This window comes from Achromobacter sp. UBA4530 (assembly GCF_002388205.1).
Classification (GTDB): domain Bacteria; phylum Pseudomonadota; class Gammaproteobacteria; order Burkholderiales; family Burkholderiaceae_B; genus Achromobacter; species Achromobacter animicus.
In genome coordinates, this window is the sequence record NZ_DGMA01000009.1 from 227,921 (window position 1) to 283,258 (window position 55,338).

Here is a 55,338-nt window from a genome sequence, read left to right on the forward strand (position 1 = left end):
GCACCAGCGTCGGCGGCGCATCCGCCTCGGGCACGTCAAAAGTGATCCGCGGCGCGTCCGCGCCTTCGAACTCCACTTCAACGTGAAAATAGCGCTGATCGCCGCGCGCATCCGGCCCGCAGGACACGGCCTTGGGCGCGGCATGCAGCAGCGCCTCGCACACTTCCTGCCGCACGCCGGGCGGGCAGGCGGTCATGTCGATGTGACGCGGCTGCGCCAGTCCGGGCAGGTAGGCAAGACCGCCCTCGCGCGTCAAGCGCACCAGTTGGGCGAGATCCAGCGAGGGCAGTTCGATCATGGCAGCACTCCCACGGCCTTCCAGGCGTCGTCGATGGCGCGGCGCACGGCCGCATCGTGCTTCTCGCCGGCGATCTGGATCGTCAGGCCCGCAAAGTCCTTGAAGCCGGCGTCGTGGCGCAGGCGCTTGTCGCACAGCGTGTCGTACCAGACCTGGCCCGCGCCTTGCCACGCATTGCCATTCAACGCGCTGGCGGCCAGATAGAACGCGCGGTTCGGAATGCCCGAATTGATGTGCACGCCGCCGTTGTCGCGCGGCGTATCGACGTAGTCGCGCATGTGCGCGGGCTGCGGGTCCTTGCCCAGCACCGGATCGTCGTACGCGGTGCCCGGCTCGGCCATGGAGCGCAGCGCGCGCGCCCGCACCTTTTCCGTGAAGAGGCCCTGGCCCACCAGCCAATCCGCCTGGCGGGCGGTTTGCCCCAGCGAATACTGTTTGACCAGCGCGCCGAACACGTCGCACAGCGATTCGTTCAGTGCACCCGACTGGCCCTGATAGAGCAGGGCGGCCTCGGTGTCGATGACGCCGTGCGTGAGTTCGTGGCCGATGATGTCGACGGCGATGGTGAAGCGGTTGAAGATTTCGCCGTCGCCATCGCCGAACACCATCTGCGCGCCGTTCCAGAAGGCGTTTTCGTAGTCTTCGCCGTAATGCACCGTGCCGATCAGCGGCAGGCCGTGCGCGTCGATGGAGTGGCGCTTGTACACGTTCCAGAACAGCTTGTAGGTCGAACCCAGATGCGCGTAGGCCTCGTCGACCGCGGCGTCGCCGCTGGGCCGCGCGCCTTCGGCCCGCACCAGTTTGCCGGGCAGCGTGGTGCTGTTGCCCGCGTCATGCACGGCGCGGTCGGGCGTGCCGGCCGGCGCCACCTGGCGTGCCGGCGCCAGCGTTGCGCGCGGCGGCTGCTCGGCCATCTCGCGCAGGCTGCGTTGCTGCTGATCGATGATCATCGTCTTGACGGCGGGCATGCTGACGCGCGCATCGGTATGCTGCGCAAGCCGGTCCAGCATGTACGGCGGGACCACTCCGATCAATGGAGCGGACTCGGAAGGGCGGGGCATGGTCGGTCTCCGGCAAAGGCGCCGGAGGACACCCCGGCGCATGCCTGGTTAACGTAGCAGATGGGTGAACAGCGCGCCGTAACAGGATGCGGCGCGATGCGCAGCGACAACGCACGCGCCTCGACAGCGCTGCGCCGATCCGGTAGCGTCTTGCGCTTTCCCGTTTTTCCGGACCCTTGCATGACCACGCCTGACTACCGCATCGTTTCCTTGTCGCTCACCGATACGCACGTGCTGTTGACGCTTGCCGACGGCCGCGAGGTCAAGGAGCCGATCCGCCGGCACATCCGCCTGCACGAGGCGACACCCGAGGCGCGCACGCATTGGCAACTGGTGGACGATGGGCATGGCGTCGTGTGGCCCGCGCTGGCCGCACCTGTGCCGGAAGGGATGCTGAACGTGCACGATCTGCTGTGGGATCTGCGCTACGAGCAAGCCATGGCGACGCTGCAAGCCGCGCAATGGAAGCTCGACCGGCTGTCGGTAACCGACCAGGAACTGGTGGCCTTGTGGCGCATGGAGGCCGACATCAACAATGGCGGCTTCATGCAGTTTCTGTGCAATTGGGGCGACCAGACCTGCCAACTGGCGTTGCAGGCGCTGCGCAAGATCGGCGCGGTGCACATGCTGGATGTGCTGTCGCGCATGCGCGGACTGATCGACCGTTTCGAGGCCTCGCCCGAGGTGGTGCAGCTCAACGACATCTACGGCGCGATGACCGAGCAGGAGCAGGAAGAAATGGAGTCGCTGGATCACGCATTCTGGGACTACCCGGACTCGATTGCGCGGCTGGGGTTGCGCTGGTACGGAGCCTGAAACCGTCAGAATCACTGCAGCAGAAACGTTCAGAAACGTATCGCCACATTACGTCGATACACGCCTGCGGCGGGTCGGCCGCTGCGGGATAGAATCCCGTCCTTCTTTCCCGGGGGGGACGCTCGATGCGGTATTTCCTTATCTTGGTGGGGGCGGCGGTAGTCGCCTATCTGCTCGCGCGCGGCATCGCGGCGGTGCTCTCGGACCGTAAACGCAAAAGAACAGACAGGGATTGGAAGTGAAGATGAAGCCGACAGATATCCAGATGGTCAAGACGATCGGCGCGGTCAAGCCGCGCAACGTGAAATTCGCCATTGGAACCGCACTCATCTTCCTGCTGATCCTGTTTATCGCCTTCGGATCGTGGTTCCAGGTCGATCAGGGCGAACGCGGCGTGGTGCTGCGCAACGGCAAGCTTGTGCGCGTGGCCGAACCCGGACTGGATTTCAAGACGCCGTTCATCGACAACGTGATGACGGTGTCCGTGCGCGACCACACCTTCGTGTTCGAAAAGCTCGAGGCCTACAGCTACGACCAGCAGCCCGCAACGCTGCGCGTGTCGGTCACGTACCGCGTGCCGTCCGAGCACGTGGCCGAGCTCTACTCCGAGTACGGCACCATCGCCAACCTGCAGATGCGCGTGCTGGAACGCAAGACGCCGGACGCGGTGAAGAACGTGTTTGGCCAGTACACCGCCGTACGCGCCATCCAGGAACGCCAGAAGCTCGGCCTGGACGTGAACAACGCCGTGCTCAAGACGATGGAAGGCGCGCCGGTCCAGGTGGTGGGCGTGCAGATCGAAGAGGTGGGTTTTTCGCAGGCCTACGAGCATTCGATCGAACAGCGCATGCTGGCGCAGGTGCAGATCGAGACGACCCGCCAGCAGAAGGAAACGGCGATGATCACCGCCGAGATCCAGGTGGTGAAGGCCAAGGCCGAAGCCGATGCGCGCCGTCAGCAGTTCACCGCGGAAGCCGACGGCATCCGCATGCGCGGCGAGGCCGAAGCGGCGTCGATCCGCGCCAAGGCCGAGGCGCTGGCCGCCAACACCAATCTGGTGAGCCTGAACGCCGTTGAAAAGTGGGATGGCGTGCTGCCGTCCACGCAGGTGCCTGGCGCCGCGCTGCCCTTCATCGGCATCAAGTAGCGGCCGCGCTGGCAGGATGCGCCGGCAGGGCGGAGAGCTCCCGCCGCCGGCGCGCGAAGTCCACGATGTGTTCGCCGGACACCGCCTTGCTGTAGTACCAGCCCTGCACGACGATCTCCGCGCTGGATGCCAGCGCGGACAACTGCCCCTCCGTTTCCACGCCCTCGACGATGATCTGCAGGTTCAGCGCCTCGCAGAATCGCAGCAGGCCGCTCATCACCAGCGCGCCCCGGTCGTGGCTCTGCGCCATCACGAAGCTGCGGTCGATCTTGACTGCGTCGATCTGAAACTGGTGCAGGTAGCTCAGCGCCGAATACCCCGTGCCGAAGTCGTCGATATAGACGCGTGCGCCGATGCCATGCAGGCGGTCAAAAGCCGTGTGCAGCGCGTCGGCGTCTTCGACCAGCGCGTCTTCCGTGAGCTCGACCGAGACCTGGCCCTGCGCCTGCGCCAGCACTTTGATCAACCGGTCCAGAAAGGCCGGCGCCGTCAACGTGCCGCTTGTGACGTTGATGGTCATGGGCATCGTGAAGCCCTGCGCCCGCCACGCCAGGCATTGCAGCACCGCCTGCCGCGCCACCCAGAGATCGACTTCGCGCATCAGGTCCGCGCGCGCCAGCCAGCGCAGGAATTCCAGCGGCGCCTGTTGCGTGCCTTCGGGGCCGGTGGCGCGCAGCAGGGCCTCGCAGCCGGTGCATAGGCCCGTGCGCATCGATACCTGCGGCTGGAACTCCAGATAGAAGTCGTATTCGCTGATGGCGCGGATGCGCGCGACCTCGGCCTGGCGGCGCGCGCGCGTGGCGTAGGTGGACGCGACCGGGTCATGGGCATACAGCAGGGATTCTTCCTGCAACTGCGGAAAGGTGGTGTCCAGCGACTTGAAGTACACCGTGGCATCGGCCTGACGCTGCCGCTCCAGCGCGAGCAGAAAGGGCACGTAGATGCAGGCGCCCAGCGCGACCAGCGCGCATTGCAGCACGATTCCCGCCAGGCTTTCGCCCGCGCCCAGGTAGGCGTTGAACAGCACGGGCGATGTCAGCGGCAGCGCCACGGTGGCGGGGGCCAGCCAGCCCAGTTGCACGACCGCCACGGCAACCAGCACGTTGACTACGGGCGTCAACACGAAGGGCAGCAGCAGACGGGGATTCAGGATGAGCGGCAGGCCGAACAGCAGGATCTCGTTGATGTTCAGCAGCGACACCGGAATGCTGGCCACGGCCAGCACCCGCAGCGAATCGCTGCGCGAAAACAGGAGGATCGCCACCACCAGCGACAAGGTTGCGCCGGAGCCGCCAATGAAGACGAACGCGCCCAGCAGCGTGCCGTTCAGCGCATAGACGCCTTCGTACCCCGCGGCCACGCTGGTGGCGTTGAGCCGGGTCGCCTGGTCCAGCACGTCCATGATGGGCGCCATGGCCTGCGCGCCGTGGATGCCGAAGAACCAGAACAGGGAATTGAGCGCCCCGACCAGCGCGCCGGACGTGTAGGGGCTGTCCAGGGACGCAAGGCTCAGCGGAATGTCGACCTGTGCCACGGCGGGGATGCTCAACGCCGCCGACAGCGCCGCCATCACCAGGCCCGCCGTCAGCAATCCCGGCACGATCATGTTCAATGAGTCGCGGACGTTTTCGCCGATCAGTCCGTCCGGCGCCAGTTGGGTCCAGCGGCGCCGGTGCAGCCAGGCCATCGCCGGCACGGCCGCGATCGGCGTGACGATCGCGATGAACAAGGTGAGCGTGGCGGCTGCGCGAGGGTAGGGCGCCAGCAGGTTTTCGGCGATGGCGACAAAGCACAGGCACAGCAGCGCGGTGGGCAGGTGCGGAAGCCGGTGGCGGATCGACAGCATGTAGCCGATGGCCGTGCCGGCCAGCAGCGGGATGACGCCCGACAGCGCGCGGTGCAGACCCGCCAGCAGATCGGCAATGCTGTCGGGCAGGCCGAACAGGCGTGCGCAAACGGACAGCACCAGGAACAAGGCGGAGACCAGCAGGCAGGGCATGGCCCACAACAGGCCTTCGCGGATGGCGCGCAGGGAGTTGGCGCTTGCCAGGGCGGCCAGCCGATCTCTTGGGTACTGCGGAAAGATCGATTTCGGCATGGCCGTCTTGTGGCGCGAGGGGCCCGGGCGATGCATGTCCGCCGGGGGTAAAAATCCGTTGCCGCATGCTAGCGCCTGTGTTCGGGCTTTAGCAATGCAAAAACGTGCGGGCCGCCTAGGGATTCCCCTCTGTCAATAATTGGAAATTCAGTCTTTTTGATAGGGGACAAGCCGGTCCGGACGCTATACGATCGGTGGAATCCGCCTTGCAAGGACCGCGCGTCCTTGCACATAAGCTTCACCCGGAGGAGACCTGGATGCCTCAATTGGATTGGACGCCCGGCGACACCATGCCGGATCGTCAGGGTTATTACGAGACGCGGCTCGATACCGGCGGCACCGCGATTTCGCTGTACAGCGTGTTGGGCTGGATGCCCTTGAAGACGCCGGGCAACCTGGTGAGCTGGCGCGCGCTGCCGCCCGCCGTCGAACGCCAGGAAGCCGAACGCCATATACAAGAGATACGCGCTGCACAGAGCCACGTGCCGATGGACTACTAGCGGCGACACGCCACCATACGGCGGGCGCGTGGGGCGGCGCCTTGCAAAGACGAAAACCGCATCTATAATTGCGAATCATTTTCATCTCGTCTTGCTCTCAGGCGGCGACGCCGGGCCGCACCGCCATGCCATCCTCCTCATTTGCCTCTAGTGCAGAGGTGCAGTCCGTTTATCAGGCCCATCACCAATGGCTGCGGGGCGTGTTGCAACGCAAGCTGGGCAATGCGTCGGACGCGGCCGACCTCGCGCACGATACGTTCGAGCGCCTGATCCGCGCCAATCTCCGCGAACCGCTCAATGAACCGCGCGCCTACCTGCGCACCATCGCCACCCGTTTGCTGATCGGCCGGGCGCGCCGCGCCGCGCTGGAAGCGGCCTACGCCGAGACGCTGGCGCTGCAGCCCGTGGCCGTCGAACCCTCGGTCGAGGCCCGCGCGCTGATCCTGGAGGCGCTGGCGGAAGTCTGCGAACTGCTCGACGCCTTGCCGATGACCAGCCGCCGGATTTTCCTGATGGCGCAGATCGACGGCCTGTCGTATGCCGAGATCGGCCAGCAGCTGGGACTGACGCCCAACGCCGTGCAGAAGTCGCTGGCGCGCGCGTTGGTGCACTGCTACACGGCCGTATACGGCTGACCCCAGAATTCATGGACAACGCCAAGCTGCTGCGGCCCCACGCGCCCGAGGCCGGCGCCATCGATCCCAAAGTGATCCGGCAGGCGGCGGACTGGTGGGCGCGTCTGCGTGAAGACGCCAGCCCCGCCGAACGCGATCGCTTCGAGCGCTGGCGGCGGGCGGAACCTTCCCACGAGCTGGCCTGGCAGCGGTTGGGCGCCTTGACGCGCGACGTCGCGGCGGGCGTGGCGCAGGCGGGGCCGTCGGTGGCATCGCGCACCTTGCTGCAGGCGCCGCTGATCCAGTCCCGCCGTACCGCATTGCGCCTGATGTTCGCGGCCGTTGGCGTCGGACTGGGCGCTTGGGCCGTGGGTGAGCGTGACGCGATCCGCCGGTTGTCGGCGGACCTGCGCACCGGCACCGGCGAACGCCGGTCAGTGACGCTGCCCGACGGCACGCAGGTGGAACTGAACGCCGGCACCGCGGTGGATCTGCGCTATACCGCAAGCCACCGCGAACTGGTGCTGCTGCAAGGCGAAATCCTGATCGCGACCGCGCCCGATGCGAACGGCCGGCCGTTCAGCGTGCGCACGCGCGGCGGCGTGGTGACGCCGGTGGGCACGCGCTTTCTGGTGCGCGATCTGGAGGCTGGCCGCATGCGGGTGGCGGTGCTGGAAGGCGCGGTTGACGTGCGCGGCCTGTCGACGGACGCAGGCCCGCGGCGCGTGCGGGCCGGCGAACAGGCCGAGTTCACGGCGGGCGGCAGCTTTGCGCCGGGGACGCTGGAACCCGGCGTGTCGGCCTGGCTTGACGGCATGCTGATCGCGGACGAAATGCCCTTGTCGGCGTTCCTGAACGAACTGGGCCGCTACCGTCCGGGCCTGCTGCATTGCACGGACGCGGCCGGCGGGCTGCGCGTGGTGGGGGCGTTCCCGCTGGCCGACACCGACAAGGTCCTGGCCATGCTTGAAGAAATCCTCCCGGTGCAGGTGCGCCGCTATACGCGTTACTGGGTGACGGTGAGCCACGTGTGAATCGCGTGGCCTTGTGATTCTCATCCTTCGGTGAGCCGCGTTTCCCTCATTGCCGGCTTTTTTGTAACAGCAACGGCGGATATCCCGATCTCGCGCTTCATGTCAGGAAAGCAGCCCGTGTCTCGTGGCTGCGCCGACCTTTCATGAGCCTGGGAACCCTTACATGTCACCTCGTCCTGTCCGCGCCGTAAGCGCCGCGGCGCTTGTCCGACTTCCCCTGCGCCGCACGGCGCTGAGCGCCGCGCTGCGGCGTTTCACGCCCCTTGCGGCGGCTGCCGTCCTGGCGCCGGTGGCGGTGCATGCCCAGGCTCAGGCGCCGCGCGCCATCGCGTTCAGCATTCCGGCCGGGCCGCTGAGCGCGGCGCTGGGCACGTTTGGCGTGCAGGCGGGCGTGATGGTGGCGTCCGATCCCGGCCTGACGGCCGGGGCCTCGACGCGGGGATTGACGGGCACGTACACCGTGGACGCCGCGCTCGAGCGCCTGCTGGCCGGCACGGGCCTGCAAGCGGTTGCGCGCGCCGAGGGCGGCTATCGTCTGCGGCAGGCGCCGGCCGAGGCGGCCACGACGCTGGCGCCCGTGACGGTGACGGGCACCTACAACACCACGACGGACGGCACGGGTTCGTACACGTCGCCGGCGGTCACCATCGGCAGGACGCCGCAGGCGCTCAAAGACATTCCGCAGTCCATCACCGTGCTGACGCGGCAGCGGATGGACGACCAGGACATGACCAGCCTGCCGGACGCCGTCAACAACACCGCCGGCATGGTGGGCGTGCAGGGCGTGGGCGCCGGCGTCGCGATCAATTCGCGCGGCTTTCCCGTGGACCTGCTGCAATACGACGGCGTGTCCCTGCTGCGCAACAGCTACAGCCTGGGCAACTGGGAGCAGGATTCGCTGGTGTTCTATGACCGCGTAGAGATCCTGCGCGGCGCGGCGGGCCTCTTGCAAGGCGCGGGCAGTCCCGGCGGTGCGATCAACCTGGTGCGCAAGCGGGGCGGCGCAGAGCCCTCGGTGGTGGTGACGGGCAAGGTGGGATCGTGGGATCACTACGGCCTGACGCTGGATGCGGGCGGTCCGCTCAATGAATCAGGCACGCTGCGCGGGCGCGTGGTGCTGGACGAAGACCGCAGCCATTCGTACATCGACTACGTGTGGGACAGGACGCGCAACCTGTACGCCGCGCTGGACTACGACATCACCGAGAACACGACAGTGGGACTGGGCGTCAGCAATCGGTACAGCAAGTCGCGGCCCATGTTCGTCGGCTATCCCCGTTATGACGATGGCGGCAGCATCGATCTGCCGCGCTCGACGTTCACCGGCTCGACCTGGAACCGCGCCACCAACGACCAGACCATCTTCAATGCGGACATCACACATCGCTTCAACTCGTCGTGGCGCTTCCGGCTGGCCGGCGTGGCGATGGACGAAGACAACACGACCGTGCACCAGCGCGTCACCGGACCCGTGCAGCGTGACGGCAGCGGCCTGGACTATGGCAATTTCGGCGTGGACTTCACGAGCCGCCAGCGCGGCATGGACATGTCGGTGGCCGGTGACTTCAACGCCTGGGGCATGGCACAAGAGGTGGTGATCGGCGCCAACTACTCCAAGCTCACGACGAATGACCGGTTCACCCGCTCGTGGGAAAGCGGCGGCAATATCTTCGATCTGGACCATCACCGTCCGTGGCAGGACATGGATTCCATCGTCGCCGCCAGCGGCTACGATTCGCGCAGCGCCTACGACATCCGGCAGAAGGGCATCTACGGCACGTGGCGCGTCAAGCCCACGCAATCGTTGGCGCTGATCGGCGGCGGCCGCGTCGGCTGGTTCGACTACCGCTACAGCGGCGGGGGCGACACCACGACGTCATCGACCTCGGGCGAGTTCATTCCGTACGCCGGCGTCGTGTATTCGCTATCCGACAACTGGTCGGTCTACGGCAGCTACACCACGGTGTTCGAACCGCAGACCGAGCGCACGGTGTCGGGCAGCCTGCTCAAGCCGATCGAGGGCAACAACTATGAAGTCGGCTTGAAGGGCGAACTGGCGGATGGCCGGGTCAATACCCTGCTTGCCTTGTACCGCTACGACCACAAGAATCGTGCGGTCAATGATTACGACGCCGGGTTTGGCTGCAACGGCTGGTACTGCTCGCGCGCCGCCGGCAAGGTCCGCAGCCAGGGCGTTGAAGCCGAGATTTCCGGCGAGGTGGTCAGGGGCCTGGAGCTGTATGCCGGCTATGCCTACAACACCACCAAGTTCCTGGAGGACCCGGACAACCAGGGCAAGGTCTTCAGCACCTGGACGCCCAAGCACATGCTGCGTCTGTGGGCCAACTACAAGCTGCCGGGCACGTGGAACCGCCTGAGCGTAGGCGCCGGCGTGAACACGCAGACGTCGACGATCAGTTCGGACCGCGAATTCAAGCTGGCGGGATTCACGATCTGGAACGCGCGCGTGGGTTACCAGGCCACGCCGGAGCTGAGTTTCGGGCTGAACGTGAACAACGTGTTCGACAAGAAATACTACGTGCCGTCGTACAACACGCTGTCCAGCAACAACTACTACGGCGAGCCTCGCAATGTGATGCTGACCGTGCGCTACGCGCCCAAGCTGTAAGGACGCGCGCGGCGGCTCGTGTATAACGTCCGGGACGGCGCCACCCATGCGCGCCGTGCAAGGAGCCGATTTTGCGCGAGTTCGTGGCGACGTTCCTGGATGCCGGCCTGCTGGTGCTGGCGGTGCTGGCCTTTGTGCTGCCGGCGCTGTCGGCGCTGGCTTTGCTGCTGCGCGCCCGCCCGCATCGATTTCCGCGCTTGAACACCCCCGGCTGGCGCCGCGCCGGCGTGGCGGTGCTGTGGCTGCCGTTCATCGTCATGGCGGTGTATGGCGGGGTTGCGTGGTGGGCGGCCAGTGTTTACGACCGCTACTATTTCTTCGGCCTGCTGATCTGTTTTGTGTACCTGCTGTTCGCCATGCTGCTGTCGGGGGCGGGGCTGTTCTGGATCCGCACGACGCGGCGCCTGCCGTCCGCTTGAGCACCCGCCCGGCCGCGTTTTTCAGCGCATCAGCGCATGCACCTGGCTTGCCAGATCTTCAAGGGTGAATGGCTTCAGCAACACGGGCGCACCCGTCGCCGGTGCGTTGTTCCCCTCGGCGGTTTCGCCGTAGCCCGTGATGAACAGCACTTTCATTTCCGGCCGCAATGTCTTGCCGGTCTCCGCCACCCGCCGCCCGTTCACGCCGCCCGGCAAGGCCAGGTCGCAGACCAATAGGTCGATCCGGGCCTGCGTGGTCAGGTGCTTGAGCGCGCTGGCGCCGTCCGTCGCTTCGATCACATCGAAGCCGATTTCCTTCAGCACTTCGGCGGTGATTTCGCGCACGGCCGGATCGTCCTCGGCCAGCAAAATCGTCCTGCCCTGCAAGACCCGCGACGGCGAGACCGATGCCGTGTCCGCGGCGACCTGGATGCGGGCCCCGCCATGGCGCGGAAAGTAGAGGTCGATATCCGTGCCCAGGTCCGGTTGCGAGCGCACCTGGATGTGACCGCCGGACTGACGGACAAAGTCGTGAACCAGCGCAAGTCCCAGGCCGGTGCCGCGCTCGGCCGGCTTGGTGGTGTAGAAGGGTTCGAACATGCGTCGCATCGTCTCGGGCGTCATGCCGCACCCCGTGTCGGACACGCGCAACCGCACGTGGTCGCCCGGTTCCAGATTGCGCTCGCGCGCGTCCTCGGCGCCCAGGGTCACGTTGGATGTCTCGATGCGCAGCGTGCCGCTCGCGTACAGGGCGTCGCGCGCATTCAGGCACAGATTCAGCAGCGCATTTTCAAGCTGGTGCGCGTCCACCCAGACCGGCCACAACCCGGCGGCGCAGTCCACGTCCAGCGTGATCGCCGCTCCGGCGCTGCGCGTGATCAGCGCCTCCATGTCGGCGATGACGTGGTTGATGTCCACCGCCGTGCGCTCAAGCGGGTGGCGGCGCGAAAAATTAAGCAGGCGGCGCGTCAGGATGGCCGCCTTGTCGGCGCCGCCTTTTGCCACCGCGATGTGACGGGCGAGGTCATCGGTCCGCCCCTGCGCAAGGCGCTGGGACAGAAAATCCAGACTGCCGGAGATTCCCGTCAGCAGATTGTTGAAGTCATGCGCGACGCCACCCGTCAACTGGCCGATGGCTTCCATCTTCTGGCTTTGGCGCAGGGCCTCTTCGGTCAGGCGCAGCGCGTCGGCCTGGGCCTTTTCGGCGCCGACCCGCGCGGTGGTTTCAATGACGGTGTCGATCATGCCGGCGACATTGCCGTTTTCATCGCGCACGGGGCTGTAGCAGAACGTGAAGTTGGCCATCTCGGCGCGGCCGTATCGGTGGACGACGAGTGGGTAATCCTCGATGAAGGTGGCCTCGCCGGCGTAGGCGCGTTCGGCGATCGGGCCGATCAGCGACCAGGCTTCGCGCCAGATCTCATCGAACGGGCAGCCCAGCGCGTCGGGCTTGGCGCCCAGGATGGGGACGAACGCGTCGTTGTAGATCGAGATGAGCTCGGGGCCCCAGACCAGGCAGGACGGAAACCGGGACGACAGCACCATGCTCGCGGCAATGCGCAACGAGGCGGGCCAGGAAGCGATGGGACCGAGCGGCGTGGCAGACCAGTCGTGGCGGCTGACTCGTGCGCCCATTTCCCCGCCGCTGGCAAGGAATAGAGGCTTGGACGGGTCGTTCTGCATGGCACTCGATAGGGTGGCGGGGTAGGTGACCGATTCTATCCCAGCACTCGGGCGCGCGTGCGCGGACAGGAGGCTCGTATAGAATAAGAACAATTCCTATTTGCACATATGCCGAGGTGCGCCTTGCCTGCGCCGCTATCCCCATCCGCCGACAACGTCTCCCAGCTTTATCGCGAACACCACGGCTGGCTGTCGATGTGGCTGCGCAAGAAGTTGGGCAGTTCCTTCGACGCCGCAGACCTGGCGCACGATACGTTCGTGCGGCTGATGGCCGGGCGGCGCCGGGAGGAGACCGGCGCCGAGCCGCGCGCACTGCTTGCCCACATCGCCAAAGGCCTGGTGGCCGACCATTGGCGCCGCCGCGCGGTGGAAGACGCTTACCTTGCCGCCGTGGCGCACGTGCCCGAGGCCGAGGCCCCGTCGCCCGAGGCGCGCGCCCTCATCCTGGAAACGCTGCACGCCATCGATGCCGCCCTGCGCTCGCTGCCTGCCCGCACGCGCGAGGTCTTTCTGCTGTCGCAGTTCGACGGCATGGCTTATGACGAGATCGCGCGCAAGCAGCGCGTGTCGCTGTCGACGGTCAAGCGCCATATGCAGGCCGCCTTTGCCGCGTGCCTGATCGCGTATCAGGCGGACGCGGCGTGAACGCGGTCATCGACCCCGCCATCCTCAACGAAGCGGCCGGCTGGCTGGTGCGTTTGCAGTCCGAGACACTCTCAGCGGCGGATCGCGCGGCGCTGGCGCGCTGGCGGGCGCGCAGCGCCGACCATGAAGCCGCCTGGCAACGCGCCGAGGCGATGCTGCGCGGGTTTGGCCAGGTGCCGCCGCGGATCGGCGGGCAAGCGCTGCGGCAGGCGGACTGCGCCGGACGCCGCCAGGCCGTGCGCGCGCTGGCGGGGCTGCTGGTGCTGGGTCCGGCGGCGTGGTTGGGCGTGCGCGAGCTGCCCTGGCGCGAATGGCGCGCGGACCTGCGCACGGCGACGGGCGAGCAGCGCCGCGTCGAACTGGCCGATGGCACGCAACTGGTGCTCAACACGGCCAGCGCCGTGGACATCGACTACACCCCGACGCAACGCGTGCTGTGGCTGCGCGCGGGCGAAATCCTGCTGACGACGGGGCACGACCCCGCGCCCGTGTCGCGCCCGTTCCTGGTGCAGACGACGCAGGGCGTGCTGCGGGCGCTGGGCACGCGCTTCATGGTCCGCGACGAAGGCGCCAGCGTGCGGGTGGCCGTTTACGAGGGCGCGGTCGAGGTCCGGCCGGCCGGGGCGGACGTCCACGGCGTCGTGCTGGCGGCGGGCCAGCAGACCGTCTTTTCGGCCGGTGGCGCTGAGGCGCCGGTCCCCGCCGACGCGTTGGCGGCGTCGTGGGCGGACGGCATGCTGGCCGCGCGCAACTGGCGGCTGGCCGATCTGGTGGACGAGCTGGGCCGCTACCGCCACGGTGTGCTGCGATGCGATCCGGCCGTGGCCGAGCTACGCGTGTCGGGGGCGTTCCCGTTGAACGACATCGAAGCCAGCCTGCGCCTCCTGCAAAAGACGCTGCCGGTTCGGGTGAGCCGCGTGACCCCGTGGTGGACGACGATTGCGCCCCGCGCCGCCGTTACAAATTAATCGCCAATCGGCTGACACTTTTTTCCGCTTCGTCCGGTGTACCGGGTGAACCGCCGCGACATGCGCGTCACCCCAACCCCACGAAGGATCGTTTCATGGTTTCCCGACTCTCCCGATCGCCCCGCCTGCCGCGCGGCCTTGCCGTCCTGTCGCCCGCGGCGTCGCTGGTCCGGGCCGCCGGCCTGGGGCTGGCGCTGCTTGCGGCCTCGGGAATGCCGGCGGCCACGTTCGCGGCCGAGACAGCCAGCGCCGCGCCGCGCAAGTCCTATGCCATCGCGCCTGGACCGCTTGGCGACGTGCTGGCGCAGTTCGCCGCCAGTGCGGGCGTGCCGCTGTCGTTCGATCCCGCGTTGGTCGCGGGCCAGCGCAGCGACGGTCTGCAGGGCGCCTACACGGTGCGAGAGGGGTTCGCCCGCCTGCTGTCCGGATCGGGCTACGCGCTGGCCGAACAGGGCGGCGGCGCCTATTCGCTGCGCAGGCTGCCGGTGGCCGCCGGCGAGACCACGGTGCTGCCCGCGGTCACCGTCGATGGAGCGGGCATCAGCCCCTCCGCGCTGCCGGCGGAATTTGCCGGCGGCCAGGTGGCGCGCGGCGCGCGGATGGGCCTGTTGGGCAACCGCGACGTGATGGACACGCCGTTCAATGTCACCAGCTACACGTCGGAATTGCTGGCGAACCGTCAGGCCGTGACGCTGGCCGACGCGCTGACGGTGGAGCCGTCCGTGCGCTTTACCGGCCAGATCGGCGGCGTGACCGATTCGTTCTACATCCGCGGCTTTCCCATCGGCGAAGGCAACCTCGGCGAAATCGCCTTTGACGGCGTCTATGGCGTGGCGCCCAACTACCACGTCTTCACCGACTACATCGAGCGCGTGGAAGTGCTGAAGGGGCCGGCGGCGCTGCTGTACGGCATGTCGCCCAACAGCGGCGTGGGCGGCGTCATCAACATGGTGCCCAAGCGCTCGCTGCCCGAGGACCTGACCCGCGTGTCGGCCGACTACGTCGGCGACTCGCAATTCGGCGCGCGAGTCGACCTGAGCCGCCGATTTGGCGACGCGGGGGAATGGGGTGTGCGGGTCAACGGCATGCAGCGGCAGGGCGACACGCCCCTGGACAACATGAGTTCGCGCACGACCATCGGCGCGCTGTCGCTGGATTACCAGGGCGAACGGCTGCGCGCCTCGCTGGACCTGCTGACGCAGCATGAGAAGATCGACGCGCCGACGCGACCGTTTCTGGTGGCGCCGGGCATTGCCGTGCCGCGTGCCCCGGACGGCCGCCGCAACGCCACGCAACCGTGGGGCTGGTGGAAGTCCGACGGCCAGTCGGCGCTGCTGCGCGTGGAATACGACATCAGCGACCGCCTGACGGTGTTCGCGGACGCGGGCGGCTCGGACACCAGCGTGTCGCGCCTGTCGGACCAGACGCCCACCATCGTGAACGAAGCCGGCGACACCGTGGTGACGCCCAACAACTTCCGTTTCCAGGTCAACCGCAGCACCTACAACGCCGGGCTGCGCGCCAAGCTGGACACGGGGCCCGTGCGCCACGCAATCAGCTTCATGGGCAGCCTGTACAGCGACCGCAATCTGCAGGCCAGCGTGAACGGCACCCCGCTCACGTCCAACATCTACCACCCGATCACGCGTCCGGAGCAGCACATTCCCGCGCCGGCCAACGTGCCCAAGGTGTCGTCGTCGGATCTGTCCGGCCTGGCGCTGGCCGATACGCTCAGCATCCTGGACGAGCGCGCGCAGTTGACGCTGGGCCTGCGCCACCAGCGCATCGAATCGCGCAACTTCAACGGCGCCACGGGTGTGCGGACGGTCAGCTACGACGAAAGCGCGACTACGCCGCTGGCCGGGCTGGTCATCAAGCCCTGGCACAACGTTTCGTTCTACGCCAACTACATCGAGGGGCTGAGCAAGGGCGACGTGGCGCCCGCCACGGCCACCAACGCGGGAGAGGTCTTCAAGCCGTACAAGGCCAAGCAGAAGGAAGTGGGCGTCAAGGTCGAGCTGGACAACGCGATGGTGACGCTGAGCGCCTTCGAGATCACCAAGCCCAGCGGGCAGCTCACGAACGGCGTGTATGCGGCCGATAGCGAGCAACGCAACCGCGGGCAGGAATTGAATGTGTCCGGCGAACCGATGCGCGGCGTGCGCCTGTTGGGCGGCGTGACCTTCCTGGATGGGGAGCTGACGCGCACCAACAGCGCGGCCACGCAGGGCAACCGGCCCGTGGGCGTGCCCACCGTCGCGGTCAACCTGGGCGCCGAGTGGGACACGCCGTGGGTGACGGGACTGACCTTGACGGGCGGCATGGTCTACACCGGACGCGAATACATCAACCAGGCCAACACGCAGTCGGTGCCGTCGTGGACAACGTTCGACCTGGGCGCGCGCTATGCGCTCAAGGTCCAAGGCCGGGACGTCACGCTGCGCGCCAACGTCGTCAACGTGTTCAACCGCGCCTATTGGTCCGGCGTGGCCTCGTACGGCACGATCTCACAAGGCGTGCCGCGCACCCTCATGCTGTCGGCGTCGATGGACTTCTAAGCGCCGGCAAACACCATGCACACCGGGCTGCCGACGGACAGCGCGTAGCCGTCGTGCGCCAGCATGCCGCTGGCCGGATCGACACGAAACCGCTGCAGCGTGTCGCTGTCTTCGTTCAGCGCGAAGACAAACCGGCCGTCGGGCGACAGCGTGAAAAAGCGCGGTGTCTTGCCGTGCGTGCGGGCATGCTGCACGGTGGTCAGTCGACCGGTGGATGCGTCCACGCGAAACACCGCAATGCTGTCGTCACCCCGATTCGACGCATACAGGTGCCGGCCATCGGCGTCCAGCGCAATGCCGGCGGCGCGGCTGTTGCCGGTATAGGTGTCGGGCAGGGTGGACAGCACCTGGAAGGGACGCAGCGCGCCTGCTTCCACGGCATAGGCCGTGACCGTGTTGTCCAACTCGTTGACGACGTACAGCCATTTCCCTGATGGATGAAAGACCGCATGGCGTGGGCCCGCGCCCTCGCGCGACGTCGCAACGCTGGCAGGCTGCGCGCCGATCCCATGCGCGTCGGCGGGATACAGGAACACCCGGTCCAGCCCCTTGTCCGGCACCGCTACATACTTGCCCGACGGGTCGAGCACGTTGAAATGCGGCTTGGAAAATGGCTGCTCCTTGCGGTGCGGCCCCGGTTCGCCGGCCAGCGGCACCGTCTGCGACACGGCTTGCAGCGCGCCGTCCGCCGCTACGGGCAGCACCGCCAGCGTGCCGGTCAGATGGTTGGACACCATCAGATAGCGGGCCGACGGCCCCAGCGCCAGATGGACGGGATTGCGGCCCTGGCAGTCCTGCGTATGCCAGGGCGTCAGCGTGCCGTCATGCGCATCGCGGCGCAGCGCGCTGACCTCGCTGCTGTCGCCGTGCACGGTGTACAGGATCGGCAGCGACGGATGCGGCAGCAGATACGACGGATTGTGCAGACCCCCCACGACCTGCTTGAGCGTCAGCGTTCCCGTCTCGGGCGCGTAGTCGAACACGCTGATGCCCTCGCCGCGGGCATTGCGTTCCCGGGTGGTCCGGGAACCGATATAGACATGCATGGCGCGAGCCTCATTTTGCCAGTTGAAAACGGCCGCGCCACGCGCGGCCCTACGAAGTCAGGATGCCGCTGATGCGGGCCAGGTTGTCGAGCGTGCTGCGCAGGTGGGCCGAAAGCGCCTCGGCCGCCTCGTCGTTGCGTTCGCGTTCCAGCAGGTCCAGGATGGCCAGGTGCTGGTCGCAATGCTGCTGGTAGCGGCTGCGGTCCTGCATCGAGCGGTAGGACAGCAGGCGGCGTACGCGATTGACGCGTTTGATCGTGTCGATGAAGAACGGATTGCCGGAGGCTTCCACCAGCGATTCATGAAAGCGCACGCCGCGATCGTGGAGCTGGTCTGCGGTGTCGGTGGCGATGCCGCCGTTCAGCAGGTGCATTTCCGCGGCGCGGCAGCGCGCCAGCACGGATTTTTCGATGCGAAAGCCGGGCTCGCGCAGCGCCGCCGGCTCCAGCGCCAGCCGCAGCCGGTAGGACTGCAGCAGGCTGTCGGGCGTCGTCATCATGGACGAGAATTCCCAGCCGTATCCGGGCCGGCGCTGCGCCCAGCCCTCTTGCGAAATGCGGCCCAGCAGCGCCTGCGTTTGCGCATTGGTCAGCGCGTAGCGCGTGCGCAGCTGCGCTTCGCTGCACTGCATCGGCAGTTCGCCGCGCAGCAGTTCGTCGGCAAGCGCAAAGTACGTCTGCGTGACGATGTCGTCCGCCGATGGGGGCGTGATGTCGGCGGGGGCTTCGCCCGCGACGTCGAAGTCGCGCAGCAGGAAGTACCCGCGGTTGGGCTTGCGCGCCACCACACCGTGCTGCTCCAAAATACCCAGCGCATCGTTGACCGGCGAGCGCGACAGCCGCAGGCGGTCGGCGATCTTCTGCGCGCGCAGGTGCGCGCCCTCCTGCAGACGGTCTTCCTTGATGAGGTCCAGGATCTTCGTGACGGTATTGGTTTGCGCGCTCATGGGTGGCGGACGGCCGATGAAATGGTGTCCGACAGGATAGCGGGAATGACGCCGCCCATCTGCAACAGCCGGATCTCAAGCCGGGTCTCGACGGCCGCGGTGGCGGTCAGCGGCTCGGAGCGGCCATCGGCGCGCAGGACGCGCACGGGAATGGCGGCGCGGGGCGCCAGCGCGGCGGCCTCGACGTCGATCTCGATCCGGTCGCCCGGCTGCAGCCGCAGCGTCGCGGGCGTCACCCCGTCGGGAAGGCGCAGCGGCAGGATGCCCATGCCGATCAGGTTGGACCGGTGGATGCGTTCGAAGCTGACCGCCAGCACCGCGCGGATGCCCAAGAGCCGCTGGCCCTTGGCCGCCCAGTCGCGCGACGAGCCTGTGCCGAAGCGCGCGCCCGCCACCAGCACGACGGGCTGCGACGCCTTCGCGTAATGCGCGGCGGCGTCCCAGATGGGTTCCAGCCGGCCGCTGGGTGCGTGCAGGGTGTGGCCGACGGGGGCGGAGGGACAGAGCAGGTTGGTCAGGCTCTTGCTGTAGAACGCGGCGCGCATCATGACTTCCCAGTTGCCGCGGCGCGATGCGAATACGTTCAGGTCGTTGCGGTCGTCGCCGCGTTCGACCAGGAAGTCCGCGATCAGGCTGTCGGGCGGGATGGCGCTGGCGGGCGACAGGTGGTCGGTCGTGACGTCGTCGCCCACGACGAGCAGTGGATGCGCGGTGTAGCGGCCCAGTTGACTGCCGGCCTCGGTGCTGGCAAAGGGCGGGCGGCGCAGCGCGGTGGACGCAGCGTCCCACGGAAACCGCGCCGACGCGGGCGATTGCAGGGCCTGCCAGGCCGGGTTCGCGCTGGCGATCTTGAACGCGGCGCGATAGTCGTCGGGACGCTGCCCTGCGGCCAGCGCGGCGTCGATCTCGGCTTCCGTCGGCCATAGCTCGGACAGGTGAACCGCGCGCCCGTCGGGCGTCACCTGGACCGGCTCGCGGCTCAGGTCTCTTTCCGCGTCGCCGGCCAGCGCAAAGGCGATGACCAGCGGCGGCGACATCAGAAAGCCCAGGTCCAGATCCGGATGGATCCGGCCCGTGAAATTGCGGTTGCCGGACAGCACCGCCACCGGGTGGATGGCGCCGTCGGCCAGCGCCTCCCGCACGACGGGCGGCAGCGGACCGGAGTTGCCGATGCAGGTGGTGCACCCGTAGCCGACGATGTCAAAGCCCACGGCGGCCAGGTCTTCCAGCAGACCGGCGCGCGCCAGGTACTCTGCGGCGGCGGGGGAGCCGGGGCCGAGTGACGTCTTGACCCAGTGCGGCGGCCGTAGCCCGGCCCCGCGGGCCTTGCGGGCCAGCAGCCCGGCGGCCGTCAACAGGCGCGGATCGGACGTGTTGGTGCAACTGGTGATCGCGGCAATGGCGATGGCGTGGCGGGGCAGGGCGGACGGCGCGCGCGGCGTGAAATCCAGCGCCGCAAGAATTTCGCGCGTCTGCCCGTAGGGATGCAGATCCTGCGGACGCTTGGGACCGGCCACGTGCATCTGCACGGCATCCAGCGCGATGTCGACCACACGGGTGTAGCGGGGCTCGGCATCGGGGTCCAGCGCGATGCCGGTGCAACGCGCGTAAGCCTCCACACGCGCGATCTGATCTTCGGCGCGGCCGGTCTGGCGCAGGTAGGCCAGCGTTTCACCGTCGATGGGGAAGTAGCCGGTGGTCGCGCCGTATTCGGGCGCCATGTTGGCCACGACGCACCGGCTGCCGGCCGGCAGCGTGGCCACGCCCGGTCCGAAGAATTCGACGAACTCGCCGGAGACGTGGATGGCGCGCAGGCGCTGGGTGACGGTCAAGGCCAGGTCCGTGGCCGTGACGCCGGGTTGGAGCGCGCCGGTCAGCCGCACGCCGATCACGTCGGGAATGCGCAGCATCGTCGGCATGCCGAACATGACCGTCTGCGCTTCCAGGCCGCCCACGCCCCAACCTAGCACGCCGATGCCGTTGATCATCGGCGTGTGGCTGTCGGTGCCGATCATCATGTCGGGATAGAGGGCGGTGCCGTCGGGGCCTGGCTGCTGGCAGACCACCGTGGCCAGTTGCTCCAGGTTGATGGTGTGCATGATGCCGGTGCCCGGCGGGTGGATGCGCACGTTCGACAGCGCCTTGGAGGCCCAGCGCAAAAAACGGTAGCGCTCGGCGTTGCGCCGCAGTTCCTGGTCCAGGTTGGCTTGCGCCGCATCGCTGCGCGCATAGGCTTCGACGGCCAGCGAGTGGTCCACCGACACGTCCACCGGCAGCACGGGATTCAGCACCGACGGATCGACCCCGGCCTCGGCCAGCGCGTCGCGCATGGCGGCAATGTCGACCAGGGCGGGCGTGCTGGTGGTGTCGTGCATCAGCACGCGGCCCGGCTGGAAGGCGATTTCGGATTCGCTGGTGCCGTGCGCCAGCCAGCCGAACAGCGCGGCGACGGCGGCGTCGCGCTCGGCGCCCTGCATGTTGCGCAGTGCGTTCTCCAGCAACAGGCGCAGCACGACCGGCAGCCGGAAGTAATCCGCGCCGTATGCGGCGGGCAGGTCCAGGCAGGTGTACGAGGCGCCATCCAGCGTGAAGCGTGCGCGGCGGAGCGGGGCATTGGTGTTTTCCATAGCTGCCAGTTTTGCATATTGCCTGCATAAAATGCAATTAAGGACAAACCCGGCCGCGCAATGACGCTTGGCCCCCTAGGAGACAGACATGCCCCCCATCCGTACCCTGGCCGCCGCCGCGGCCTTGGCGCTTGCCGCCTCGACCCCTCTGCACGCCGCCGACCTGCCGGCCAACCACCCGATCACCCTGATCGTGCCCTTTGCCGCGGGCGGGGGCGTGGACGGCATGGGCCGGCTGCTGGCCGAGCGCCTGCGCAGCGAACTGCCGCAGGGCGTGGTCGTGGAGAACAAGCCGGGCGCCAGCGGCATGCTGGGCGCGACGGCGGTGGTGCGTTCCGCGCCTGACGGCGCCACGCTGCTACTGGGATCGGCCGGCGAGACCGCCATCAACCCGCTCGTCTTCAAGAGCAAGATGCAGTACCAGCCGGAGAAGGACCTGGCGCCTGTCGCGCTGATCGCCCGTGTGCCGAACGTGCTGGTCGCCAATCCCAAGCTGCCGGTGGCCAACGTCGAGCAACTGGTGGCCTATGGCCGCGCCCATCCCGACAAGCTGACGTACGCGACCAGCGGCGTGGGCAACCCGCAGCACCTGAACGGCGAGCTGTTGCAGTCGCTGGCGGGCATCAAGATGGTGCATGTGCCGTACAAGGGCGCCGCGGCGCAACTGGTGGACGTGGCGGCGGGCAGCGTGGACCTCACGTTCGTCAGCCTGGCGGGCGCCTTGCCGTTCATCAAGAGCGGCAAGGTCAAGCCGCTGGCGGTCACGTCCGCCAAGCGCGCGTCGTTCGCGCCGGACATCCCCGCGTTGGCCGAATACGCGCCGCTCAAGGACTATGCGTTGGAAAACTGGTTTGGTGTCTTCGTGCCGGCCAGCACGCCGCCGGAGGTGCAGCAGAAGCTGGCGGCCGCCATCGACCGCAGCCTGAAGGACGAGAAATTCGTGGCCAGCATCCGTGAACTGGGCGGCGAAGTGCAGCCGATGAGCCAGGACGAGTTCCGCGCGTTCATCAAGGCGCAGACGGCGGTGTTTGCCAAGGTCGTGGCCGACGGCAACATCACGGCGGAAAACTGAAAGCGGGTTGTGCGGGCTGGTGGGGCGCCACGTGGGTCAGCTCCTGGGTCAGCTCTTGGGAGGCCGTTCGCGAAGACGTGCACAGCGCTACTGCCCGTTACGGCGCGTCGTGCAGCATCAGGTCAAGGCCCACGCGTTCGCCGCTGCGCACCCGGCTGACGGCCTGGCGCTCCGTGACGCGGTAGACGCCCTGCGAGCCCGATACGGGCCGGTGCGACGTCGCGATCACCACCCCATCGCCCAGGCCCAACGGCAGCACCATCGGGCGCGACTGCATGCGCGGACGCTGCTCGGTCATGACAAGTTCGCCGCCCGTGAAATCCACGCCGGGCTCGGACAGCAGCACGATCAGCCGCAGCGGAAACACGCAGGCGCCGTCGGCATGCTGCAGCAGCGGCTGGTAGCCGGGTGCGTCCAGGCGCTGGATCGCGGAAAGGCTGCGCGATTGTCCTGAAAGGCGGTTCTGCTGGAGGTAGGCGGGCAGATCGTCCGGGTAGGAGACATCCACGTCCAGTGCGCTTGCCCAGGCGCGCGCCACCGGCAGCAGGCGCGCGTAGAGATCGGTGCGCAGGCTGGCCAGCGGCGCCGGCAGGGGATCGGGCAGGCCTTGCAGCGCTGCCAGCGCGCGTGCGTCAGCCGGCGCATAGAGCGCGGGCAGCAGCGCCCAGCCCTGCGCGTCCAGGTCCTGCGCGATGCGTATCCAGTCGTATTCGCCGAGCGGGCGGGAGGCGGGCGTGGTCATGGTCCGGGGCGCGTCATGGAAGGGATCGGGGTCTTGGGCGTGGTCATGTTCATGTGCATCGTCTTGCGCGGGGCAATCGTCCTGGCGGCCAGGCGTTACCCGCCGCCGGTACGACGCCACAGCTTAGCCAGTCCGGCGCGCCCCGGCACTCCGCCGCTTGCTGTCCGCGGGGCCGCACCAGCCGGCGGTCAGTTGCCGTGCAGTATGCTTACCGGCTTCATCGACACTCCCCCCGCTGCCCGCAATGACTGATTTTCCCTTTGACGCCGTGCTGTTCGACTGCGACGGTGTCCTGGTCGATTCCGAACCCATCACCAGCCGCGTGCTGACCGAGATGCTCAATGAATTGGGCTGGGGCATCACGCACGCCGAGACAATGCAGATCTTTACCGGGAAGGCGGTCAAGGACGAACTGCCGCTGATCGAGGCGCGCACCGGCGCCACGATCGATCAGGCATGGTTCGACCAGTTCCGCCAGCGCCGCAACGACGCGCTGGACCGCGATCTCGTCGAGATCCCCGGGGCGCCCGACGCCGTGCGCGCCTTGCACGAAGCGCTGGATGGGCGCATCGCCGTGGCATCGGGCGCGGACCGACGCAAGGTCGAGCTGCAACTGGCCAAGGTGGGCATCGCCGACTGCTTCGACGGGCGCGTCTTCAGCGGCCACGAGATGCCGCGCAGCAAGCCGTTTCCGGACGTGTACCTGGCGGCCGCGCAGGCGCTGGGCGTGGACCCGAAGCGTTGCGCAATCGTCGAGGACACGGTCACCGGCGCAACAGCAGGCGTGGCCGCCGGCGCCACCGTATTCGGCTACAGCCCCGGCGAACTCGGCCACAGCGGCGCGCAGGCGCTGCGCAACGTGGGCGTGTCGCACGTGTTCACCGATATGCGCGAGTTGCCGGCGCTGCTGGCGGGCTGGCGGGCGCAAGCTGCCTGACGCGCTGGCGCGCGATTGCCGATCGATGTGCCGGCAGGCGGCGGGCGCCTGACGCGCATCCGCCGCGCCGGGCATCAACGCCCGTGCGTGGCGTACTGTTCGCCGCCATCCAGGTCGATCACGGTTCCGCTCAGATAACCCGCGCGCGGCGAGGCGCCGAAGACGATCATGTCGGCCACCTCGCCCGGCTCCATCAGCCGCCCGAACGGTAGATCCGACAGTGTTTCCTGCCAGCGCGATTCATCGCCCCAGCGCGCCTGCGCGCGTTGCCGAGCCAGCGTCAGCACGCGATCGGTGCGCGTGCGCGACGGATTGACGCCGAACACCCGCACCCCGTGGCGCGGCGATTCGCCGCCCAGCGCCCGCGTGAATGCAATGAGCGAGGCGTTGGCCGCCGCGCCGCAGATGTAATCGGCGCGCGGCGCCGAGCCCGCCATGCCGATGATGTTGGCAATGACGCCCGACCCCGCGTCGCGCATCGCCGGATAGTAGTGGCGCGCCAGGCTGATGTAGCCGTGCACCTTCAACTCCCAGCCCGCGCGCCAGCGTTCGTCCTGAACCTGATCCAGCGCGCCGCCCGGCACGGCGCCGGCGTTGTTCACCAGGATGTCGACGGGCCCCGTTTCCTTGCACAGGCGCTCGGCCGCGCCGGGTTGCGCCAGATCCAGCGTCACCGCGCCGGCCTGCCGCCCCGTCTGCTCGCGGATTGCCGCCGTGGCGTCATGCAGCGCCGCATCGTCACGCGCAACCAATATTGGCTCGGCGCCTTCCCGCGCAAACGCGATGGCGCACGCCAGACCGATGCCCTTGGAGGCGCCCGTGATGAGGACGCGTTTACCCGCCAGCTGCAAATCCATGTAGCGCTCCTGTCGATGCGCGCCGGTCGGCGCGGCCTTGCAGACGTTGTAAACCGGATGCGCGGCGCTGTGGGATCCAGGGCAGAATTTTTGAAGACGCGAAGGTGCGCCGCGTCCGCGCGCCGCCTGCTATGCTCGGTTTCTCCTCGGATCCAAGGACTCGTCGATGTCGCAAATCTGGCTGGAAATCTGGACTGCAGTGCGTACTGAATTTGCCGATATTCCCGATGTGGCGGAGGCAACACGCATTGTGCTGCGCTTAAGCATGGCCGTCCTGCTGGGCGGCCTGTTGGGTTACGAACGGGAACGCAGAGGCAAGGATGCCGGGCTGCGCACGCACATGCTGGTGGCGCTGGGCGCGGCCATCTTCGTGCTGGTGCCGTTGCAGGGCGGCATGGAAGTCGGAGACCTGAGCCGCGTGCTGCAAGGCGTGATCGCGGGCATCGGCTTTCTGGGGGCGGGCGCCATCATCAAGCTGGGCGCCGAGCGCGAAATCCATGGCCTCACCACATCGGCCAGCATCTGGATGACCGCCGCCATTGGCGTGGCCGCCGGCATGGGCCGCGAGGCCACCGCCGTGGTCAGCACCCTGATGGCGCTGTTTGTGCTGGCCGTGCTGCGGCGCGTCGAGGCGCGCATTTCCGCAAGCCAGGAAAAGCGCGTGATCTCGACGGATGACAAGGGATCGCCGTAGACACCGGAAGCGGATCCGCCCGGCGCAGTCTTGCCGGGCCGCCCGCTAATTGCCGCCCGCTAATTGCCGCCCGATACCTCGATGAACGAGCCGCTGGTATAGCCGGCCTCGTCCGAAAACAGCCACATCACCGCCCCGGCCACTTCTTCCACGGTGCCGCCGCGGCGCAGCGGGATGACGCTTTTCAGCCGGTCGACGCGGCCCGGCTCGCCGCCGCTGGCGTGCATCTCGGTGTAGATCGTGCCGGGGCGCACGCCGTTCACGCGGATGCCTTCGGGAGCGACTTCCTTGGACAGCCCGATGGTCAGCGTGTCCATCGCGCCCTTGGACGCGGCGTAGTCCACGTATTCGTTGGGCGATCCCAGCCGCGCCGCGGCCGATGACACATTGACGATGGCGCCGCCCTGGCCGCCGTGGCGCGGCGACATCCGCCGCACGGCTTCGCGTGCGCACAGGAATGCGCCGACCACGTTGGTGGACAACACCCGGTGCAGCCGGGCGGCATCCATGTCCTCGACGCGCATCTGCTTTTCCAGGATGCCGGCGTTGTTGACCAGCGCGTGGATGCGACCCAGGCGCTCGTCCAGCGTGCGGAACATGCGCAGCACCTGGTCCTCCTGGGCGACATCCGCCTGAATCGCGACGGCCTTGCCGCCGTCTCGGGTGATCTCGTCCACGACCGCCTCTGCGGCATCGGCATTGGCGTGGTAATTGACGCCGACCGCGTACCCGCGGCGGGCGGCCAGCTTGGCGATGGCAGCCCCGATGCCGCGGCTGCCGCCGGTGACAAGCATGACTTTGGACATGGTTTCCTCCTGTGGTGGCATCACTGTTGGGCCACACGTTAGCAAACGCGGCCGATCAGATCCATACGTCGTTGGGCGCACGGCGCGGCCCGCCTTCGTCGCCGGTGTTCGCGACGCCGCGCGGCTCGATCAGCATGAGCTGCACTTCCTGCGGCGCACAGGGCTTGTGCTCCACGCCCTTGGGGATCACGGTCATTTCACCGGGACCCAGCGCGATCTCGCCGTCACGCAGCGCGATCCGCAGATGGCCCGCGATGACGATGAACGTCTCGTCCGTGTCGGCGTGCGAATGCCAGACAAAATCGCCTTTCAGCTTGACGAGCTTGAACTGGTAGTCGTTCATCTCGGCAATGACCTTGGGCATCCAGTGGTCGTGGATCAGGGCCAGCTTGGCGGCCAGATTGATGGAAGCAGGGAGGGACATGGCGGGCTCATGGGGATGGAAAGCCTCACGATACGGCGGCGCCGGGTGCGCCGTCTTGTACGATCGAGCAGCTTTTGCCGATGCCCGCCGGGGCCGCGCGTCAGCCGTTCAGCATCCGCCGCCAGCGGTCGGGCGCCATGCCGTAGGCCTGCACATGGCGGCGCGTAAGGTGACTTTGATCGGTGAAGCCCGCGTCGGCGGCGGCCTGCGCCAGCGGCGTGCCCACCGCGATCAGCCGGCGCGCCAGGTCCAGACGCCGCAGCATCACGTAGCGGTAAGGGCTGGTGCCGAACAGCGCGCGGAAATCGCGCGACAGGCTCCAGCGATCCGTGCCCGCCGCGCGCGCCAGGTCGTCCAGCAGAATCGGCTGGTCCAACGATGCGTGGATGAACTGCCGGGCGCGTTCGGCTGCGGCGTAATCGGGCGCGCGCCGGCCGGTTCTGCGGCCCGCGGCGGCGCACAGCGCGTGCGCCAGTTCGAACAGCGCGTCGTCTTCCTGTAGCGGATCGATGTCCTGGCCCGTGGCCTGGAGCAGCGCGCCGCTGGCCGCGTACAGCCGGGGATCGGCGCTGATGCCGTCGCGGATGAACGGCAGCGGCCGGCCGCCCAGGATCTGCTGGATCAGCGCCGGCTCTACGTAGATCATCCGGTAATGAAAGCCCGCGTCGGTGCCGGCCTGGCCGTCATGCGCTTCGTCGGGGTGCAGCACGATGGTGCCGCCCGGCAGGCTGTGCTGCATGCCGCGCCGGTAATGAAAACTTTGCACGCCGGCCAGGGTGCGGCCGATGGCGTAGGTGTCGTGGCGGTGCATGTCGTAGCCATGCCCGCCGAAGTACGCCTCGATGCGCTCCACGCGGCTGGACGGCGCGGCACGCCGGATCCAGTCCTTGCGGGTCGCATCGAAGGCCATGAGCAGACCCCGCGGCTACGCCGGCTGCTTTAACTGGACCAGCACGAACTCGTTGCCGTACAGGTCGATGAAGTGGGCGTACGCGGCGGTCTCTTCCTGTACGGGCTCGCGCGTGAAGCGCACGCCCTTGGCCGAGAAGTGCGCGTGATCGCGCAGCACGTCGTCCGTGTAGAACACGCCGACGGGCTGGCCGCCCGTCTGGTCGCCCACGCGATCGCGCTGGGCCTGCGTCTGGGCCTGCAGCAGCCACATGCCCACCGAGGGCTGATCGTGCAGACGCAGATGCACATAGCGCTGCTGGCCGACAGGCATGTCGACAGACACCTCCATCCCGAGCTTGTCCCGGTAGAAGGCGATGGCGGTGTCGTAGTCGTTCACCAGCAGGACGAGACGGCCCAGCGTGTGCATATCAGGACTCTCTTCAAATGGATCGTGCGGCCATGCTAACCCACCAGGAAGTCTTTGACCTCAGTCGGCGGCGTCGGCCTCGCGCAGCAGGCGCACGCCGACCAGCGGATAGCGCGTTTCCTGCGTGTTCCAGTTGCGGTACGACGAGCGCGTGTACAGCGCCCACGTATGCCACGAGCCGCCGCGCCGCACGCGCACGTTGCCGACTTCCGGACCCTGCGGATCATCAGTCGGGGAGTGGGCGTAGTAGTCCTCGCCGTACCAGTCCGCGACCCATTCCCATGCGTTGCCGTGCATGTCGTACAGGCCGAACGCATTGGGCGCGTAGCTGGCGACCGGGGCGGTGAAGGTGTTGCCGTCGTGGCGCGGCGAGGCAAAGGCCTGCCACTTCGGCCACAACGGGCTGGCGTCGGCATCGAAACCGTTGCCCACGTCAGGCATCGCGGCCGGGTCGTCGCCGTTCTGGTAGCGCGTGCGCGTGCCGGCCCGGCAGGCGTATTCCCATTCGGCTTCGGTGGGCAGGCGGTACACGCGGCCTTCCGTCCTGGTCAGCCATTGCGCCAGCGCCTGCGCGTCGTTCCAGCTGATGTTCACCACCGGGTGATCGTCGCCCTGCACAAATCCCGGGTTGCGCCAGGAATACCGTCGGTCGCGGCCTTCGAAGGCGTCGCCCGACGCGGACGTTTCCGGATCGTACGCGGCGTTGTAGCCGTAGCCGCCGGTGCCGTCGGCTTCGGACTCCGGCACGTAGCCGGACGCTTCGATGAAGCGCCGGAACTGGCCCACGGTGACTTCCGTGCGCTCCAGGTAGAACGGCCGCGTGATGCGAACGGCGTGCACCGGCGCTTCGTCAAAGAGCTGGGCGTAGCGGTCAGGCGGATAGTGCGGATACGCGGCGGCCAGCGTGTCGGCCCCTTCGTCGCTGCCCATCTGGAATGTGCCCGCCGGGACACGCACGAAGGTCATACCCAGCGAATTTTCGACGATGTCGGGCGGCGTGGCCGCCTGGACGGACGCGCAGGTCAGGGTGCAGAGCAGGGCGAAGGCAGTGCGGGTACGCATGGCAGTCCGACGGGTTAGGCCTGAGGGGTGCGCAATAGTAGGTCCGCTGCGCGGCCGCCGCCAGACATGGTGAACCCTCATGTTGGACGGACGCGTCGCGGAAAGCCGGTCCGTCGGAGCGCCGGATCGCCGGAGCTTCGGACCGCCGGACCGCCGGACCGCCCGCTGGCGGACCCCAAAGGCTGCATCGTCGACTGCCGCCCGCTCAGTTTTCCGCCGCCCGCGCATCCAGCCATTGCCGCGGTGATGCGCCCAGCTTCTGGCTGAAGATGCGCGACAGGGCCGACGCGTTCGCGTAGCCCAGTTCGGCGGCGATCGTCTTGACGGCGATGCCTTCCCGCAAGCGCGACTGCGCCAGCGTCAGGCGCCAGTCGGCCAGGTAGTCCGCCGGCGGCTGGCCGACCACGTGCTTGAACGCGGCCGCAAAGGCGCTGCGCGACATGCCCGCACGGCCGGCCAGCGCTGCCAGCGTCCAGGCCGCGCCGGGCTGCTCGTGCATGGCGACCAGCGCGCGCGCCAGGCGCGGCTCGGCAAGACCCGTCATCAACCCGATCTGTATGCCGGCCTCGGCAGGATGGTCGATCAGCCAGCGCAACAGCTGGATCAACACCACCTCAAACAGGCGGTCCGCCAGCAGCCGCTGTCCGCATCGCACCTGTTCGGTTTCGGCGAACAGCAACGCCAGCGCCTGCGCCAGTCCGTCAACACGCGCCAGCGGCAGCGCGATCAGCGGCGGCAGCGCGCGCACCAGCGGATGGTGGTCGCCGCCTTCGAAGTGCAGCGTGGCGCAGGTGAAATCCGAGCCGTCCTCGGGCGGGTTGTGGAATTCATGGTGCACCGGGCGTGCGTAGAACAGCAGCGTCGGCTCGGCCACGCGCAGCCGGCGGGGCAGACCGCTGCCGGCCCGGTGCGCGACCTCCATGTCGCCGCGTCGCAGCACATGCAGGAAGGCGCGCCCGGGTTCGGGCGCGAACCGGTTCAGACCGCACAGCGGGCCGGCATGGAACAGGTGCGCCCGCACGCGGAACCGGTCGAGCAGGGCGGACAGACGGTCGAGCGAGGGTGTCATGGCGTATTGGACGAATAGATATGAATCGTGGACGATAGGTGCCCAATATTACTCCCGACCCACCCATACTGGCGCAAAGGCAGCAGGAAACCAACCGGCGCCTTTCCCTTAACGACTGAATCAACTCACTGAAAGGAAACGTCATGTCCCGCGTTCAACTCATCGACTCCTCTGTTGCTCCCGCTGCCAGCAAGGCGCTGCTTGACCAGATCCACGGCGCGTTCGGCGCGACCCCCAACATGTTCCGCGCAGTCGCGAACTCGCCCGCTGCCCTGAAAAGCATGTGGGGTGCGTTTGGCGCCCTGGGCGGCGGCGTGCTGCCCCCGCAACTGACCGAAAAGATCGCCGTCGCCGTCGCCGACCGCAACCGCTGCGAATATTGCCTGGCCGCGCACACCGCGCTGGGCCGCAAGGCTGGCGCCACTGCCGAACAGATGGCTGCGGCCCAGGCCGGCCACGCCGACGATCCGCAGACGGCCGCGGCGCTGGATTTCGCGCTGAAGCTGGTGCGTCAGCACGGCCAGGTGGCCGACACCGACGTGGCGGCGGTGCGCGCGGCCGGCTTCAATGACGAGCAGATCGTCGAGATCCTGGCGCATGTGGCGTTGAACCTGTTCACCAACTACGTGAACGTGGCGTTCGACGTGCCGGTGGATTTCCCGCGTGTGCGGTTGCGCGCGGCGTGAGCGATCCGGGGCCGACCTGGGCAACCCAGGCGGCCTTGGCAACGCGCGGCCCGCGCTGTCCCCACGGCCCGGGCCGCCCGGTTCCACAGGGGCGCCGGCAGCGGCCGCGCGCCCCTATCCCGCCTTGCGTATCGTGAAGTTGATGCGCTGGCTGCCCAGCCGCGGATGCGGCAGGTCCTTCAGCGGCATCACGCCGTGAAACCGCAGGCGGTCCACGCCTCCCCACACGACGACGTCACCGTGAAACAGCGGCACCCGCGCCGCGCGGTCCGCGCGGTCGTCTCCCCCGAACAGAAACATCGCCGGCATGCCCAGCGACACCGACACGATGGGCGCGTTGAAATCGCGCTCGTTGCGGTCCTGGTGCAGCGACAGACGCGAGCCGGGTTCGTAACGGTTGACCAGGCACGCATCGGGCGCAAAATCCGGAAAGCCGGCTTCCCGCGCCGCGTCCTGCGCCAACTGCCTGAAGGCCTGCGGCATCGCCGGCCAGGGCTGTCCGGACACGGGGTCGATGCGGCTGTAGCGATAGCCGCGGGCGTCCGTCGTCCACCCCAAGTCGCCGCAGTTGGTCAGCGCCACCGACATCGTGTACCCGCCGGGCGTCTCCATGTGCCGGAACGGCGCCTGCGCGGTCACGTCGTCCACGCCGGCCAGCAGCGCGTCAACGGTTGGCAGCGCAAAGCCGCGCAACACCACGGATTGCGGGCCGATGGTCACGCGGCCATGCTGGGCGGGATCGTCGCCGCCGAATAGGTCCAGGGTCATGTCACACCGCGTCGTGAAAAATGATGCCAAGCGTGTGGCGGCGCCCCGAACGCAGCTCGCTCACGCCGTGGCGCATGGCCACCTTGCGCCACCCGCGCACGCCGGGAACCGGGCGCTGGTTCACCGTGAAGATGAGCGCATCTCCTTGCTTCAGGGGCAGCACGTCGGCGCGCTGCTCTCGGCTGCCGGTTTCCGTCATGACGAATTCACCGCCCGTGAAGTCCACGTCCGGCGTGGACAACAGCACCGCCACCTGCAACGGAAACACGTGTTCGCCGTACAGGTCCTGGTGCAGGCAGTTGTAGTCGCCCGGCCCGTACTGCAGGATCAACGGCGTCGGCCGGCGCTGGCTGGCCGCGTGGCACCGCGCAAGAAAATCCGCGTGATCTGCGGGGTACTGCACGCCGATGCCCATCTGCCGGTTCCATCGGTTGGCGATGGGCGCAAGCTGGGTATAAAGCGCGCCGCGCAGGTGGGCAATCAGGTCAGGCAAGGGATAGCGGAAATACTTGTATTCGCCGCGCCCGAATCCGTGGCGCGCCATCACGATACGGCTTCGGTAGCGATCATCGTGATCGTAGGCGTCCGACAGCGCGATGCATTGCGCAGGCGTCAGCAAGGCGGGCAGGATGGCGTTGCCATGCGCGTCGAGGTCGGCAACGGCGCGGTTCCAGTCCTGCTGCGCGAGCAGGGCGTCGGCGGGCGCGGTGGTCATGGTCGTTGAATGGAGAACTACTGCGGCAAATTTACGGCGGCAGATTCACTGCGGAAAATTCACTGCGGAAAATCGCTGCGTCCAGTCTACGCCTTGCGAAATAAACGGCCACTCCGCTTGTTGCGGATTGCGGTAGACCGGGTCGCGTTTGACTTCCACCCCTACAACAACGGCTCCAGCGGCAACAGCGACGCCACCCACACGGTCGCGCGTTGCAAGATGCTGGCGCCGGGCTCGCGGTCATGGCGCACCGTGTGACCGTCGCGATCTTCCAGCCAGTAGAGCTTGCCCATCTCATCCAGCATGACGCGGTAGGCGGTGCGGGGCAGTTCTTCCTCGAAGGCGTCTTCGATGCCACGCGCCAGCGCCGGGCTGTCGATCACGAATCCCAGCTCGGTGTTCAATCGCGCCGAGCGCGGATCGAAATTGAACGACCCGACGAAAACGCGCTCGCCATCCACCGCGAAGGTCTTGGCGTGCAGGCTGGAGCCCGAACTGCCGAAGGGACCCATGCTCTTGTTGCGCTCGACGCCTTGCACCGCGCGCTTCATTTCGTACAGCTCGACGCCGGCGGCCAGCAAGTCCTTGCGGCGCTTGGCGTAGCCCGAATGCACCACCGCCACGTCGGTGGCTTCCAGCGCGTTGGTCAGCACCCGGACCTTGACGCCATTGCGCGCCATCTTGGCAAACGCCTGCGTGCCGGCGGCGGTGGGCACGAAGTAAGGCGACACCAGCAGCAGTTCCTTTGCTGGCTCGCCCACGATCTCGTGCAGTTGGTGCGGCAGCATCGCCTCGGGCGGCGCGGTGCCCAGCGTCTTGCCCGGATCGTCGCTGACCATTTGGGTGCTCGCCCAGATCAGGGGCAGTTCGCCGCCAAGCAACTGCCGGATGAAGGGCAGGTCGCGCATCGCCTGCGCATAGGCTGCAGCCTCGGGCGACTGTTCGACCGCGGCCGCGTCCGCCTCCAGTTCTTCCAGTTCGTTGGACGCAGCCTTCCGGACGATGCCTGCCACCGGATAGGCGGAATCGCTGCGCCAGTAGCGGTCGAAGTCGCCCGACACGTCGCTGACGGCGGCGCCGATGGCCAGCACGTCCATGTCCCTGAACAGCACGCCGTCGGTGGCGCCAAAGTACTCGTCGCCGATGTTGCGGCCGCCCACGATGGTGGCCTGGTTGTCGGCGGTGAATGACTTGTTGTGCATCCGGCGGTTCAGCCGGTTGAAGTCCGTCAGGTAACCAAGCGGCTTTGGCCAGCGCAGCGTGAAAGGGTTGTAGAGCCGCACCTCGATGTTCGGATGCCCGTCCAGCGCGGACAGCGTCCGGTCCAGTCCCGACGTGCCGTTGTCGTCCAGCAGCAGGCGCACGCGAACGCCCCGGTCGGCGGCCTCGTGCAGCGCCTCGAACAGCATGATGCCCGTCATGTCGTCGTGCCAGATGTAGTACTGCACGTCCAGACTGCGTTCGGCCGCACGCGCCAGCATCATGCGCGCGGCAAAGGCGTCCAGGGGATCGGCGAGGGCGTGGATGCCGGACTTGCCGGGATGCGCGGCGGCCAGTGGGGCGATCGCCCGGCCCAGCGGCGTTGCGCCGGCTTCCTCATCGGTAAGTCCCTGCGACACGCTGCGCTTGTCCAGCGAGGGAAGGGAACAACCGGAGGTCAACGCGCAAAAGATGGTCATGTAGAGGTGTTTGCCCAAGTGCATGACCGCTATTGTGCCGAATCCGGCGCGGGTCGCTCGTAGTGTCCGGCGGGCGAACGGATTGCGCATCGGGGAAACCACGCGGTCGACATGTTTTCATATATGGAATAAATTCCCGGATATGGAACAACCACACACCGCCGCCGCCGCCGATGCCGGGCTGGACCTTCGTCTGGCCGCCCGGCTAAAAACACTGCGCCAGGACCGGGGCTGGTCGCTGGACGATCTGGCCGGCCGCGCCGGCATCAGCCGCGCCACGCTCTCCCGCCTTGAAAATGGCGAGGTCAGTCCCACCGCCAGCGTGCTGGGCAAGCTTTGCGCCGCCCATGGCATGACGATGTCGCGCCTCATGCTGATGGTCGAAGACGACTTTGCCGCCCATGTGCCCCAGGCCGCGCAGGCGGTGTGGGTGGATGACAGCGTGGGTTTCCGCCGCCGCTCGGTGTCGCCGCCGTCGCAGCGCCTGGCGGGCGAGGTGCTGGCCTGCGAACTGGCCGCCGACGCCCGCATTAGTTATGACCAATCGCCACGGCCCGGCCTTGAACACCATCTGCTGATGCTGGACGGCGAGCTGTCCGTCACGGCCGACGGCCACACGCATCGCCTGCTGCCGGGCGACTGCCTGCGCTACCAGCTATTCGGCGCCAGCGCCTTCGTCACCCCGCCGCACAGCGGCGCCCGCTACCTGCTTTTCATCGTCTGAGCCTGCCATGACCCCTGCAAACCTTGAATTGACGCTGCTGACGGCCGATGCCGCCGCGGCCGCCATCCCCGAGCTGGCCACCTTGCTGCACGCGTGCGTGCAGGGCGGGGCCAGCGTCAGCTTCGTGCTGCCGTACACGCATGACGACGCGCAGGGGTTCTGGCGCGGCAAGGTGCTGCCGGGCGTCGAAAGCGGGGCGGTGAAGTTGTGGGTGGCGCGCGTGGACGGGCGGGTTGCCGGATCCGTGCAACTGGACGTCGACACGCCGCCGAACCAGCCGCACCGCGCCGAGGTGCGCAAGCTGCTGGTGCATCCGGATTTTCGCCGCCAGGGCATCGCGCGCCGGCTGATGCACGAGGTCGAGGACATGGCGCGCCGCCTGCATCGCAGCCTGCTCACGCTGGACACGCGCACGGGCGATTCGGCCGAGCCGCTGTACGCGTCGCTGGGCTATCAGACGGTGGGGGTGATTCCGGGATTTGCACGAGATCCGCTCGACCCGGCGAAGGTGGACGGAACGACGATCATGTACAAGCCGCTATGACCGGCGTTCCGCGCGGGGCGATCAGGCCAGCGGCTTGATGCCCACGCTGTAGGGCGGCGCGTTGCCGCGCGCGGCGGCCTTGATCTTCAGCATGGACCCGCCGGGCGTGTACTCGAAGTCTTGATAGGGGACTTCGAACCATTGGTGAAAGCTGGTGCGCGAGAACTCGGGCACCCACACCTTTGCCCGTTTGGCGTCGCAGTGGAATTCCACCAGCGTGCGGTCGATGCCCAGTGGGCGGGTATTGCCGATGCGGTAGCTGACGCGCAGTTCGGCGCGTGCGACGCGGCCGGGCTGCCAGGTCAGGCCGATGGATTCCATGAAGTGTTCGATCGCTTCAATGCCGCGATGCATAGCTGACTCCGAAAGCAGCGGGGAATGAAAGCCCCGCAATGACCCGCCGCGCGTGGCGGCGGCAAACAGACGGATTATCCGCCATATCGCATTGCCGTAGAAATAGGCAGGTTTCACGCAAGATCCTGCCTGTACGCCCGCGCACGCGATTCTTACTATCCTGTCCAGGGCCGCGCCGGCCGTGGCTCTGCGGAGCGCGGGCGGTATCGGCCGGGCAGCCAGGCATCTTGCCGGCGGCCGCAAGCAAGGGAAGGGAATCGCATGAATACCGAAAAAATCTGGTTGGTGACGGACGCGTCGGCCGGGCTAGGCGTCACGCTGGTCAAGATGCTGCTGGACCAGGGGCACAAGGTCGCGGCCACGTCGGACGATGGCGATGCGTTGCTGGAAGCGGTGGGCGCCAAGCTGGAAGGCCGGTTCCTGCCCCTGACCGTCAACCTGGCCGACGAGCGCGCGGTGCGCCGCGCGGTGGACGCCACGGCGGCGGCCTTTGGCGGCATCGACGTCGTGGTGAATGGCGCCGGGCAGGGCGTGCAAGGCTCGCTCGAGCGGTTGTCGGACGCGCAGTTGCGCGGCACGTTCGATATCCACGTGTTCGGGGTGCTGAACGTCATCCGCGCAGTGATGCCGCGTCTGCGCGCGCAGCGCGGCGGGCATGTGTTCAATATCTCGTCGATTCTGGGTTTCGATGGCCGCGCGCCGGAATGGGGCGCCTACAGCGCCGCCAAGTTTGCCGTCAGCGGGCTGACCGAATCCCTGGCCGCCGAAGCCGCGCCCCTGGGCATCCGGGTGTCGCTTGTCTACCCGGGCGCGATGCGCGCGGGTGATGCGCAAGCATCCCCGGAGCTGGCCGCGCGCGGCGAGCAAGGCTGGGACCAGGGCGGCGATCCGGTCAAGGCGGCGCAGGCGCTGATCCAGGCCGCCGAGGCGCAGTACGCGCCCCTGCATCTGTTCCTGGGCCGCAATTCCTTCGATCAGGCGCGCAGCAAGATCCAGTCGGTGCAACAGGAGCTGGCACGGTGGCGCGAGATGTCCGTGTCGATCGGCGCTGTCGACGGAAGACGGCTGGCCGCTTGAGGCATACAGCGCGCCAGCCGCATCGGGTGAGCAGCCCGCAGACCGTTTGAGGCGCGGAGCCGCTAGCCGCCCAGCAGCCCGCGCCCGGCCTGGTAGGCGCCCAGCAACGCCAGGCTGACCATGAAGCACAGCTTGAACGTGCGCGCGGAAAGCCGGCCGCGCAGCCGTTTCCCCAGCGCCATGCCGGCCAGTGCCGGCAGCAGCATCAAAAGCGACGCGCTGGCGGCGCCGGCCGTATAGCCGCCGTTCAGCCACAGCCCCGCGGCCAGCGCCACGGTCGACACCGTGAAGGAAATCCCCATGGCCTGGATGAGCGCGTCCTTGTCCAGTTTCAGGGCTTGCAGATAGGGCACGGCCGGGATGACGAAGACGCCGGTGGCGGCCGTGATCACCCCGGTCACCGCGCCGGCCGCGATGCCGATCCATTGTTCATGCCGGGGCTGCACCGCGGGCGGCGAGCCAAACAGTCCCCAGGCGGCATAAGCCACCAGCGCCAGCCCCAGGAAGATGCCGGCCCAGTCGCCCGAGGGCGGACCCAGCCACAGCGCGCCCGCCACCGTGCCCGCGCAGACGCCGGCCTGCATGCCGGCGATCCGGCGCAGGACCGCGCGCAGCGTGACCCACGGCAGCGCCTGCCACAGGTTGGTGATGAGCGACGGCACGATGAGCAGCGCGGCCGCCTGGGCCGGCGCCATCACCAGCGCCAGCAATGCCATCGAAATGGTGGGCAGGCCCAGCCCGACCACGCCCTTGACCACGCCGGCCAGGACGAAGACCGTCACGACAGCCGCGAGCAATACGGGATCGAAAAGATTCATGCGGGCTCGCAGTGCGCGGTCAGCGCGTCCTTGGGGCGGCCGAACAGGGCGAAGGCCACATCCTGCGACGGTCCTTCGTTCTGGCGGGCGGCGCGCAGCAGCCATGCGCGTCCCTCGCACAGGTCGGCGGGCAGCGACGGGCCGTACAACGCGGGACCGCCGATCAGCACCATGCCCAGCATCCGTTGCGCGGGCGGGTGGTCCGCGCGCGCGGCGGCGCGCAGCCACGTCAGCATTGCGCCATGGTCGCCCTGCGTCTGCGCTTCCAATGCCAGTGCGTACTGCTGGGCGGGGGTGAGGGGGCCGCCAATTCCGGCCTGCGCTTCGGCTACGCCTGAGGCGTACAGCGCCAGTGCGACCAAGGCCAGCCCCGGCCAGCGCGCGGTCCGGGTGCGCAATGTTGCAGTGTTCATGATTTCCGCCTGTTCGGGTGGGTATGGACGCATTCTCACGCTCGCGCCCGACCGCGCCTATCGGGATCTGGCGTACCCAGACTATGGCTGCGCCTGAGGCTGGCGTGCTACGCTTTTTTTCATGCGCTTTGACCTGACCGACCTACGCCTTTTCCTGAACGTGCACGAAACCGGCTCCATCACGGCGGGCGCGGGGCGGTCGCACATGACGCTGGCGTCGGCCAGCGAGCGCATCCGGGGCATGGAAGACGCGCTGGGCGTACCGCTGCTGGTGCGCGAGCCGCGCGGCGTGCAGGCGACGCCCGCGGGGCGCACGCTGGTCCATCATGCACGGCTGGTGCTGGGCCAGATCGACCGCATGCGCGGCGAGCTGGATCATTACGGCGCCGGGCTGAAAGGCCATGTGCGGGTGCTGTGCAACACCACGGCGCTCAGCGAATACCTGCCGCCCGTGCTGGGCGCGTTTCTCAAGGACCATCCGCATATTTCCGTCGACCTCGAAGAGCGCCTGAGCCACGAGATCGCCGACGCGCTGCGGACCGGCGCATGCGACATCGGGGTGCTGGCGGACTCGGCCGATCTGCACGGCCTGCGCACGCGCATCTTCCGCCATGACCCGCTGACGCTGATCGTGCCGCGCGGCCATCCGCTCGCGGCGCTGCAACAGGCGCTGCTGGAGGACGTGGCCGGTTATGAATTCGTCGGACTGGTGCAGGGCAGCGCGCTGCAGGAGCACATCGCGCATCACGCGCGCCGCAGCGGCAAGGCGCTGTCCTATCGCGTGCGGTTGCGCAGTTTCGATGCCGTCTGCCGGATGGTGGGACAGGGGGTCGGCGTGGCCATCGTGCCGCGCGCGGCGGCGGTGCGCTATGGCCGCGCGGCTGGGGTAAGCCGCGTGGCGCTGGCGGATCCGTGGGCGGCCCGGGATCTGGTGCTGTGCGTGCGTGATGATCTTCCCGCGTACGCGGCGGATCTGGTGGCCTATGCGTTGCGCGACGCACCGGCTGGCGATGCGGCCCAAGCGCCCGTGGACCCGGCCCCCGACGCCCCTGCGCGCGTCAGCGTGCAAAAAGCCGGCGCCCCGGCAGGTGGCCGCGGTCGAACCACGAACCCGACGCGACGGCGGCCAGGATGATCAGGCCGTAAATGCACATCGCCACGGCCGCGATCACGAAGAACACCGTCAGCGAACCGGTCATGTGCAGCGCGACGCCGCCTGCGCCGATGCCGATCAAAAGCCGCAGGAACCCCGCCATCAACGGCCACTTCAGCCTTCCGGCTCCTTGCGACGCGAAGTACAGCGAAAAGCCCAGCGCGAAAAACCCATACACCGGACCCACAATGCGCAGATAACCGGCGCCGGCCTCCAGCATGTGATCCTGCGCGCCGAACAGGCGCAGCCACGCGTCGGGGAAAAACGCCGCGGTCAGCCCGATCGCCTCCGCCAGCACGAACGCCATCGCCCCGCCCGTCAAGGCGATGCGCATGGCGCGCTCCGGTTGGCCCGCGCCGATGTTCGAGCCGACCATCGCCACCATGGGCGCGCCCAGCCCGAAGGCGATGGGCATCAACAGATATTCCAGCCGCACCGCCACGCCATAGCCCGCCACCGCTGCCTCGCCCGCGTAGGCGCCCACCAGTGCCGCGGTCAGTGCCACCAGCGCGTTGGTCATGAGCGGGTTGATGGTGGCCAGCGCGCCCACGCTGAGGATGTTGCGCATCAGCGTCGCATGCAGCCGGCTGGCGACCAGCCGCGCCGCGTTGCGTCCGCTGGCGCAATAGGCGCCCAGGATCAGCGTGCCTACGGCGTAGTAGATCACCAGCGCCCAGCCGCCGCCCGCCACGCCAAGCGCGGGGAAGGGGCCCCATCCGAAGATCAGGCATGGCGACAGGGGAATCAGCAGCAGCGCGCCGCCGCAGATGACCGCGCCCGGCACCAGCATGTTGCCGGTGCCGCGGATGGCGCTGGCAAAGGCGTTCATCAGCCACATCAGGACGATGCCGCCGAAGATCACATTGGAATACGCCAGCGCGGCGTCGAGCGCTTCGCCTTCGGCGCCCAGCGCGCGGTACAGCGCCGGACCGAAGGCCAGCAACAACACGCAAAAGGCCAGACCCAGCAAGGCGTTCAGCACGACTGCATGCAGCACGAGCTGATCGGCCTCCTGTTGCCGTCCGCCGCCCAACGCGCGCGCGACCGCAGCGGAAATCCCGCCGCCCATCGCGCCCTGAGACATGTTCTGCATCAGCATCAGCACCGGCACGACGAGCGCCACGCCGGCCAGCACCGGCGTGCCCAGCCGCGCCAGAAACCAGGTCTCGATCAGGCCGGTGGACGACTGCGCCAGCATCATGAGGATGTTGGGCCACGCCAGCCGCGCCAGCGTGGGCGCGATGGGGCCATGCAGCATGGCTTGCAAGCGCGCATTGGCGGGGCGTGGCGGGGCGGTCGCTGGCATGGGGAAGGCCGGTGGACGTGATCGGCAAAATTTACGTGCATATGCCAATAACTGTCAATAACGGGCTGGACGTGAACCCGCGCGGGCGGTAGCGTTATGTCCTTGCCCGCCGATTTTCCTTCCTTGGTCGCCATGTCCGACGCCCCGCTCCTCGGCTCTGCCGTTCCTCCGGATCCGCTTGTCTGTAACGGCGCTGCGCTGCGCAAGGCGACGCGTCGCGTGTCCCAGCTCTATGACACCGTGCTCGCGCCCTGCGGGCTGAAAGTGTCGCAACATTCGATCCTGGTGCACATTGCCCGCGCGGGTTCGCCGTCGATGACCGACCTGGCCCGCGCGATGGTGCTGGACCGGTCCGCGCTGGCGCACAACCTCAAGCCCTTGCAGCGCGATGGGTACGTGCAGATGATGCGCGACCCGCTGGATGGCCGCAGCCGCCGGGTGGAGTTGACCGAGACCGGCCGCGCCAAGCTGGCGGAATCCCGCCGCTTGTGGAAGGACGCGCAGAACCGTTTCGAAGCCGCATACGGCGCCGAGCGCGCCGCGGCATTGCGCCACGCGCTGGCCGACATCTTTTCCGACGACTTCGCGCAGGCCTTCAGCCGCGGCTAAATGCCGTCCCCCGTTCCATTGCTGCGCGGGCCGCCGCGCCGGGTCATTGCCAGGACGCCGCCCAGCACGCAACTTATGCCGGCGATCTGCGCGCCGGTCACCGGCTCGTCCAGCAGGCTAGCCGACAGCATCACTGCGGAAACGGGCGCCAGTGCGGTAAAAAGCGCCGCCTCTGAGCCAGGCACGCGCGCCGCGCCCGCGTACCAGAGCAGAAAGCCGCCCACCGTGGGCACCAGCGCGTAGTACGCGACGGCAGCGACCGCGCCAGGCGCGTAGTCCAATGCCCATGGCGCTTCGGCCAGGCTGGCCACCGCGGAAAACGCCAGGCCGAATGCCGTCATCAACGTCGATAGCGCCAGCGGCGCAACCGGCGTGCGCAGGCGCTTGTTCAACAGGATGAACAGCCCCTCGCAGGCCACCGCGCCCAGGATCAGCGCGTTGCCGGCGAGCGACCCGTCCATGCCCCGCGAGGGGGGGCGGCTGGTCATCAGCCACACGCCGAACGCCGCCATGCCGATGGCAGCCAGGGCCCGCCGGCCCGGGCGCTCGCCCAGCAGCAGCATGGCGATCGCGGCCGTGACGAGCGGCAGCGTCCCCAGAATGATGCCGCCGTCCACTGCCGAGGTCCGCTGCAACCCGGCGATCAACAAGGTCGTATACCCGACGCTGCCCGCCACCGCCTGCACCGTCAGCAGCAGCCAGTCCCGCCGGTGCAGCCGGGGCAGGCGCGCGCCGGTCGCCGCCATCAGCAGGGCGAAGCAGGGCAACGCGATGGCAAAGCGCAGGGCGGTCGCGGTGAAGGGCGGCAACCCCGCGCCAATGACCTTGCTGGCGGTCACGGTGCTGCCGACCAGCACCATGGCCAGTGCCAGATAGAGATACCCGTGCCGCAGCCTGTTGATGGCCATCGCCTGAATGCCCGTTGGAAAAGGCACAGCGTAGGGCGCAGGCGGGAGGCAGGTCTTGAACGAAATTGCAGGGAAGGCGGATCAGGCGCCCGCGGCCAACGCATAGCGGCGCGGCGACACGCCATAGGCGCGCACGAAAAGCCGCGTCATGTGGCTCTGGTCGGCAAAACCGCCCAGCGCGGCCGCATCGGCCAGCGCCATGCCCTGCCGGATGAGCCGCCGCGCCAGCAGCAGGCGACGCTGCATCTGGTAGGCGTGCGGCGTCAGCCCCGTGGCGCGCGTGAAGGCGCGCAGCACCTGGTAGCGGCTCAGGTCGCTGGCGGTGGCCAGATCGGCGAGCGACAGGGCGGCGGCCGGGTCGTCGTCGATGCGCGCGATCGCATGGCGCAGGGAGGACGGTATCGCCTCGCGCGCAAGGGCGGTGGCCAGCGTGCCGCGCGGACCGCCAGCCTGCGCCAGCACGCGCAACAGCAGGCTGTCGCACGCCAACGGCGATCCGCCTGCGGTGATGTGCGCATAAAGCGCAAGGACGTCACGGGCCAGCGCTGGCTGGTGCCGCGCCGGGTGCTCGAATTCGTAGAGGGAGGCGCCCGACAGACTGCCCGCATCGTGACGCCGAGGCACGCCCGCGCCGGTCAGGTCTTCGGCGCAGGCGGTCACGACGCCGGGATCCAGGTAGATCATCTGCCAGGCCCGCACACCGTCGCCGATGGGCGCGCCATCGTGGACCTCGCCCGGATTGACCGTGATGACGTAACCCGGCCCGGCCTCCACCTGGCCCCGGCCGCTGTGCGACACCTGTGCGCCTTGGCGCATCACGCCGATGCCGAATTGTTCATGCGTGTGGCGCGCGAACGCGTGGCCGCTGCAGGCGGATACGGCCTGCACGCCGGCGATGACGCTGCGCTGCATGAGGAATTGGCGTGCGGGCATGAATGACGTGGCGGCGATGGCGGTCGGGCCAGTATCGCCCGCAGATCTCGCGCCGATCAAGCGCCGCTATTGCAGGCCGGTCCAGCGCGCCACGGAGGGTTCGGCCGAGGCCCATTTCCATTGCCCGTCCCGGCGCTGGCAGATCGTGCTGGCGTAGGCAGGCGCGGCGCCTTCCACTTCCACCGTAAACAGCACCTCGCGGCAGTGCGCCAGCGGCGTCTCGATGTCGCGCACTGCCTGGATGCTGCCGCGCTCGTTGCCCACCGCCAGGGTGCGTTTGATCTGCCACTGCCGGACTTCACCGATGGGCAGCCCGCCCACCGTATTGGCCATGACGTTCTGCTGGTCGTTCTTCCATTCGCGCAACACGTACTTCACCGTGGCGTCCACCGCGGCCTGCACCGTCACGCCAATGGCAAAGCCGGCAACGGGATTGGCCGTGGCCGCACCGCTCAGCGTGCCGACCACCGCGCCCGTGGCGGGACCGATGGAGGAACTCTGGCAGCCCGCGAGCGCCAGGCTGGCGGCCAGCGCCAGCATGCCGATCGCCCGCGTCACTGCAGCGAGCCCCAGCGGGCGGTCGCCGGTTCGGCGCTCGCCCAGCGCCAGTTTTCGCCGTCGCGGCAGACGGTCGTGACGTAGAACTCGCGTTCCGGATCAGCGCCGGGTTTGCCGGCAGGCGTGTCCACCGAGAACACCACTTCCTTGCATTGCAGGTCGCCACCGCCGATCAGCCGGCTGACGGTGACCTGGCCGCGCGCGTCGTCCTCGATCGGCAACTTATGCTCGACGTTCCAGCTGGCGACCTTGCCCACCGCAAGCGCGCCGGCCGCCTTGGCGATGGCGTCCTGCTCTTCGCCGCGTGTCTGGCGCTGCGCATAGGCCAGCGCGGCCTTCGCGCCGGCCTGCACGCCCAGGCCGATGCCCGTGGCCACCGTGGCGTTGTCGGTCACCTTGTTGGCGATGGCCGTGCCGGCGATACCGGCCGCGGCGCCCGTGCCTTCTCCCAGCATCGAACTGCAGCCTGAAAGCGCGGTCAGCGCGGCGAGTCCCAGCAGGCAAAGCGCGCGGCCGCTCGCAAAGGTTGGCGAGATGGTGAACAAGCTGCGGGCCCTCCTGTGAATCTTGGCGGGCGCAAGTATAGGAGCGCGCACGGCCGCGCGGCCGCGCCCTTTACATTTGTTGGCACTTTTGTGCGCGAGGCGCGGCGGGCAACCGGGGCGCGCCATCACGCCGCGGTCGTCACGTCATGCTGCGGGGCGATGCGCCAGCTCGAGCCGGGCGCGCCGCGCGCGCCATGTCCGCAGCACCAGCTTCTCGATCTCCACCACGCAAAAGAGCACCGCGGCGGCCACCAGCGTCAAAGTCCAGTATTCCGGCGGCAGCGGGACGGTGCCGAACACGCGATTCATCGCGGGCAGATAGATCAATGCGCATTGCAGCAGGCCCAGCAGGATCGTGACCAGCCACAGCGCCTTATTGCGGAACATGCTGGGCGTGATCGGCCACCGGTCCTGCAGGCGGCAGTTGAACAGATAGGTCCATTGCGCCGTCACCAGCGTCTGCAGGATGACGGTGCGGATGAAGTCCGGATCGCGCCCCGCGGCAATCAGGCTCTTTTCGATGATGAAGGCGGACGTGGTGAAGAGCAGCCCCACGAACGCGATGCGCCAGAGGGCGAAGCCGTCCAAGATCGATTTCGCGGGATCGCGCGGCCGGCGCTGCATCATGCCCGGTTCGGCCGGTTCAAACGCCAGGCCGAAGGCCAGCGTGACGGAAGTCGCCATGTTCATCCACAGGATCTGCAGCGGCGTCAGCGGCGCCTGTGCGCCGGCCAGCAACGCCACGATGACCAGCAGTCCCTGCGCCAGGTTGGTCGGCAGGATGAACAGGATCGTCTTCTTCAGGTTGTCGTAGACGCGGCGCCCTTCGCGCACGGCATAGGCGATGGAGGCGAAGTTGTCGTCCGCCAGCACCATGTCGGCGGCCTCTTTGGTGACCTCGGTGCCCTTGATGCCCATGGCCACGCCCACGTCCGCCTGCTTGAGCGCGGGCGCGTCGTTGACGCCATCGCCCGTCATGCCGACCACTTCGCCCATGCTTTGCAGCGCGCGCACCAGGCGCAGCTTGTGCTCGGGGCTGGTGCGCGCAAAGATGTCGTGGTCGCGCGCCAGCGCGGCAAGTTCTTCGTCGCCAATCTGCTGCAACTGGGCGCCGGTCACCGCCTCGCGCACATGCGTCATGCCCAGCATGGCGCCGATCGCCAGCGCGGTTTCGGGGTGATCGCCCGTGATCATCTTCACGCGGATCCCTGCCTGGTTGCACTGCGCGATGGCTTCGATGGCTTCGGGACGGGGCGGGTCCATGATGCCGGCCACGCCCAGCAACACCAGCCCGTCCTGAAAGTCCGGATGGTCCAGCGCCGCGGCGTCCGCCGTGCCGGGCTTGTACGCGGCTGCCAATGTCCGCAGGCCCTGGTGCGCAAAGGCCTCCAGGCCGCGCTCCCAGTAGTCCAGCCGCAGCGGCTGCGGCCCGGCTTCGCCCTGTTCCTGCGCGCACAGCTTGAACAGCACGTCGGGCGCGCCGGTGACGTAGATGATGTTCTGACCATGGTCGTCGCAGCGGCGCGCCATGTACTTGTAGCTGGAATCGAACGGCACCTTGCCGTGCTTGGCCACGCCCTCCAGGCTCTGGCCGGCCTTGGTTGCCAGCACCATCATCGCGCCTTCCGTGGGACCGCCCACGATGCGCCACTGCCCATCGGCATCTTCGTGCAGCTGGCTGTCGTTGCAGATGGCGGCCGCACGCACGAAGCGCGTCAGCGCGTCCTCGCGCTGCCAGTCCACCGGCTTCCCGTCGGATTCACGGGTGATCTCGCCGACCGGCCGGTAGTTGTCGCCCGACACGCGATACACGCCCTGCGCCAGCAGCACGTTCTTGGCGGTCATCTCGTTCATGGTCAGGGTGCCCGTCTTGTCCGAGCAGATCACCGTCATCGCGCCCAGCGTTTCGACGGTGGGCAGCTTGCGGATGATGGCGCGGTTGCGCGCCATGCGCTGCACGCCCAGCGACAGGATGATGGAGATGATGGCCGGCAGGCCTTCCGGCACGGAGGCGACCGCGATGCTGATCAGCGACATCAGCAGGTCCGACAGCGGCATGTCGAGCACGTAGCGGCCCAGCACGAACAGCGCTACCACCATCACCAGCACCACCTGGAAGATGCGCTTGCCCAACAGCTCCATCTGCCGCAACAGCGGCGTCTGCAGCGTCTGCACGTCCGTCATCATGCGGTTGATGTGGCCGATCTCGGTGTCGCTGCCGGTGGCCACCACGATGCCGCGCGCATTGCCCGCGCTGACGTGGGTGCCCGAGAACCCCAGGTTCAGGCGGTCGCCAAGCGGCGCGTCACCCGGCAGGGGCGCATCGTGCTTTTCGACGACGGTGGATTCGCCGGTCAGCATCGATTCCTCGACGCGGAAGTTGTGCGTGTCAAAGAGCCGCACGTCCGCCGGGATCTTGTCGCCGGGTCGCAGGATCACGATGTCGCCCGGCACCAGGTCGCGGGCGTCGATCTCTTCCTTCTGCCCGTCGCGCACCACGCGGGCATGGTTCGACAGCATGTTGCGGATGCCGTCCAGCGAACGTTCGGCGCGGCTTTCCTGGACGTAGCCTATGACGGCGTTGATGACCGCCACGGCCAGGATGACGCCGGTATCGAGCCAATGGCCCATCAGCGATGTCACCACCGCCGCACCCAGCAGGATGTAGATCAGCACGTCATTGAAGTGGCCCAGAAATCGCAGCCAGGCGCTGCGGCGGGCAGGCGGGGGCAGTGCGTTCAGGCCGTGGGTCTCTTGCCTGCGCCGGATCTGGTCTTGCGAAAGGCCGGCGGCGCTGGTCACCTGGATGCCCAACGTCTCGTCGACGGAGAGTTGGTGCCAGGGGCGAGGAGCTTGCGGAACCTGCGTGTTCGCCTGCGTCATGACGTACGGCCTCCCGGAGGGACCGGCCACGTGACCGGGCCGGAAGTCGGGGGCCGCACAGGTCAGTCCGGCGTCCATGATACGACGGGCTGCCGGCCCGAGGCGTCACATCGGCCGCGCGCCCTTCAGATAGACCTCGCGCAACGCCGCCGCAAACAGCGCCTCGACGTTGCGCCGCAATCCGTCGGACCGCGTGAACAGCGAGATCGGCGGAAGCGTCCAGTCAAATGAATACGGCACGATGGCCGCGCCCGCGATGCGAACCAGCTCGTCGGCGATGTCGGCCGGCAGGATCGTGACGGCGCGGTCGCTGGCCACGATCATCTCGCCGATCAGCTTGGATGAGTCGCTTTGCACGGACGGCGGCGGGGGCGCCAGGCCGGCGCGCAAGAAGATGTCGGCCACCTGCTCGCGGATCGGACTGCCCGGCGTGCCCAGGATCCAGTCCAGATCGGCCAACCGGTTCCATTCCAGGCGCGACCGCCCCAGCCGGGCGGCCAGCCGGCGGCTGGCGATCAGGCGGGGCTGCTGGTGGTACAGGACCTCGAAACCGATGTTGCTCAGGTCCACCGAGGGCGTGGCCCAGCCGACGACCACGTCCAGCGTGTGGTCGCGCAATTGGCGCAATAGCGCCGGCCCCTGACCCTCGTGGATGGTCGCGGTGAGCTGACGGCCCTGCGGCAGCGTGCGGCCGATGGCCGCCGACAGCATCTGGCCCGACACGAACGGAATGACGCCGATGTGCAGGTGGGCGGCGTGCCCGGCCGCCACGGTCTCCATTTCCTGCACCAGATGGCCCAGATCATGGACCAGCGCCCGGGCGCGCGCCAGCACCACGGCGCCCATGGGCGTAGGCGTCATGCCCCGCACCGAGCGGTCGAACAGCGGCACGCCGAACATGCTTTCCAGCTCGGCCAGGGCATTGGTCACGGCCGGCTGGCTGGTCGCCATGTGTTCGGCCACCCGGGTCAGCGACCCGTGCTGCTCGATCTGCAGCAGCAGCATCAGGTGGCGCATCTTCAGGCGCGAGGTCAATTTCCGGAAAACGGCATCCGGATCAAAGGCTGTCATAGACAAGACATTAGGAAAGCGTGATGGGACGATATTAAATCCGAATGAACGCCTTATGTCTTCCACCCTAGAATTTTGCAAATTCAAGACAGCGAGGCCACAGCCCATGAACAACCCGTCCGACCGCCAGGCAGCCCTGGACTATCACGAGTTCCCCACCCCGGGAAAAATCTCCGTCGTGGCGTCCAAGCCGCTCGTCAACCAGCGCGACCTGGCGTTGGCGTACTCGCCCGGCGTGGCGGCGGCTTGCGAGGAAATCGTGGCCGACCCGTCCAACGTGTACCGCTACACCGCGCGCGGCAACCTGGTGGGCGTGATCTCCAACGGCACCGCGGTGCTGGGCTTGGGCAACATCGGCGCGCTGGCCTCCAAGCCGGTCATGGAAGGCAAGGCGGTGCTGTTCAAGAAGTTCGCCGGCCTGGATGTCTTTGACATCGAAATCAATGAAACCGACCCCGACAAGCTGGTCGAGATCATCGCCGGCCTGGAAGCCACCTTCGGCGGCATCAACTTGGAAGACATCAAGGCCCCCGAGTGCTTCACCGTCGAGCGCAAGCTGCGCGAACGCATGAAGATTCCGGTCTTTCACGATGACCAGCACGGCACGGCCATTACCGTGTCGGCGGCCTTCATCAACGGCCTGAAGGTCGTGGGCAAGGACATCAAGCAGGTCAAGGTGGTCACGTCGGGCGCGGGCGCTGCGGCGCTGGCGTGCCTGGACCTGATGGTGGACCTGGGCCTGCCCCTGGAAAACATCTGGGTCACCGACATCGAGGGCGTGGTCTACGAAGGCCGCACCACGCTGATGGATCCGGACAAGGCGCGCTTTGCGCAAAAGACCGACGCCCGCAAGCTGGCCGAGGTGATCCAGGACGCCGACGTGTTCCTGGGCCTGTCGGCCGGCGGCGTGCTGAAGCCCGAAATGGTCGCCGCCATGGGCTCCCGCCCGCTGATCCTGGCGCTGGCCAACCCCACGCCGGAAATCCTGCCCGAAGTGGCCCACGGCGTGCGCGACGACGTGGTCATGGCCACGGGCCGTTCGGATTACCCGAACCAGGTCAACAACGTACTCTGCTTCCCGTACATCTTCCGCGGCGCGCTGGACGTGGGCGCCACGACGATCACGCGCGAAATGGAAATGGCGGCGGTGCATGCCATCGCCGACCTGGCCGAGGAAGAGCAGAACGAAGTCGTGGCCGCCGCCTACGGCACCTACGACATCTCGTTCGGTCCCGAATACCTGATCCCGAAGCCGTTCGATCCGCGCCTCATCGTGCGCATCGCGCCGGCGGTGGCCAAGGCCGCGATGGAAGGCGGCATCGCCACGCGTCCGCTGGCTGACCTGGAAGCCTACGAAGAGCAACTGCAGCAGTTTGTGTACCACTCCGGCGCGTTCATGAAGCCTCTGTTTTCGGCGGCCAAGCGCATCGTGCGTTCGGGCGGCAAGGCGCGCATCGTCTTTACCGAAGGCGAAGACGAACGCGTGCTGCGCGCCGTGCAGGTCATTGTCGACGAAGGCCTGGCCCGTCCGATCCTGGTGGGACGTCCCGCCGTGCTGCTGTCGCGCATCGAAAAATTCGGCCTGCGCCTGCGTCTGGGCGAAGACGTCGAAGTCACCAACCCCGAATACGACGAGCGCTTCCACCAATACTGGACGACGTACTGGGAGCTGATGAGCCGCCGGGGCATCACCAAGGAAATGGCGCGCGTGGAAATGCGCCGCCGCCTGACGCTGATCGGCGCAATGATGGTGCATCTGGGCGATGCCGACGGCATGGTCTGCGGCACGGTCGGCGCGTACCACGACCACCTGCGTTTCGTGGATGAGGTCATCGGCCGCCGTCCGGGCCACAACGTTTACGCCGCCATGAACATCCTGCTGCTCGACGAGCGCACGGTGGTGCTGGTGGACACGCACGTGAACGACGAGCCCACCGCCGAGCAGATCGCCGAATTCACCATCATGGCCGCGCAAGAAATGGCGCGCATGAATCTGGCGCCCAAGGTTGCGCTGTTGTCGCGCAGCAACTTCGGTTCGGGCAGCTCGGCCTCGGGCGAGAAGATGCGCCGCGCCCTGGAACTGGTCCGCGAAGCGGCCCCGGACCTGGAAATCGACGGCGAAATGCACGGCGATTGCGCGCTGGACGAGGGCCTGCGCATGCGCATCCTGCCGTCGTCCACGCTCAAGGGCGAAGCCAACCTGCTGGTGTGCCCGAATGTGGACTCCGGCAACATCGCCTACAACCTGCTCAAGACGGCAGCGGGCGGCAACGTCGCGGTGGGTCCGTTCCTGCTGGGCGCCAATGCCCCCGTGCACATCCTGACCAACAGCTCCACCGTGCGCCGCATCATCAACATGACGGCCATGACGGTGCTCGACGCCAACCGCGTCGAAGGCGCCTGATCGCCATTGAGCCGCCGCGTGATTCGCGCGGCCAAGACAATGCGCGCCGCTCCTCACGGAGCCGGCGCGCATTTTTTTCTGCGGGTGAGCGGCCAGGCCTAGTTTGCGCTGGCCTTCCAGGTGCCGTCCGGTTGCTTGCAGAACCAGAACTGCCAGGTTTCGGTCGTGGTGGTCCGCGAGAAATTGCCGACCAGGAAGCGGCAGACGCGGTCATTGCCGGCTTTGGTGGTCTGCTTGGGCGTCAACTGCACCGTGATCGGCGCCGCCTTCTTGCGCTGGTGCGTGCTGGTCCATTCGGTGCTCTGGCCGTCGGCCGAGCTGTTCAGCGCCTGTGCCACGGCCTCGTGAAACGAGGCGCGGTCGGCCGGCAATATCTGCGTGATGAGGGCGTCGTTGAGCATGACGGCCGGGGCGGCGACCGCCGCCGACGCCATGACGCTGGACAGAAGCACTGCGGCAAGAACGCGGGGATATTTCAAGATGGGCTCCCTGATGTGAACAGCCAGTAAGGCGGTAAGCGAGTCTGCACCGTGAATCTGAGCCGATAGTACGCCAAAAAAAGGCCGCCCAACGGGGCGGCCAAGCTACAACAAGGGGAGGGTAAATCGTTGCGCGGCGGGAGAGCCGTTTCAGTTGCCGTTTCAGTTGCCGCGATACACGCCCGCAAACGGCATGTCATTCGGTTCCACGTTCGACACTTGGCCGGCGGCCTTGGCGGCGGCCAGTTCGGCCTTCACGTCGGCGCGGGTCTTGCCGGTGTGCGGCGTGCCATACACACCTTGGAAAGGCGTGTTGTTCGGTTCGGCGTTGGTGTTGATGCCGGCGGCCTTGGCGGCGGCCTTCGCGGCAGCCAGTTCGGCCTGCACCTGAGCGCGGGTGGGGCCTTCGTACGGGGTGCCGTAGACGCCCTGGAAGGGCACATTGTTGGGTTCGATGTTGGGCGAGGCATAGGCGCCGGCGCTCAGTGCAGCCAGCGAGAACATCAAAGCGGTAGCAAGGGTCTTCATGGTAAACCTCCGATTTCTAGAGCCTGGGAGCGAATCCGGCGGCCTTTCCGTCGTGGTTCGTTGCTGTTTCCCGATGGCTTGAATCTTGCGCCGATCTAGAATGCGGATAAACCCGGATATCGGTAAAAGATAATTCCATCAATGGGAAGATGTGGCTTCAATTGCTATTGAGTCACCATTTTTGGAATGCCGAAGCGGGGCGGATCGACAGGACTGTGCATGGAAAAAATCGACCTCACCCGAGAAAAGGCCACGCTTCTCATCACGCTGTACGCCAAGGCGCGAGAAAGCCGGCTGCCCAATTCCGTGCTGCAGGACCATCACGCCGCCGATGCCGTTAGCCGCATCGACTACGATTTTTCCCGCCTGCGCATGCGCCGCGACGAAATGATCGGTCTGGCGATGCGCGCCCACACGCTGGATGGCTGGGCCCGCGAATTCATCGCCGCGCACGGCGATGCCACCGTGCTGCATCTGGGCTGCGGGCTGGATACGCGCGTGCAGCGGGTGAATCCGCCACCGGGCATAAGTTGGTACGAGGTCGACTATCCCGAGGTCATCGAACTGCGGCGCAAGCTGTATCCGCCGCGGCCGGGCTGCACGCTGGTGGGCACGCCCGTCACGGACCTGGACTGGCTGGCGCAGATCCCGGCCGGCAAGCCAACGCTGGTCGTGGCCGAAGGACTTTTTCTTTATCTGCCCGAGGACGCGCTGTTGACCTTGCTGCGCGCGCTGACGGCGCGGTTTCCGTCCGGCGAGGTCGTCTTTGACGCCTACAACCGCCTGGGCTTGAGCTGGGTGGCGCACAACCGCATGATCCAATCGACAGGCGCGGTCACGCGTTGGAGTCTGAGGCGCCCGCAGGATCTGGAGGCGCAGGTGCCCGCCTTGCGGCTGCGCACCGTGCGCGGCGGGTACGAAACCGACGACCCCGCGCAGCGGGCACGATATTCGCTGCCGGCGCAGGCGGCGTTATGGCTGATGCGCCGGGTCGAGCCCTTGGGTAGTATGACCAGGCTGCTGCGCTATCACTATTAGCGATCAGTAGTGCGGCGGCAGTTCGTCGCGCAGGCTGCGGAAGGGGGCTGCCCCCTCAGGCGCCTGCTGGCGCAGGTCGGCGACCTCGCGCATGAGCCGGTCGATCTGCTGTTGTTGGCGGACGATGATCTGGTTCAACTGCTCCAGAAGATCATCCGAGAAGCTGGCTTTGACCTCCAGGTCCATCAGCCGGCGTTCGATGTCTTGCGTATTTTCCATGGCGGGTATTAGAACCCATTCCCGCCCGATCACAGGAGAGAAGTTTGGTACAGCGGCAATGGCGGGACAGCGGCACGTGGTGGTGGACGGCAAGCACGATACTGGCGCTTGCACCGGCTGCGACCGCGCTGGCGCAAGCCCAGACGCTGGCCCCGGTGGTGGTGACCGGCACCCGGCTCGGCACCGCGGTGCTGGACACGCCGGCCTCCGTCGATGTCGTGCAGGGCAGCGCCATGCGCTGGCAGCAGCCCGGCATCAACCTGTCTGAAGGGCTGGCCGGCGTGCCCGGCCTGCAGATCCAGAACCGCCAGAACTACGCGCAGGATCTGCAGATTTCCAGCCGCGGCTTCGGTGCGCGGTCCACGTTCGGTGTGCGCGGCGTGCGGCTGTATGTCGACGGCATTCCCGCCACGATGCCCGATGGCCAGGGGCAGACCTCCAATATCGACATCGGCTCCATCGACCGAGTCGAGGTGCTGCGCGGGCCGTTCTCGGCGCTGTACGGCAATTCCTCCGGGGGCGTCATCCAGGTGTTCACGCAGGACGGCGCCAATCCGCCCGAGATCACCGCCAGCGGCTGGGGCGGCAGCTACGGCACATGGCGCTACGGCGCGCAGGCCAGCGGCGTCACGGGCACGGGCGCGGGTCAGCTGGATTACGTGCTGGACCTGTCGCGTTTCACCACCGACGGCTATCGCGACCACAGCGCCGCGCGCAAGAATCTGGGCAACGCCAAGCTGGGCCTGCAACTGAACGACGACAGCCGCCTGACCCTTGTCGTCAATAGCGTCGACCTGAAGGCGCAGGATCCGCTGGGCCTGACCTACCAGCAGTTCCAGGACGACCCGCGCAGCGCGCCGGTGGCCGAGCAGTACAACACCCGCAAGACGGTCAAGCAGACGCAGGGCGGGCTGGTCTTCGACCACCAGATCGACGGCCGCAACGCGCTGCGCGTGATGGTGTATTACGGCCAGCGCGATACCACGCAATATCAGTCGATCCCGCCCGCCGTGCAGACTCCGCCCACGCAGGCCGGCGGCGTCATTGATCTGAAGCGCCAATACGGCGGCGCGGACGTGCGCTGGACCTCGGAACTGACGCTGGCGGGCCGCGCGCTGACCGTGATCGGCGGCTTCTCGTACGACACCATGCAGGAAGACCGCAAGGGCTACGAGAACTTCGTCGGTTCGGGGGCAAGCCGGCAGTTGGGCGTGAAAGGCGCGTTGCGCCGCGATGAAACCAATCGCGTCTACAACGCCGACCCCTATGCGCAGGCCTCCTGGAATTTCGCCGACCGTTGGACGCTGGACGCAGGCCTGCGCTACAGCACGGTCCGCTTCGACTCCGACGACCACTACATCACGGTCGGCAATACCGACGACAGCGGCGGCGCGCGCTACCGCAAGGCCTTGCCCGTGGCCGCGCTGCGCTACGCCGTCAACGACGACGTCAGCGTCTACACCTCGTACGGCCGGGGTTTTGAGACGCCCACCCTGAACGAGATCTCGTACCGGCCCGGCGGCGACCCGGGGCTGAACTTCGGCTTGATGCCGTCGGTCAGCACCAACGTCGAAGCCGGCGTCAAGGCGCGCATGGCCGGCGGCCTGCTGACGGCCGCGGTGTTCAGCACCCGCACGGACGACGAGATCGTGTCTGCGGGCAGCCTGGGCGGGCGCACCAGCTACCAGAACGCCGGCCGCACGCGCCGCGATGGCCTGGAACTGAGCTGGTCCGGGGAATTTGCGCGCCATTGGCGCACGCAGCTCGCGTACACGATGCTCAACGCACGCTACGCCGACGACGGCAGCGGCGATATCCGCGCGGGCAACAAGATCCCCGGCATCGCGCGCCAGGCGGCGTATGCCTCGCTGGCCTGGGCGCCGCCCGAAGGCTGGCAGGCCGGAGTGGAAGGGCGCTACCTGAGCAAGATCTACGTCAACGATGCCAACAATGGCGACGCGCCCGCCTATTTTGTCGCGGCCGCCAGCGTCGGCTACATCAAGCGCGCCGGCCCGTGGGAGCTGAACGCCTACGCCCGCGTCGACAACCTGTTTGACCGCGACTACGCAGGCTCGGTCATCGTCAACGAAGGCAACGGGCGTTATTACGAACCGGCGCCCGGACGGAATGCGGGCGTGGGCGTGGGGGCGACTTACCGGTTCTGACGCGCGAGGTGCGGCGGGCTGTCGTGGCCCCGCCCGCGCCTTACGCCGCGGCGGGATAGCAGAACGCGCTGTCCTCGCAATCGCTGCATCCCGGCGCGGCCGCGGCGGGCAGGTCGGCGTGTTCGCACGCTGAATGCGCCAGGAATTTCTTCCAGCGCAGATTGTTCACGTTACGGCTCACCAGACCCGGATAGTGACGCGCAAGCAGCACGGTGACGTCTTCGCGTCCCGACAGACCCAGATCGCGCCACAGGTGGTCTGGCCGCAGGCAGGCGTGCGCCAGGACGCTGCTGACCCATGGGGTGGTGTCGGGGCCGGGCGCGCGGTAGGCGTCGAGCAGGACGCGCATCAACAGCGTGAAACCGGGCTGAGGATCGCTCACGCCCATACTGACGAAGGCGGCATATTGCTCGCGCAGCGGGAACAGGGATGTGTCGAAGCCGGTCAGCGCGCCCGGGAACAGGTAGTCCAGCAGGTCGTGCAGTTCGGCCGGCGACAGACCGCTGCGCGCGAGGTCCTGGTGGGCAATGCTGGTGCCGATGACGGCGGCGAAAAAGCCGGCGTCGGGATGAACGGGCGGTGCATATCGCAGCAAGGCATGCGCAAACCGCTGGGCCCGATCGGTGATGCTGGTGTCGGGAAGAGAGGGCGGCACGGGCACGGCGTCCATCATGATTCTTAATGCGGTAAC

General features: G+C 67.7%; 55 protein-coding genes (2 of these 55 only partly in view). 23 read left to right on the top strand and 32 right to left on the bottom strand.

Features of this window, described 5'->3' with window-relative positions:
* Positions 1–45, top strand: partial view of an MFS transporter gene (locus B2W22_RS10465; protein ID WP_349679452.1) — the final stretch only. The gene continues 1,293 nt to the left of window position 1, outside the view; 45 of the gene's 1,338 nt are visible here — the last part of the coding sequence; the start codon falls outside the window, past its left edge; it ends in the stop codon at positions 43–45.
* Here B2W22_RS10465 and B2W22_RS10470 read toward each other — a convergent pair.
* Positions 1–298, bottom strand: the 5' portion of a protein-coding gene (locus B2W22_RS10470; protein ID WP_175122759.1) for a protealysin inhibitor emfourin. 35 nt of this gene lie to the left of the window's left edge; the window shows 298 of its 333 coding nt (coding positions 1–298); its start codon is at positions 296–298; the stop codon falls past the left edge of the window. The genes B2W22_RS10465 and B2W22_RS10470 overlap by 80 nt on opposite strands.
* The gene (locus tag B2W22_RS10475; protein ID WP_175184468.1) at positions 295–1,359 is read right to left on the bottom strand and encodes a M4 family metallopeptidase; all 1,065 of its coding nucleotides are present in this window, start codon (positions 1,357–1,359) and stop codon (positions 295–297) included. Before B2W22_RS10475 ends, B2W22_RS10470 begins: the two co-directional genes overlap by 4 nt.
* 180 nt (positions 1,360–1,539) lie before the next feature.
* On the opposite strand from B2W22_RS10475, the gene B2W22_RS10480 reads away from it, so the two are divergent.
* Together B2W22_RS10480 and B2W22_RS10485 are read left to right on the top strand one after the other, a co-directional pair.
* Positions 1,540–2,175 carry a DMP19 family protein gene (locus B2W22_RS10480; protein ID WP_286937542.1) on the top strand — a complete coding sequence of 212 codons (636 nt, stop codon included), beginning with the start codon at positions 1,540–1,542 and terminating at the stop codon, positions 2,173–2,175.
* Positions 2,176–2,419: 244 nt separating this feature from the next.
* Positions 2,420–3,322: a prohibitin family protein gene (locus tag B2W22_RS10485; RefSeq protein ID WP_370632992.1), complete on the top strand. Its 903-nt coding sequence runs from the start codon at positions 2,420–2,422 to the stop codon at positions 3,320–3,322.
* On the opposite strand, the gene B2W22_RS10490 is transcribed toward B2W22_RS10485, so the two are convergent.
* The gene (locus tag B2W22_RS10490) at positions 3,315–5,420 is read right to left on the bottom strand and encodes a PTS sugar transporter subunit IIC/EAL domain-containing protein (protein ID WP_175184466.1); all 2,106 of its coding nucleotides are present in this window, start codon (positions 5,418–5,420) and stop codon (positions 3,315–3,317) included. The genes B2W22_RS10485 and B2W22_RS10490 overlap by 8 nt on opposite strands.
* Positions 5,421–5,677: 257 nt before the next feature.
* On the opposite strand from B2W22_RS10490, the gene B2W22_RS10495 reads away from it, so the two are divergent.
* The 5 genes from B2W22_RS10495 (at position 5,678) to B2W22_RS10515 (ending at position 10,616) form a co-directional block, all read left to right on the top strand.
* On the top strand, positions 5,678–5,920 hold the full coding sequence (locus B2W22_RS10495; RefSeq protein ID WP_175137673.1) for a hypothetical protein: 243 nt from the start codon (positions 5,678–5,680) through the stop codon (positions 5,918–5,920).
* 125 nt (positions 5,921–6,045) lie between these two features.
* Positions 6,046–6,555, top strand: a complete 510-nt coding sequence (locus B2W22_RS10500; RefSeq protein WP_286937545.1) for a sigma-70 family RNA polymerase sigma factor — start codon at positions 6,046–6,048, stop codon at positions 6,553–6,555.
* Positions 6,556–6,566: 11 nt separating this feature from the next.
* Positions 6,567–7,568, top strand: coding sequence for a FecR domain-containing protein (locus tag B2W22_RS10505; protein ID WP_175137675.1), 1,002 nt, complete (start codon positions 6,567–6,569; stop codon positions 7,566–7,568).
* Positions 7,569–7,731: 163 nt separating this feature from the next.
* Positions 7,732–10,197, top strand: a complete 2,466-nt coding sequence (locus B2W22_RS10510; protein WP_286937547.1) for a TonB-dependent siderophore receptor — start codon at positions 7,732–7,734, stop codon at positions 10,195–10,197.
* Between the two features lie 71 nt (positions 10,198–10,268).
* Positions 10,269–10,616 carry a hypothetical protein gene (locus B2W22_RS10515; protein ID WP_175122767.1) on the top strand — a complete coding sequence of 116 codons (348 nt, stop codon included), beginning with the start codon at positions 10,269–10,271 and terminating at the stop codon, positions 10,614–10,616.
* A 21-nt stretch (positions 10,617–10,637) separates the two neighbouring features.
* Here the strand turns inward: B2W22_RS10515 and B2W22_RS10520 are convergent, their stop codons facing one another.
* Entirely contained in the window at positions 10,638–12,299 is a 1,662-nt protein-coding gene (locus B2W22_RS10520; RefSeq protein ID WP_254594934.1) for an ATP-binding protein, read from the bottom strand.
* 123 nt (positions 12,300–12,422) lie between these two features.
* Between B2W22_RS10520 and B2W22_RS10525 the strand changes: the two genes are divergently transcribed.
* The 3 genes from B2W22_RS10525 to B2W22_RS10535 all read left to right on the top strand — a co-directional run bounded on the left by B2W22_RS10525 (position 12,423) and on the right by B2W22_RS10535 (position 16,470).
* Positions 12,423–12,944: a sigma-70 family RNA polymerase sigma factor gene (locus B2W22_RS10525; protein WP_286937550.1), complete on the top strand. Its 522-nt coding sequence runs from the start codon at positions 12,423–12,425 to the stop codon at positions 12,942–12,944.
* Complete coding sequence (locus B2W22_RS10530; RefSeq protein WP_286937552.1) at positions 12,941–13,912, top strand: FecR domain-containing protein; 972 nt, start codon at positions 12,941–12,943, stop codon at positions 13,910–13,912. Before B2W22_RS10525 ends, B2W22_RS10530 begins: the two co-directional genes overlap by 4 nt.
* 95 nt (positions 13,913–14,007) lie before the next feature.
* Positions 14,008–16,470 carry a TonB-dependent receptor gene (locus B2W22_RS10535; RefSeq protein ID WP_286937554.1) on the top strand — a complete coding sequence of 821 codons (2,463 nt, stop codon included), beginning with the start codon at positions 14,008–14,010 and terminating at the stop codon, positions 16,468–16,470.
* Here the strand turns inward: B2W22_RS10535 and B2W22_RS10540 are convergent.
* The 3 genes from B2W22_RS10540 to acnA are packed head-to-tail and all read right to left on the bottom strand — an operon-like array spanning position 16,467 to position 21,089.
* Positions 16,467–17,516 carry a lactonase family protein gene (locus tag B2W22_RS10540; protein WP_175124411.1) on the bottom strand — a complete coding sequence of 350 codons (1,050 nt, stop codon included), beginning with the start codon at positions 17,514–17,516 and terminating at the stop codon, positions 16,467–16,469. The two genes, B2W22_RS10535 and B2W22_RS10540, sit on opposite strands and share 4 nt — an antisense overlap.
* A 49-nt stretch (positions 17,517–17,565) precedes the next feature.
* Complete coding sequence (locus tag B2W22_RS10545; protein WP_175124412.1) at positions 17,566–18,462, bottom strand: GntR family transcriptional regulator; 897 nt, start codon at positions 18,460–18,462, stop codon at positions 17,566–17,568.
* Positions 18,459–21,089 carry an aconitate hydratase AcnA gene (acnA, locus tag B2W22_RS10550; RefSeq protein ID WP_286937556.1) on the bottom strand — a complete coding sequence of 877 codons (2,631 nt, stop codon included), beginning with the start codon at positions 21,087–21,089 and terminating at the stop codon, positions 18,459–18,461. Before acnA ends, B2W22_RS10545 begins: the two co-directional genes overlap by 4 nt.
* An 88-nt stretch (positions 21,090–21,177) precedes the next feature.
* Here acnA and B2W22_RS10555 point away from each other — a divergent pair, with 88 nt between their 5' ends.
* Positions 21,178–22,161 carry a Bug family tripartite tricarboxylate transporter substrate binding protein gene (locus B2W22_RS10555; RefSeq protein ID WP_286937558.1) on the top strand — a complete coding sequence of 328 codons (984 nt, stop codon included), beginning with the start codon at positions 21,178–21,180 and terminating at the stop codon, positions 22,159–22,161.
* A 97-nt stretch (positions 22,162–22,258) separates the two neighbouring features.
* On the opposite strand, the gene B2W22_RS10560 is transcribed toward B2W22_RS10555, so the two are convergent.
* Positions 22,259–22,903 carry a 2OG-Fe(II) oxygenase gene (locus tag B2W22_RS10560; RefSeq protein WP_175124414.1) on the bottom strand — a complete coding sequence of 215 codons (645 nt, stop codon included), beginning with the start codon at positions 22,901–22,903 and terminating at the stop codon, positions 22,259–22,261.
* Positions 22,904–23,147: 244 nt separating this feature from the next.
* Here B2W22_RS10560 and B2W22_RS10565 point away from each other — a divergent pair, with 244 nt between their 5' ends.
* Positions 23,148–23,840 carry an HAD family hydrolase gene (locus B2W22_RS10565; RefSeq protein ID WP_175137684.1) on the top strand — a complete coding sequence of 231 codons (693 nt, stop codon included), beginning with the start codon at positions 23,148–23,150 and terminating at the stop codon, positions 23,838–23,840.
* Positions 23,841–23,914: 74 nt separating this feature from the next.
* On the opposite strand, the gene B2W22_RS10570 is transcribed toward B2W22_RS10565, so the two are convergent.
* The gene (locus B2W22_RS10570) at positions 23,915–24,697 is read right to left on the bottom strand and encodes an SDR family oxidoreductase (RefSeq protein ID WP_175184458.1); all 783 of its coding nucleotides are present in this window, start codon (positions 24,695–24,697) and stop codon (positions 23,915–23,917) included.
* 166 nt (positions 24,698–24,863) lie between these two features.
* On the opposite strand from B2W22_RS10570, the gene B2W22_RS10575 reads away from it, so the two are divergent.
* Positions 24,864–25,391 carry an MgtC/SapB family protein gene (locus tag B2W22_RS10575; protein ID WP_175124417.1) on the top strand — a complete coding sequence of 176 codons (528 nt, stop codon included), beginning with the start codon at positions 24,864–24,866 and terminating at the stop codon, positions 25,389–25,391.
* A gap of 59 nt (positions 25,392–25,450) precedes the next feature.
* Here the strand turns inward: B2W22_RS10575 and B2W22_RS10580 are convergent, their stop codons facing one another.
* From B2W22_RS10580 to B2W22_RS10605, 6 genes are all read right to left on the bottom strand, one after another.
* Positions 25,451–26,197, bottom strand: a complete 747-nt coding sequence (locus B2W22_RS10580; protein ID WP_175137686.1) for an SDR family oxidoreductase — start codon at positions 26,195–26,197, stop codon at positions 25,451–25,453.
* Between the two features lie 55 nt (positions 26,198–26,252).
* Positions 26,253–26,621: a cupin domain-containing protein gene (locus tag B2W22_RS10585; protein WP_175137687.1), complete on the bottom strand. Its 369-nt coding sequence runs from the start codon at positions 26,619–26,621 to the stop codon at positions 26,253–26,255.
* A 100-nt stretch (positions 26,622–26,721) separates the two neighbouring features.
* Entirely contained in the window at positions 26,722–27,531 is an 810-nt protein-coding gene (locus B2W22_RS10590) for an AraC family transcriptional regulator (protein ID WP_175137688.1), read from the bottom strand.
* Between the two features lie 15 nt (positions 27,532–27,546).
* Positions 27,547–27,939: a VOC family protein gene (locus B2W22_RS10595; RefSeq protein ID WP_175124421.1), complete on the bottom strand. Its 393-nt coding sequence runs from the start codon at positions 27,937–27,939 to the stop codon at positions 27,547–27,549.
* Between the two features lie 60 nt (positions 27,940–27,999).
* A complete protein-coding gene (locus B2W22_RS10600; RefSeq protein ID WP_286937563.1) occupies positions 28,000–29,001 on the bottom strand; it encodes a formylglycine-generating enzyme family protein in 1,002 nt (333 codons plus the stop codon).
* 205 nt (positions 29,002–29,206) lie between these two features.
* Positions 29,207–30,070, bottom strand: a complete 864-nt coding sequence (locus tag B2W22_RS10605) for an AraC family transcriptional regulator (RefSeq protein WP_175137690.1) — start codon at positions 30,068–30,070, stop codon at positions 29,207–29,209.
* Between the two features lie 143 nt (positions 30,071–30,213).
* Between B2W22_RS10605 and B2W22_RS10610 the strand changes: the two genes are divergently transcribed.
* Positions 30,214–30,756: a carboxymuconolactone decarboxylase family protein gene (locus B2W22_RS10610; protein ID WP_286937566.1), complete on the top strand. Its 543-nt coding sequence runs from the start codon at positions 30,214–30,216 to the stop codon at positions 30,754–30,756.
* A 114-nt stretch (positions 30,757–30,870) separates the two neighbouring features.
* Here B2W22_RS10610 and alkB read toward each other — a convergent pair whose 3' ends face one another.
* The 3 genes from alkB to B2W22_RS10625 all read right to left on the bottom strand — a co-directional run bounded on the left by alkB (position 30,871) and on the right by B2W22_RS10625 (position 33,942).
* The gene (gene alkB / locus B2W22_RS10615; protein ID WP_175137692.1) at positions 30,871–31,524 is read right to left on the bottom strand and encodes a DNA oxidative demethylase AlkB; all 654 of its coding nucleotides are present in this window, start codon (positions 31,522–31,524) and stop codon (positions 30,871–30,873) included.
* A gap of 1 nt (position 31,525) precedes the next feature.
* Complete coding sequence (locus B2W22_RS10620; RefSeq protein WP_286937568.1) at positions 31,526–32,239, bottom strand: 2OG-Fe(II) oxygenase; 714 nt, start codon at positions 32,237–32,239, stop codon at positions 31,526–31,528.
* A 161-nt stretch (positions 32,240–32,400) separates the two neighbouring features.
* Positions 32,401–33,942: a phospholipase D family protein gene (locus B2W22_RS10625; RefSeq protein ID WP_175137694.1), complete on the bottom strand. Its 1,542-nt coding sequence runs from the start codon at positions 33,940–33,942 to the stop codon at positions 32,401–32,403.
* A 118-nt stretch (positions 33,943–34,060) separates the two neighbouring features.
* Between B2W22_RS10625 and B2W22_RS10630 the strand changes: the two genes are divergently transcribed.
* Entirely contained in the window at positions 34,061–34,642 is a 582-nt protein-coding gene (locus tag B2W22_RS10630) for a helix-turn-helix domain-containing protein (RefSeq protein ID WP_175124426.1), read from the top strand.
* 7 nt (positions 34,643–34,649) lie between these two features.
* Positions 34,650–35,186, top strand: a complete 537-nt coding sequence (locus B2W22_RS10635) for a GNAT family N-acetyltransferase (RefSeq protein WP_175124427.1) — start codon at positions 34,650–34,652, stop codon at positions 35,184–35,186.
* Positions 35,187–35,207: 21 nt separating this feature from the next.
* On the opposite strand, the gene B2W22_RS10640 is transcribed toward B2W22_RS10635, so the two are convergent.
* A complete protein-coding gene (locus B2W22_RS10640) occupies positions 35,208–35,540 on the bottom strand; it encodes a hypothetical protein (protein WP_056558301.1) in 333 nt (110 codons plus the stop codon).
* 261 nt (positions 35,541–35,801) lie between these two features.
* Between B2W22_RS10640 and B2W22_RS10645 the strand changes: the two genes are divergently transcribed.
* The gene (locus tag B2W22_RS10645; protein ID WP_286937571.1) at positions 35,802–36,617 is read left to right on the top strand and encodes an SDR family NAD(P)-dependent oxidoreductase; all 816 of its coding nucleotides are present in this window, start codon (positions 35,802–35,804) and stop codon (positions 36,615–36,617) included.
* 62 nt (positions 36,618–36,679) lie between these two features.
* Here the strand turns inward: B2W22_RS10645 and B2W22_RS10650 are convergent, their stop codons facing one another.
* Entirely contained in the window at positions 36,680–37,435 is a 756-nt protein-coding gene (locus B2W22_RS10650) for a sulfite exporter TauE/SafE family protein (protein WP_286937574.1), read from the bottom strand.
* Positions 37,432–37,848, bottom strand: coding sequence for a sel1 repeat family protein (locus B2W22_RS10655; RefSeq protein ID WP_286937575.1), 417 nt, complete (start codon positions 37,846–37,848; stop codon positions 37,432–37,434). The genes B2W22_RS10650 and B2W22_RS10655 overlap by 4 nt, the downstream gene beginning before the upstream one ends.
* Before the next feature lie 121 nt (positions 37,849–37,969).
* Between B2W22_RS10655 and B2W22_RS10660 the strand changes: the two genes are divergently transcribed.
* Positions 37,970–38,983 carry a LysR family transcriptional regulator gene (locus B2W22_RS10660; protein WP_286937577.1) on the top strand — a complete coding sequence of 338 codons (1,014 nt, stop codon included), beginning with the start codon at positions 37,970–37,972 and terminating at the stop codon, positions 38,981–38,983.
* Here the strand turns inward: B2W22_RS10660 and B2W22_RS10665 are convergent.
* Positions 38,907–40,307 carry an MATE family efflux transporter gene (locus tag B2W22_RS10665; RefSeq protein ID WP_175124432.1) on the bottom strand — a complete coding sequence of 467 codons (1,401 nt, stop codon included), beginning with the start codon at positions 40,305–40,307 and terminating at the stop codon, positions 38,907–38,909. The genes B2W22_RS10660 and B2W22_RS10665 overlap by 77 nt on opposite strands.
* 132 nt (positions 40,308–40,439) lie before the next feature.
* On the opposite strand from B2W22_RS10665, the gene B2W22_RS10670 reads away from it, so the two are divergent.
* Positions 40,440–40,916, top strand: a complete 477-nt coding sequence (locus B2W22_RS10670) for a MarR family winged helix-turn-helix transcriptional regulator (RefSeq protein ID WP_175137779.1) — start codon at positions 40,440–40,442, stop codon at positions 40,914–40,916.
* On the opposite strand, the gene B2W22_RS10675 is transcribed toward B2W22_RS10670, so the two are convergent.
* From B2W22_RS10675 to B2W22_RS10700, 6 genes are all read right to left on the bottom strand, one after another.
* The gene (locus B2W22_RS10675; protein ID WP_286937579.1) at positions 40,913–41,824 is read right to left on the bottom strand and encodes a DMT family transporter; all 912 of its coding nucleotides are present in this window, start codon (positions 41,822–41,824) and stop codon (positions 40,913–40,915) included. The genes B2W22_RS10670 and B2W22_RS10675 overlap by 4 nt on opposite strands.
* Positions 41,825–41,905: 81 nt before the next feature.
* Entirely contained in the window at positions 41,906–42,757 is an 852-nt protein-coding gene (locus tag B2W22_RS10680) for an AraC family transcriptional regulator (RefSeq protein WP_286937581.1), read from the bottom strand.
* Positions 42,758–42,823: 66 nt separating this feature from the next.
* Positions 42,824–43,315: a hypothetical protein gene (locus tag B2W22_RS10685; protein ID WP_239212932.1), complete on the bottom strand. Its 492-nt coding sequence runs from the start codon at positions 43,313–43,315 to the stop codon at positions 42,824–42,826.
* On the bottom strand, positions 43,312–43,860 hold the full coding sequence (locus B2W22_RS10690) for a hypothetical protein (RefSeq protein ID WP_175184449.1): 549 nt from the start codon (positions 43,858–43,860) through the stop codon (positions 43,312–43,314). The genes B2W22_RS10685 and B2W22_RS10690 overlap by 4 nt, the downstream gene beginning before the upstream one ends.
* A 144-nt stretch (positions 43,861–44,004) precedes the next feature.
* The gene (locus tag B2W22_RS10695) at positions 44,005–46,743 is read right to left on the bottom strand and encodes a cation-transporting P-type ATPase (protein ID WP_286937584.1); all 2,739 of its coding nucleotides are present in this window, start codon (positions 46,741–46,743) and stop codon (positions 44,005–44,007) included.
* A 105-nt stretch (positions 46,744–46,848) separates the two neighbouring features.
* Entirely contained in the window at positions 46,849–47,814 is a 966-nt protein-coding gene (locus B2W22_RS10700; RefSeq protein ID WP_191576121.1) for a LysR substrate-binding domain-containing protein, read from the bottom strand.
* A 106-nt stretch (positions 47,815–47,920) separates the two neighbouring features.
* Here B2W22_RS10700 and B2W22_RS10705 point away from each other — a divergent pair, with 106 nt between their 5' ends.
* Positions 47,921–50,218, top strand: a complete 2,298-nt coding sequence (locus B2W22_RS10705; RefSeq protein WP_286937586.1) for an NADP-dependent malic enzyme — start codon at positions 47,921–47,923, stop codon at positions 50,216–50,218.
* A 98-nt stretch (positions 50,219–50,316) separates the two neighbouring features.
* Here the strand turns inward: B2W22_RS10705 and B2W22_RS10710 are convergent, their stop codons facing one another.
* Both B2W22_RS10710 and B2W22_RS10715 read right to left on the bottom strand, forming a co-directional pair.
* On the bottom strand, positions 50,317–50,697 hold the full coding sequence (locus tag B2W22_RS10710; protein WP_175137704.1) for a hypothetical protein: 381 nt from the start codon (positions 50,695–50,697) through the stop codon (positions 50,317–50,319).
* 162 nt (positions 50,698–50,859) lie between these two features.
* Positions 50,860–51,225 (bottom strand): DUF4148 domain-containing protein, encoded by a 366-nt coding sequence (locus B2W22_RS10715; RefSeq protein ID WP_286937589.1) that lies wholly within the window; start codon positions 51,223–51,225, stop codon positions 50,860–50,862.
* Positions 51,226–51,444: 219 nt separating this feature from the next.
* Between B2W22_RS10715 and B2W22_RS10720 the strand changes: the two genes are divergently transcribed.
* Positions 51,445–52,263 (top strand): class I SAM-dependent methyltransferase, encoded by an 819-nt coding sequence (locus B2W22_RS10720; RefSeq protein ID WP_286937592.1) that lies wholly within the window; start codon positions 51,445–51,447, stop codon positions 52,261–52,263.
* 3 nt (positions 52,264–52,266) lie between these two features.
* Here the strand turns inward: B2W22_RS10720 and B2W22_RS10725 are convergent, their stop codons facing one another.
* The gene (locus B2W22_RS10725) at positions 52,267–52,482 is read right to left on the bottom strand and encodes a SlyX family protein (RefSeq protein ID WP_056558252.1); all 216 of its coding nucleotides are present in this window, start codon (positions 52,480–52,482) and stop codon (positions 52,267–52,269) included.
* Positions 52,483–52,580: 98 nt separating this feature from the next.
* On the opposite strand from B2W22_RS10725, the gene B2W22_RS10730 reads away from it, so the two are divergent.
* Positions 52,581–54,647: a TonB-dependent receptor gene (locus B2W22_RS10730; RefSeq protein WP_286937735.1), complete on the top strand. Its 2,067-nt coding sequence runs from the start codon at positions 52,581–52,583 to the stop codon at positions 54,645–54,647.
* A gap of 40 nt (positions 54,648–54,687) precedes the next feature.
* Here B2W22_RS10730 and B2W22_RS10735 read toward each other — a convergent pair whose 3' ends face one another.
* Positions 54,688–55,320: a nitrogen fixation protein NifQ gene (locus B2W22_RS10735; protein WP_414631952.1), complete on the bottom strand. Its 633-nt coding sequence runs from the start codon at positions 55,318–55,320 to the stop codon at positions 54,688–54,690.
* Between the last annotated feature and the right edge of the window lie 18 nt (positions 55,321–55,338).

Bases quoted from the DNA above. Each gene is read 5' to 3' on its own strand.
- B2W22_RS10585 (WP_175137687.1), bottom strand. From the start codon at position 26,621: ATGTCCCTCCCTGCTTCCATCAATCTGGCCGCCAAGCTGGCCCTGATC.
- B2W22_RS10555 (WP_286937558.1), top strand. From the start codon at position 21,178: ATGCCCCCCATCCGTACCCTGGCCGCCGCCGCGGCCTTGGCGCTTGCC.
- B2W22_RS10500 (WP_286937545.1), top strand. From the start codon at position 6,046: ATGCCATCCTCCTCATTTGCCTCTAGTGCAGAGGTGCAGTCCGTTTAT.
- B2W22_RS10720 (WP_286937592.1), top strand. From the start codon at position 51,445: ATGGAAAAAATCGACCTCACCCGAGAAAAGGCCACGCTTCTCATCACG.
- B2W22_RS10535 (WP_286937554.1), top strand. From the start codon at position 14,008: ATGGTTTCCCGACTCTCCCGATCGCCCCGCCTGCCGCGCGGCCTTGCC.
- B2W22_RS10595 (WP_175124421.1), bottom strand. From the start codon at position 27,939: ATGCACACGCTGGGCCGTCTCGTCCTGCTGGTGAACGACTACGACACC.
- B2W22_RS10695 (WP_286937584.1), bottom strand. From the start codon at position 46,743: ATGACGCAGGCGAACACGCAGGTTCCGCAAGCTCCTCGCCCCTGGCAC.
- B2W22_RS10655 (WP_286937575.1), bottom strand. From the start codon at position 37,848: ATGAACACTGCAACATTGCGCACCCGGACCGCGCGCTGGCCGGGGCTG.
- B2W22_RS10660 (WP_286937577.1), top strand. From the start codon at position 37,970: ATGCGCTTTGACCTGACCGACCTACGCCTTTTCCTGAACGTGCACGAA.
- B2W22_RS10605 (WP_175137690.1), bottom strand. From the start codon at position 30,070: ATGACACCCTCGCTCGACCGTCTGTCCGCCCTGCTCGACCGGTTCCGC.
- acnA (WP_286937556.1), bottom strand. From the start codon at position 21,089: ATGGAAAACACCAATGCCCCGCTCCGCCGCGCACGCTTCACGCTGGAT.
- B2W22_RS10620 (WP_286937568.1), bottom strand. From the start codon at position 32,239: ATGACCACCGCGCCCGCCGACGCCCTGCTCGCGCAGCAGGACTGGAAC.
- B2W22_RS10575 (WP_175124417.1), top strand. From the start codon at position 24,864: ATGTCGCAAATCTGGCTGGAAATCTGGACTGCAGTGCGTACTGAATTT.
- B2W22_RS10580 (WP_175137686.1), bottom strand. From the start codon at position 26,197: ATGTCCAAAGTCATGCTTGTCACCGGCGGCAGCCGCGGCATCGGGGCT.
- B2W22_RS10495 (WP_175137673.1), top strand. From the start codon at position 5,678: ATGCCTCAATTGGATTGGACGCCCGGCGACACCATGCCGGATCGTCAG.
- B2W22_RS10570 (WP_175184458.1), bottom strand. From the start codon at position 24,697: ATGGATTTGCAGCTGGCGGGTAAACGCGTCCTCATCACGGGCGCCTCC.
- B2W22_RS10480 (WP_286937542.1), top strand. From the start codon at position 1,540: ATGACCACGCCTGACTACCGCATCGTTTCCTTGTCGCTCACCGATACG.
- B2W22_RS10680 (WP_286937581.1), bottom strand. From the start codon at position 42,757: ATGCCCGCACGCCAATTCCTCATGCAGCGCAGCGTCATCGCCGGCGTG.
- B2W22_RS10510 (WP_286937547.1), top strand. From the start codon at position 7,732: ATGTCACCTCGTCCTGTCCGCGCCGTAAGCGCCGCGGCGCTTGTCCGA.
- B2W22_RS10545 (WP_175124412.1), bottom strand. From the start codon at position 18,462: ATGAGCGCGCAAACCAATACCGTCACGAAGATCCTGGACCTCATCAAG.
- B2W22_RS10485 (WP_370632992.1), top strand. From the start codon at position 2,420: ATGAAGCCGACAGATATCCAGATGGTCAAGACGATCGGCGCGGTCAAG.
- B2W22_RS10725 (WP_056558252.1), bottom strand. From the start codon at position 52,482: ATGGAAAATACGCAAGACATCGAACGCCGGCTGATGGACCTGGAGGTC.
- B2W22_RS10670 (WP_175137779.1), top strand. From the start codon at position 40,440: ATGTCCGACGCCCCGCTCCTCGGCTCTGCCGTTCCTCCGGATCCGCTT.
- B2W22_RS10645 (WP_286937571.1), top strand. From the start codon at position 35,802: ATGAATACCGAAAAAATCTGGTTGGTGACGGACGCGTCGGCCGGGCTA.
- B2W22_RS10565 (WP_175137684.1), top strand. From the start codon at position 23,148: ATGACTGATTTTCCCTTTGACGCCGTGCTGTTCGACTGCGACGGTGTC.
- B2W22_RS10505 (WP_175137675.1), top strand. From the start codon at position 6,567: ATGGACAACGCCAAGCTGCTGCGGCCCCACGCGCCCGAGGCCGGCGCC.
- B2W22_RS10635 (WP_175124427.1), top strand. From the start codon at position 34,650: ATGACCCCTGCAAACCTTGAATTGACGCTGCTGACGGCCGATGCCGCC.
- B2W22_RS10735 (WP_414631952.1), bottom strand. From the start codon at position 55,320: ATGATGGACGCCGTGCCCGTGCCGCCCTCTCTTCCCGACACCAGCATC.
- alkB (WP_175137692.1), bottom strand. From the start codon at position 31,524: ATGACCCTGGACCTATTCGGCGGCGACGATCCCGCCCAGCATGGCCGC.
- B2W22_RS10625 (WP_175137694.1), bottom strand. From the start codon at position 33,942: ATGCACTTGGGCAAACACCTCTACATGACCATCTTTTGCGCGTTGACC.
- B2W22_RS10715 (WP_286937589.1), bottom strand. From the start codon at position 51,225: ATGAAGACCCTTGCTACCGCTTTGATGTTCTCGCTGGCTGCACTGAGC.
- B2W22_RS10475 (WP_175184468.1), bottom strand. From the start codon at position 1,359: ATGCCCCGCCCTTCCGAGTCCGCTCCATTGATCGGAGTGGTCCCGCCG.
- B2W22_RS10650 (WP_286937574.1), bottom strand. From the start codon at position 37,435: ATGAATCTTTTCGATCCCGTATTGCTCGCGGCTGTCGTGACGGTCTTC.
- B2W22_RS10490 (WP_175184466.1), bottom strand. From the start codon at position 5,420: ATGCCGAAATCGATCTTTCCGCAGTACCCAAGAGATCGGCTGGCCGCC.
- B2W22_RS10665 (WP_175124432.1), bottom strand. From the start codon at position 40,307: ATGCCAGCGACCGCCCCGCCACGCCCCGCCAATGCGCGCTTGCAAGCC.
- B2W22_RS10520 (WP_254594934.1), bottom strand. From the start codon at position 12,299: ATGCAGAACGACCCGTCCAAGCCTCTATTCCTTGCCAGCGGCGGGGAA.
- B2W22_RS10630 (WP_175124426.1), top strand. From the start codon at position 34,061: ATGGAACAACCACACACCGCCGCCGCCGCCGATGCCGGGCTGGACCTT.
- B2W22_RS10700 (WP_191576121.1), bottom strand. From the start codon at position 47,814: ATGACAGCCTTTGATCCGGATGCCGTTTTCCGGAAATTGACCTCGCGC.
- B2W22_RS10590 (WP_175137688.1), bottom strand. From the start codon at position 27,531: ATGGCCTTCGATGCGACCCGCAAGGACTGGATCCGGCGTGCCGCGCCG.
- B2W22_RS10705 (WP_286937586.1), top strand. From the start codon at position 47,921: ATGAACAACCCGTCCGACCGCCAGGCAGCCCTGGACTATCACGAGTTC.
- B2W22_RS10540 (WP_175124411.1), bottom strand. From the start codon at position 17,516: ATGCATGTCTATATCGGTTCCCGGACCACCCGGGAACGCAATGCCCGC.
- B2W22_RS10610 (WP_286937566.1), top strand. From the start codon at position 30,214: ATGTCCCGCGTTCAACTCATCGACTCCTCTGTTGCTCCCGCTGCCAGC.
- B2W22_RS10675 (WP_286937579.1), bottom strand. From the start codon at position 41,824: ATGGCCATCAACAGGCTGCGGCACGGGTATCTCTATCTGGCACTGGCC.
- B2W22_RS10640 (WP_056558301.1), bottom strand. From the start codon at position 35,540: ATGCATCGCGGCATTGAAGCGATCGAACACTTCATGGAATCCATCGGC.
- B2W22_RS10600 (WP_286937563.1), bottom strand. From the start codon at position 29,001: ATGCGTACCCGCACTGCCTTCGCCCTGCTCTGCACCCTGACCTGCGCG.
- B2W22_RS10560 (WP_175124414.1), bottom strand. From the start codon at position 22,903: ATGACCACGCCCGCCTCCCGCCCGCTCGGCGAATACGACTGGATACGC.